52 protein-coding genes and 1 pseudogene (1 of these 53 only partly in view) are annotated in these 56,592 nt (G+C 69.7%); 25 read left to right on the top strand and 28 right to left on the bottom strand.

Features of this window, described 5'->3' with window-relative positions; translation table 11 throughout:
- The 6 genes from FKR81_RS28740 to FKR81_RS28715 all read right to left on the bottom strand — a co-directional run.
- Window positions 1–22, bottom strand: the beginning of a protein-coding gene (locus FKR81_RS28740) for a M20 family metallopeptidase (protein WP_146356448.1). The gene continues 1,283 nt to the left of window position 1, outside the view; the window shows 22 of its 1,305 coding nt (coding positions 1–22); it begins with the start codon at window positions 20–22; the stop codon falls past the left edge of the window.
- Entirely contained in the window at window positions 19–1,191 is a 1,173-nt protein-coding gene (locus FKR81_RS28735; RefSeq protein ID WP_146356447.1) for a M20 family metallopeptidase, read from the bottom strand. Before FKR81_RS28735 ends, FKR81_RS28740 begins: the two co-directional genes overlap by 4 nt.
- 185 nt (window positions 1,192–1,376) lie before the next feature.
- Window positions 1,377–1,697 (bottom strand): hypothetical protein, encoded by a 321-nt coding sequence (locus FKR81_RS28730; RefSeq protein WP_146356446.1) that lies wholly within the window; start codon window positions 1,695–1,697, stop codon window positions 1,377–1,379.
- Window positions 1,698–1,759: 62 nt separating this feature from the next.
- Window positions 1,760–2,749, bottom strand: a complete 990-nt coding sequence (meaB, locus tag FKR81_RS28725) for a methylmalonyl Co-A mutase-associated GTPase MeaB (RefSeq protein ID WP_146356445.1) — start codon at window positions 2,747–2,749, stop codon at window positions 1,760–1,762.
- Window positions 2,746–4,890, bottom strand: coding sequence for a methylmalonyl-CoA mutase (gene scpA, locus FKR81_RS28720; protein ID WP_456319421.1), 2,145 nt, complete (start codon window positions 4,888–4,890; stop codon window positions 2,746–2,748). The genes meaB and scpA overlap by 4 nt, the downstream gene beginning before the upstream one ends.
- A complete protein-coding gene (locus FKR81_RS28715) occupies window positions 4,890–6,614 on the bottom strand; it encodes a methylmalonyl-CoA mutase family protein (protein ID WP_146356441.1) in 1,725 nt (574 codons plus the stop codon). The genes scpA and FKR81_RS28715 overlap by 1 nt, the downstream gene beginning before the upstream one ends.
- 90 nt (window positions 6,615–6,704) lie before the next feature.
- On the opposite strand from FKR81_RS28715, the gene FKR81_RS28710 reads away from it, so the two are divergent.
- From FKR81_RS28710 to FKR81_RS28700, 3 genes are read left to right on the top strand one after another with little or no spacing between them, the layout of a single operon-like run.
- Complete coding sequence (locus FKR81_RS28710; RefSeq protein WP_146356439.1) at window positions 6,705–8,339, top strand: serine/threonine-protein kinase; 1,635 nt, start codon at window positions 6,705–6,707, stop codon at window positions 8,337–8,339.
- 37 nt (window positions 8,340–8,376) lie between these two features.
- A complete protein-coding gene (locus FKR81_RS28705) occupies window positions 8,377–9,174 on the top strand; it encodes a purine-nucleoside phosphorylase (protein WP_186763222.1) in 798 nt (265 codons plus the stop codon).
- Window positions 9,171–10,775, top strand: coding sequence for a phospho-sugar mutase (locus tag FKR81_RS28700; RefSeq protein WP_146356437.1), 1,605 nt, complete (start codon window positions 9,171–9,173; stop codon window positions 10,773–10,775). The genes FKR81_RS28705 and FKR81_RS28700 overlap by 4 nt, the downstream gene beginning before the upstream one ends.
- Before the next feature lie 29 nt (window positions 10,776–10,804).
- On the opposite strand, the gene FKR81_RS28695 is transcribed toward FKR81_RS28700, so the two are convergent.
- Window positions 10,805–11,137: a hypothetical protein gene (locus FKR81_RS28695; protein ID WP_146356436.1), complete on the bottom strand. Its 333-nt coding sequence runs from the start codon at window positions 11,135–11,137 to the stop codon at window positions 10,805–10,807.
- Between the two features lie 51 nt (window positions 11,138–11,188).
- Between FKR81_RS28695 and FKR81_RS28690 the strand changes: the two genes are divergently transcribed.
- Both FKR81_RS28690 and FKR81_RS28685 read left to right on the top strand, forming a co-directional pair.
- Window positions 11,189–11,641 carry a flavodoxin family protein gene (locus tag FKR81_RS28690; protein ID WP_146356434.1) on the top strand — a complete coding sequence of 151 codons (453 nt, stop codon included), beginning with the start codon at window positions 11,189–11,191 and terminating at the stop codon, window positions 11,639–11,641.
- A gap of 43 nt (window positions 11,642–11,684) precedes the next feature.
- A complete protein-coding gene (locus FKR81_RS28685) occupies window positions 11,685–12,095 on the top strand; it encodes a TM2 domain-containing protein (protein ID WP_146356432.1) in 411 nt (136 codons plus the stop codon).
- Here FKR81_RS28685 and FKR81_RS28680 read toward each other — a convergent pair.
- Genes FKR81_RS28680 through FKR81_RS28665 form a run of 4 tightly spaced genes read right to left on the bottom strand, consistent with a single transcriptional unit; the run spans window position 12,092 to window position 14,108 of the window.
- Complete coding sequence (locus tag FKR81_RS28680) at window positions 12,092–13,006, bottom strand: aldo/keto reductase (RefSeq protein WP_146356628.1); 915 nt, start codon at window positions 13,004–13,006, stop codon at window positions 12,092–12,094. The two genes, FKR81_RS28685 and FKR81_RS28680, sit on opposite strands and share 4 nt — an antisense overlap.
- A 47-nt stretch (window positions 13,007–13,053) precedes the next feature.
- Window positions 13,054–13,431: a MerR family transcriptional regulator gene (locus tag FKR81_RS28675; RefSeq protein ID WP_146356430.1), complete on the bottom strand. Its 378-nt coding sequence runs from the start codon at window positions 13,429–13,431 to the stop codon at window positions 13,054–13,056.
- 34 nt (window positions 13,432–13,465) lie between these two features.
- A complete protein-coding gene (locus FKR81_RS28670; protein WP_146356428.1) occupies window positions 13,466–13,852 on the bottom strand; it encodes a type II toxin-antitoxin system death-on-curing family toxin in 387 nt (128 codons plus the stop codon).
- 49 nt (window positions 13,853–13,901) lie between these two features.
- Window positions 13,902–14,108 (bottom strand): type II toxin-antitoxin system VapB family antitoxin, encoded by a 207-nt coding sequence (locus FKR81_RS28665; RefSeq protein ID WP_146356427.1) that lies wholly within the window; start codon window positions 14,106–14,108, stop codon window positions 13,902–13,904.
- 56 nt (window positions 14,109–14,164) lie between these two features.
- On the opposite strand from FKR81_RS28665, the gene FKR81_RS28660 reads away from it, so the two are divergent.
- The gene (locus tag FKR81_RS28660; protein WP_146356425.1) at window positions 14,165–14,785 is read left to right on the top strand and encodes a TetR/AcrR family transcriptional regulator; all 621 of its coding nucleotides are present in this window, start codon (window positions 14,165–14,167) and stop codon (window positions 14,783–14,785) included.
- A 9-nt stretch (window positions 14,786–14,794) separates the two neighbouring features.
- Here FKR81_RS28660 and FKR81_RS28655 read toward each other — a convergent pair whose 3' ends face one another.
- Together FKR81_RS28655 and upp are read right to left on the bottom strand one after the other, a co-directional pair.
- Complete coding sequence (locus tag FKR81_RS28655; protein ID WP_146356423.1) at window positions 14,795–16,075, bottom strand: glycoside hydrolase family 18 protein; 1,281 nt, start codon at window positions 16,073–16,075, stop codon at window positions 14,795–14,797.
- Between the two features lie 129 nt (window positions 16,076–16,204).
- A complete protein-coding gene (gene upp, locus FKR81_RS28650) occupies window positions 16,205–16,828 on the bottom strand; it encodes a uracil phosphoribosyltransferase (RefSeq protein ID WP_146356421.1) in 624 nt (207 codons plus the stop codon).
- A gap of 173 nt (window positions 16,829–17,001) precedes the next feature.
- Between upp and FKR81_RS28645 the strand changes: the two genes are divergently transcribed.
- Complete coding sequence (locus tag FKR81_RS28645; protein ID WP_146356419.1) at window positions 17,002–17,994, top strand: Gfo/Idh/MocA family protein; 993 nt, start codon at window positions 17,002–17,004, stop codon at window positions 17,992–17,994.
- On the opposite strand, the gene FKR81_RS28640 is transcribed toward FKR81_RS28645, so the two are convergent.
- On the bottom strand, window positions 17,986–21,207 hold the full coding sequence (locus FKR81_RS28640; RefSeq protein ID WP_186763221.1) for a S8 family peptidase: 3,222 nt from the start codon (window positions 21,205–21,207) through the stop codon (window positions 17,986–17,988). The two genes, FKR81_RS28645 and FKR81_RS28640, sit on opposite strands and share 9 nt — an antisense overlap.
- A gap of 258 nt (window positions 21,208–21,465) precedes the next feature.
- On the opposite strand from FKR81_RS28640, the gene FKR81_RS28635 reads away from it, so the two are divergent.
- Together FKR81_RS28635 and FKR81_RS28630 are read left to right on the top strand one after the other, a co-directional pair.
- Window positions 21,466–21,672, top strand: coding sequence for a hypothetical protein (locus FKR81_RS28635; protein ID WP_146356415.1), 207 nt, complete (start codon window positions 21,466–21,468; stop codon window positions 21,670–21,672).
- 15 nt (window positions 21,673–21,687) lie between these two features.
- Window positions 21,688–22,311, top strand: coding sequence for a DUF1707 SHOCT-like domain-containing protein (locus FKR81_RS28630; RefSeq protein ID WP_146356413.1), 624 nt, complete (start codon window positions 21,688–21,690; stop codon window positions 22,309–22,311).
- 2 nt (window positions 22,312–22,313) lie between these two features.
- Here FKR81_RS28630 and FKR81_RS28625 read toward each other — a convergent pair whose 3' ends face one another.
- Together FKR81_RS28625 and FKR81_RS28620 are read right to left on the bottom strand one after the other, a co-directional pair.
- Entirely contained in the window at window positions 22,314–22,754 is a 441-nt protein-coding gene (locus FKR81_RS28625; protein WP_146356411.1) for a hypothetical protein, read from the bottom strand.
- A 4-nt stretch (window positions 22,755–22,758) separates the two neighbouring features.
- Window positions 22,759–28,464 carry a hypothetical protein gene (locus FKR81_RS28620; RefSeq protein ID WP_146356409.1) on the bottom strand — a complete coding sequence of 1,902 codons (5,706 nt, stop codon included), beginning with the start codon at window positions 28,462–28,464 and terminating at the stop codon, window positions 22,759–22,761.
- A gap of 195 nt (window positions 28,465–28,659) precedes the next feature.
- On the opposite strand from FKR81_RS28620, the gene deoC reads away from it, so the two are divergent.
- Genes deoC through FKR81_RS28605 form a run of 3 tightly spaced genes read left to right on the top strand, consistent with a single transcriptional unit; the run spans window position 28,660 to window position 31,904 of the window.
- Window positions 28,660–29,616 carry a deoxyribose-phosphate aldolase gene (deoC, locus tag FKR81_RS28615; protein ID WP_146356408.1) on the top strand — a complete coding sequence of 319 codons (957 nt, stop codon included), beginning with the start codon at window positions 28,660–28,662 and terminating at the stop codon, window positions 29,614–29,616.
- A gap of 4 nt (window positions 29,617–29,620) precedes the next feature.
- Window positions 29,621–31,048, top strand: a complete 1,428-nt coding sequence (locus tag FKR81_RS28610) for an aldehyde dehydrogenase family protein (RefSeq protein ID WP_146356406.1) — start codon at window positions 29,621–29,623, stop codon at window positions 31,046–31,048.
- Window positions 31,041–31,904: an aldehyde dehydrogenase family protein gene (locus FKR81_RS28605; protein WP_146356404.1), complete on the top strand. Its 864-nt coding sequence runs from the start codon at window positions 31,041–31,043 to the stop codon at window positions 31,902–31,904. The genes FKR81_RS28610 and FKR81_RS28605 overlap by 8 nt, the downstream gene beginning before the upstream one ends.
- On the opposite strand, the gene FKR81_RS28600 is transcribed toward FKR81_RS28605, so the two are convergent.
- From FKR81_RS28600 to FKR81_RS28590, 4 genes and pseudogenes are all read right to left on the bottom strand, one after another.
- Window positions 31,901–32,419 carry a VanZ family protein gene (locus FKR81_RS28600; protein WP_146356402.1) on the bottom strand — a complete coding sequence of 173 codons (519 nt, stop codon included), beginning with the start codon at window positions 32,417–32,419 and terminating at the stop codon, window positions 31,901–31,903. The genes FKR81_RS28605 and FKR81_RS28600 overlap by 4 nt on opposite strands.
- A 77-nt stretch (window positions 32,420–32,496) precedes the next feature.
- Window positions 32,497–33,765, bottom strand: a complete 1,269-nt coding sequence (locus FKR81_RS43790; protein ID WP_186763220.1) for a hypothetical protein — start codon at window positions 33,763–33,765, stop codon at window positions 32,497–32,499.
- A 234-nt stretch (window positions 33,766–33,999) separates the two neighbouring features.
- Window positions 34,000–34,308, bottom strand: a pseudogene (locus FKR81_RS46050) (FtsX-like permease family protein); the annotation flags it as partial.
- A gap of 557 nt (window positions 34,309–34,865) precedes the next feature.
- Complete coding sequence (locus FKR81_RS28590; protein ID WP_146356398.1) at window positions 34,866–35,534, bottom strand: ABC transporter ATP-binding protein; 669 nt, start codon at window positions 35,532–35,534, stop codon at window positions 34,866–34,868.
- A 108-nt stretch (window positions 35,535–35,642) separates the two neighbouring features.
- Between FKR81_RS28590 and FKR81_RS28585 the strand changes: the two genes are divergently transcribed.
- Both FKR81_RS28585 and FKR81_RS28580 read left to right on the top strand, forming a co-directional pair.
- Complete coding sequence (locus FKR81_RS28585) at window positions 35,643–36,782, top strand: sensor histidine kinase (protein ID WP_146356396.1); 1,140 nt, start codon at window positions 35,643–35,645, stop codon at window positions 36,780–36,782.
- On the top strand, window positions 36,779–37,405 hold the full coding sequence (locus FKR81_RS28580) for a response regulator (RefSeq protein ID WP_146356394.1): 627 nt from the start codon (window positions 36,779–36,781) through the stop codon (window positions 37,403–37,405). The genes FKR81_RS28585 and FKR81_RS28580 overlap by 4 nt, the downstream gene beginning before the upstream one ends.
- A gap of 36 nt (window positions 37,406–37,441) precedes the next feature.
- On the opposite strand, the gene FKR81_RS28575 is transcribed toward FKR81_RS28580, so the two are convergent.
- On the bottom strand, window positions 37,442–37,981 hold the full coding sequence (locus tag FKR81_RS28575) for an SMI1/KNR4 family protein (protein ID WP_146356392.1): 540 nt from the start codon (window positions 37,979–37,981) through the stop codon (window positions 37,442–37,444).
- A 79-nt stretch (window positions 37,982–38,060) separates the two neighbouring features.
- Here FKR81_RS28575 and FKR81_RS28570 point away from each other — a divergent pair, with 79 nt between their 5' ends.
- The 6 genes from FKR81_RS28570 to FKR81_RS28545 are packed head-to-tail and all read left to right on the top strand — an operon-like array spanning window position 38,061 to window position 42,124.
- Window positions 38,061–38,387 carry a hypothetical protein gene (locus tag FKR81_RS28570; RefSeq protein ID WP_146356390.1) on the top strand — a complete coding sequence of 109 codons (327 nt, stop codon included), beginning with the start codon at window positions 38,061–38,063 and terminating at the stop codon, window positions 38,385–38,387.
- A 20-nt stretch (window positions 38,388–38,407) separates the two neighbouring features.
- Window positions 38,408–39,589: a C40 family peptidase gene (locus FKR81_RS28565; RefSeq protein WP_235921827.1), complete on the top strand. Its 1,182-nt coding sequence runs from the start codon at window positions 38,408–38,410 to the stop codon at window positions 39,587–39,589.
- An 8-nt stretch (window positions 39,590–39,597) separates the two neighbouring features.
- A complete protein-coding gene (locus FKR81_RS28560; RefSeq protein ID WP_146356388.1) occupies window positions 39,598–39,933 on the top strand; it encodes a YbaB/EbfC family nucleoid-associated protein in 336 nt (111 codons plus the stop codon).
- Window positions 39,930–40,367 (top strand): YbaB/EbfC family nucleoid-associated protein, encoded by a 438-nt coding sequence (locus FKR81_RS28555; protein WP_146356386.1) that lies wholly within the window; start codon window positions 39,930–39,932, stop codon window positions 40,365–40,367. Before FKR81_RS28560 ends, FKR81_RS28555 begins: the two co-directional genes overlap by 4 nt.
- Window positions 40,368–40,424: 57 nt before the next feature.
- A complete protein-coding gene (locus tag FKR81_RS28550; protein WP_146356384.1) occupies window positions 40,425–41,630 on the top strand; it encodes a primosomal protein in 1,206 nt (401 codons plus the stop codon).
- Between the two features lie 56 nt (window positions 41,631–41,686).
- Window positions 41,687–42,124, top strand: coding sequence for a hypothetical protein (locus tag FKR81_RS28545; RefSeq protein WP_146356382.1), 438 nt, complete (start codon window positions 41,687–41,689; stop codon window positions 42,122–42,124).
- 45 nt (window positions 42,125–42,169) lie between these two features.
- Here the strand turns inward: FKR81_RS28545 and FKR81_RS28540 are convergent, their stop codons facing one another.
- A complete protein-coding gene (locus FKR81_RS28540; protein WP_146356380.1) occupies window positions 42,170–43,258 on the bottom strand; it encodes an adenosine deaminase in 1,089 nt (362 codons plus the stop codon).
- Window positions 43,259–43,619: 361 nt separating this feature from the next.
- On the opposite strand from FKR81_RS28540, the gene FKR81_RS28535 reads away from it, so the two are divergent.
- The gene (locus FKR81_RS28535; protein WP_235921826.1) at window positions 43,620–44,960 is read left to right on the top strand and encodes a coiled-coil domain-containing protein; all 1,341 of its coding nucleotides are present in this window, start codon (window positions 43,620–43,622) and stop codon (window positions 44,958–44,960) included.
- 162 nt (window positions 44,961–45,122) lie between these two features.
- On the opposite strand, the gene FKR81_RS28530 is transcribed toward FKR81_RS28535, so the two are convergent.
- From FKR81_RS28530 to FKR81_RS28505, 6 genes are all read right to left on the bottom strand, one after another.
- Window positions 45,123–46,397: a thymidine phosphorylase gene (locus FKR81_RS28530; RefSeq protein WP_146356375.1), complete on the bottom strand. Its 1,275-nt coding sequence runs from the start codon at window positions 46,395–46,397 to the stop codon at window positions 45,123–45,125.
- A 35-nt stretch (window positions 46,398–46,432) separates the two neighbouring features.
- Window positions 46,433–46,822 (bottom strand): cytidine deaminase, encoded by a 390-nt coding sequence (locus tag FKR81_RS28525; RefSeq protein ID WP_146356373.1) that lies wholly within the window; start codon window positions 46,820–46,822, stop codon window positions 46,433–46,435.
- Entirely contained in the window at window positions 46,815–48,062 is a 1,248-nt protein-coding gene (locus FKR81_RS28520; protein WP_146356371.1) for an ABC transporter permease, read from the bottom strand. Before FKR81_RS28520 ends, FKR81_RS28525 begins: the two co-directional genes overlap by 8 nt.
- Window positions 48,059–49,132, bottom strand: a complete 1,074-nt coding sequence (locus FKR81_RS28515; protein ID WP_146356369.1) for an ABC transporter permease — start codon at window positions 49,130–49,132, stop codon at window positions 48,059–48,061. The genes FKR81_RS28520 and FKR81_RS28515 overlap by 4 nt, the downstream gene beginning before the upstream one ends.
- Complete coding sequence (locus FKR81_RS28510; protein WP_146356367.1) at window positions 49,132–50,691, bottom strand: ABC transporter ATP-binding protein; 1,560 nt, start codon at window positions 50,689–50,691, stop codon at window positions 49,132–49,134. Before FKR81_RS28510 ends, FKR81_RS28515 begins: the two co-directional genes overlap by 1 nt.
- A 77-nt stretch (window positions 50,692–50,768) precedes the next feature.
- Window positions 50,769–51,902 (bottom strand): BMP family lipoprotein, encoded by a 1,134-nt coding sequence (locus tag FKR81_RS28505; RefSeq protein ID WP_146356625.1) that lies wholly within the window; start codon window positions 51,900–51,902, stop codon window positions 50,769–50,771.
- Window positions 51,903–52,506: 604 nt separating this feature from the next.
- Here FKR81_RS28505 and sdhC point away from each other — a divergent pair.
- From sdhC to FKR81_RS28485, 4 genes are read left to right on the top strand one after another with little or no spacing between them, the layout of a single operon-like run.
- Window positions 52,507–52,923 (top strand): succinate dehydrogenase, cytochrome b556 subunit, encoded by a 417-nt coding sequence (gene sdhC, locus FKR81_RS28500; RefSeq protein WP_146356365.1) that lies wholly within the window; start codon window positions 52,507–52,509, stop codon window positions 52,921–52,923.
- A gap of 1 nt (window position 52,924) precedes the next feature.
- A complete protein-coding gene (locus tag FKR81_RS28495) occupies window positions 52,925–53,335 on the top strand; it encodes a succinate dehydrogenase hydrophobic membrane anchor subunit (protein ID WP_146356363.1) in 411 nt (136 codons plus the stop codon).
- A gap of 14 nt (window positions 53,336–53,349) precedes the next feature.
- Window positions 53,350–55,101 carry a succinate dehydrogenase flavoprotein subunit gene (gene sdhA / locus FKR81_RS28490; protein WP_146356361.1) on the top strand — a complete coding sequence of 584 codons (1,752 nt, stop codon included), beginning with the start codon at window positions 53,350–53,352 and terminating at the stop codon, window positions 55,099–55,101.
- Window positions 55,101–55,880, top strand: a complete 780-nt coding sequence (locus tag FKR81_RS28485; RefSeq protein ID WP_146356359.1) for a succinate dehydrogenase iron-sulfur subunit — start codon at window positions 55,101–55,103, stop codon at window positions 55,878–55,880. The genes sdhA and FKR81_RS28485 overlap by 1 nt, the downstream gene beginning before the upstream one ends.
- Window positions 55,881–56,592: the final 712 nt, after the last annotated feature.

Genomic DNA, 56,592 nt, shown 5'->3' with positions numbered 1-56,592 from the left:
GTCGGGAGTCCAGAACCGTCATGCCACACCTCCGCGCGCGAGCAGTCGCGATCGCTGCTCGGGGTCTGTGGCTGTCGCGATCGTCGTCCAGGCCATGGCGAGTGCTCCCTCGAGCAACGCCCGGTCGGCGGACGGCGACGCGCAGGCGGTCGCGAACTCAGATTGGTGGTTCACCGCGTCTCCGCAGTCGATGGCAATGGTCGGGTGGATTGCGGGCAACACACGTGTCACGTTGCCCATGTCGGTGCTCCCGATCTTCTCGCGCTGTTCCTGTTCTGGACTCAGCAGCCGTCTCCCCAGCTCGGTGGCCGCACGCCGGTAGGCGTCAGCGAGCCACGGGTCAGGAGTCAGCTCGGCGTAGATCGGAGAGACCTGCACGACCTCATGGGTACAGCCGGTGGCCAAAGCCCCGGCTTTGAAGCAGTCCTGGATCCGGTTCTCCAGACGCTTCAACGATTCCAGATTCTCCGCCCTCAAGTCGAACATCGCTGATGTCCGGGCGGGTATTACGTTCGGCACCGTGCCGCCGCGCGTCACGATGCCGCTGACCATCTGGCCGGGCTCGAGATGCGGGCGCAGCAAACCGATCGCGACCTGCGCGACCGTGATCGCGTCGCCGGCGTTCACGCCCAGGTGGGGCGCCGCGGCGGCGTGGGACGGACGACCTTTGTAGTGCACTTCGAGATCGGTGATGGCGAGACTGCCCGCCGCGCACGACTCGTACGGCGCCGGGTGCACCATCATCGAGAACGAGACGTCGTCGAAGACACCGCGTTCCAGCATGAGCACCTTGCCGCCGCCGACCTCTTCGGCCGGTGTGCCGATGACGCGCACGGTGATGCCGAGCCGGTCGGCCACGTCGCGCAGCGCGAGAGCGGCTCCGACCGAGCTCGCGGCGATGACGTTGTGGCCGCAGGCGTGCCCGACCTCGGGCAACGCGTCGTACTCGGCGCACAGGCCGAGCACCAGCTCGCCGTCGCCGTAGGTGGCCGTGAACGCGGTCTCCAGGTCGGCGACACCGCGTTCGACCTTGAAACCCTCACCGTCCAGCAGACCCGCGATCTTCTCCACGCTCTTGTGCTCGGCGAACGCGAGCTCGGGTTCAGCGTGAATCGAGTGGGACAGGTGCACCAGCGCGTCCGAGTACCGCTCGAGGGTCGAGCGAGTGCTGATCTTCAAGTCGGTACTCATTTGCGTCCATCCTGCATCACCGCCCAGCGGGCGAGGCGCGGTCCACGTGATCAACCGGACGGCCGGTCACGGCCAAGCGCCAAGCGGCGAAGCAATGTTCGGTGGTACCGATCAACCATGACGCAAATGGTCTGGCGGGGTGCTAAATTTCGACTATGCGTTCTCACGATGTGAGATACGCGTCCTCACCCCTGGGCGGCCTTCGCGGCCGCGCGCCTCTTCCGCCAGCGCGCCCAGCGCTTCTTGTTGCGGTAGTAGACCAACGCGAACATGGCGACGGCGATCGCGCCGACCCACAACTTCTTCTTGGTCTCAGCCTTCTGTTCAGGCGAAACCTCTTGCGGAGGGTTGAGGTCCGGACCGTTCGTCGGCGTCGGCTGCGCCGCCGCGTGGACCTCCGAGTAGTCCGAGGCAGTACCTGGCCCGGCGGGGGTGGCGGTCGCTGTTCCACCGACCGCGAAGACACCCAGCAACACGAGCACGCAGGCCATCAACAACCTCGACATGGCCAGAACTCTACCTCGATTACCACGATAGAAGGTCACCCAAACCAGCTATGCGGTGACAGTCAGTTTGCAATGAATGCGGCCAGGATCCGTTCCGCGGCAAGCGTCGCAGTGAGTTCGCCCGCGCGGACCTGACGCTCCAACTCGGGCACCATCTCCCGCACACCGGGATTGGTCCGCACCGAGTTCCACAGCTGGTCGCGCACCATCTGCCAGGTCCACTCGACCTGCTGACGCCTGCGCTTCTCCTCCAGCTCGCCGGCACCAGCCAGCGTCGAGCGGTGCTCCAGGACCTTCTGCCACAGTGCTTCCAGTCCGGCGCCGGACAGGCCGCTGCACGTGAGAACCGGGGGATGCCACAGGTCCTCCGGGTGACGCAGCATGCGCAGCGCGCCCGCGAGCTCCCGCGCGGCCTTGCGCGCGTCCTGCTCGAACGGACCGTCCGCCTTGTTCACCGCGATGACGTCCGCGAGCTCCAGCACGCCCTTCTTGATGCCCTGGAGCTGGTCACCGGTCCTGGCGAGGGTCAGGAACAACGAGCAGTCGGTCATGTTCGCGACCGCCACCTCGGACTGTCCCACGCCGACCGTCTCGACCAGCACCACGTCGTACCCGGCGGCCTCGACCAGCACGATCGTCTCGCGCGTCGCCTGCGCGACACCGCCGAGCGTGCCGGACGTCGGCGACGGCCGGATGTAGGCGTTCTCGTCGACCGCGAGGCGCGCCATGCGGGTCTTGTCGCCGAGGATGCTGCCGCCCGAGCGGGTCGACGACGGGTCGACCGCCAGCACCGCGACCCGATGACCGGCGGCGGTGAGCATGGTGCCCAGCGCGTCGATGAAAGTCGACTTGCCGACACCGGGCACGCCGGTGATGCCGACCCTGATCGCGTTGCCGGACTTCGGCAGCAGCTCGACCAGCAGCTCCTGCGCCTTCGCCCGGTGGTCGGCCCTGGTCGACTCGACGAGCGTGATCGCCCGCGCCAGCACGCCCCGGTTGCCTGCGAGCACGCCCTTCGCGTACTCGCCGACGTCGATCGTCCTCTGTGTCATGACGAAGTCGGGCCGTGTCCAAGGTTTTCGGCGAGCTTGCGGAGCAGATCCGCGGCGGCGTCCGCGATGACGGTGCCGGGCGGGAAGATGGCCGCCGCGCCCGCCGCGTAGAGCTCGTCGAAGTCCTGCGGCGGGATGACGCCGCCGACCACGATCATGATGTCCTCGCGGCCGAGCTTCGCCAGCTCCTCGCGGAGCGCGGGCACGAGCGTCAGGTGCCCCGCGGCCAGCGACGAGACGCCCACGATGTGGACGTCCGCCTCGACCGCCTGGCGCGCGACCTCGTCCGGGGTCTGGAACAGCGGGCCGACGTCGACGTCGAAACCGAGGTCCGCGAACGCGGTCGCGATGACCTTCTGGCCGCGGTCGTGGCCGTCCTGCCCCATCTTGGCGACCAGGATGCGCGGACGACGACCCTCCGCCTCGGCGAACTCCTCGACGACCTGGCGACAGGCGTCCACATTGGACACGGCTCCGACCTCCTGCCGGTAGACACCGGAGATGGTACGGATCTGCGCCGAGTGGCGCCCCCAGATCTTGCCGAGCGACTCGGAGATCTCGCCGACCGTGGCCTTCGCACGCGCCGCGCTGATGGCCAGCTCGAAGAGGTTCCCGCCCTGCGTCGCGGCGTTCGTCAGCGCGTTCAGCGCGGAGTCCACAGCGGACTGATCACGTTCCTCGCGGAGCCTGCGCAGCTTGTCCAGCTGCTGGACGCGGACACCGGCGTTGTCGACCTTGAGCACGTCGATCTGCTCGTCGTTGTCGACCTGGTACTTGTTCACGCCGATCACCGGCTGGCGGCCGGAGTCGATGCGCGCCTGGGTGCGCGCGGCGGCCTCCTCGATGCGCAGCTTCGGGATGCCCTCGTCGATCGCGCGGGCCATGCCACCGGCGGCCTCGACCTCGGTGATGTGGCCCCACGCCTTCTGCGCGAGGTCGTGGGTCAGCCGCTCGACGTACGCGCTGCCGCCCCACGGGTCGATCACGCGGGTGGTGCCGGACTCCTGCTGGAGCATCAGCTGCGTGTTGCGGGCGATGCGCGCGGAGAAGTCCGTCGGCAGCGCCAGCGCCTCGTCGAGTGCGTTGGTGTGCAACGACTGCGTGTGGCCCTGGGTCGCGGCCATCGCCTCGACGCACGTGCGCGAGACGTTGTTGAACACGTCCTGGGCGGTCAGCGACCAGCCCGACGTCTGGCAGTGCGTGCGCAGCGACAACGACTTCGGCGACTTCGGGTCGAAGCCCTTCACCAGCTTCGCCCACAGCAGCCTGGCGGCGCGCATCTTGGCGACTTCCATGAAGAAGTTCATGCCGATCGCCCAGAAGAACGACAGCCGCGGCGCGAACGCGTCCACGTCCAGACCGGCCTCGCGGCCGGCGCGGATGTACTCGACGCCGTCCGCGAGCGTGTAGGCGAGCTCCAGGTCGGCCGTGGCTCCGGCCTCCTGCATGTGGTAGCCGGAGATGGAGATGGAGTTGTACTTCGGCATCTTCTGCGAGGTGTACGCGAAGATGTCCGAGATGATCCGCATCGACGCCTGCGGCGGGTAGATGTAGGTGTTGCGGACCATGAACTCCTTGAGGATGTCGTTCTGGATGGTCCCGGCGAGCTCGTCCGGCGACACACCCTGTTCCTCGGCGGCCACGACGTAGAGCGCGAGCACCGGCAGCACGGCGCCGTTCATCGTCATCGACACGGACATCTTGTCCAGCGGGATGCCGTCGAACAGCGTGCGCATGTCGTAGATCGAGTCGATCGCGACGCCCGCCATGCCGACGTCGCCTGCGACGCGCGGGTGGTCCGAGTCGTAGCCGCGGTGCGTGGCCAGGTCGAACGCCACGCTCAGGCCCTTCTGCCCGGCCGCGAGGTTGCGGCGGTAGAAGGCGTTCGACTCCTCGGCGGTGGAGAAGCCCGCGTACTGGCGGATCGTCCACGGCTGGTTGACGTACATCGTCGGGTACGGGCCGCGCAGGAACGGCGCGACGCCCGGATACGTGGCCAGGAAGTCGAGGCCGGCCAGGTCGTCCGCCGTGTAGAACGGCTTGACGTCGATGCCCTCCGGCGTGTGCCAGACCGGCAGGTCGGCCGTGACGTCGTTGGGCCGCAACGCACCGAGGTCGATGTCGGCGAAGTTGGTGGGGATCACTTCGTCACCCCCAAGAAGGAGTACGTGTCGTTGAGGATGTCCAGAGCCGGGCAGCCCGCGTACACGAACCCGTCCACCTCCGCGTCGGTCTTCTTGCCCGCCAGCAGGATCCGCTCGGCACCGGCGGCGCGCAGCGCCTCGACGGCGGGCACGGCCTGCTCGGCGTAGCTGGTCTCGCTGCCGCACAGCACGGCGATCCGCGCGCCGGACTTCCGGAACTCCTCGGCGACCTGCTCGGGCGTCGAGGTGGCGCCGGCGGCGGGCGTCGCGATGCCACCGGCCTGGAAGAGGTTCGCGGCGAACGTCGCGCGCGCGGTGTGCGCGGACACCGGGCCGAGCGTCGCGAGGAACACCTGCGGGCGTTCGTCCTGCACGTCGGCCAGATCGCGGAGGTGCTCGAACGCCTGCGCGTACCGGATGCGGGGAAGCCCGCCCGACGGCTCGTCGGGCGCCGGGGCGCGGGTGATGGCCTTCTCGGTCATGTTCGGGAACTCGCTGACGCCGGTGATCGCGTCGCCGCGGTCCGCGATGCGCTTCGAACGCTGGTCCCACGTCCGCGCGATGCGGTCCGCGACCAGTGCGTGCGCGGCGGGCAGGCCGCCCGCGCGCTCGATCTCCTGGAACCAGGCCCAGGCGGTCTTCGCGAGCTCGTCGGTCAGCTGCTCGACGTACCAGGACCCGGCCGCGGGGTCGATCACCTCGCCGAGGTGCGACTCCTCCAGCAGCAGGTTCTGCGTGTTGCGGGCGATGCGGCGGGCGAACTCGTCCGGCAGGCCGATCGCGGCGTCGAACGGCTGCACGGTGACCGAGTCCGCGCCGCCGAGACCGGCGGCGAAGCAGGCGACCGTGGTGCGCAGCATGTTCACCCACGGGTCGCGGCGGGTCATCATCGCGCTGGACGTGACCGCGTGCTGGACCTGCCTGGCGGTGACCCCGGAGACCTCGGCGACGCGGGCCCACAGCCTGCGGGCCGCGCGGAGCTTGGCGATCGTGAGGAACTGGTCGGCGGTCGCGGCGTAGCGGAACTCCAGCTGCCCGAACGCCTCGTCCGCGCTCAGCCCGGCCTCGGTGAGCGCGCGCAGGTAGGCGACGCCCGCGGCGATCGACGCACCCAGCTCCTCGGCGTCCGAGCCGCCCGCGTCGTGGTACGGCTGGGCGTCGACGACGATCGTGCGCAGGTGCGGGAAGAGCTTGCGCGCTCGAGTCGTGAGGTCGACCGCGGCTTTCAGGTCGGGTGCGGCGCCGGTGCGCGCGTGCACGCCGAGCGGGTCGGCGCCCAGGTTGCCGTGCACCTGCTCGGGCAGCAGCGGCGCCTCGTCGTAGATGCGCAGCATGGCGCGGCCGGTCTCGGTGAACTCGGCGCCGCCGTCGACGACGACCGGCGCGAGGTCCAGGTAGACGTCGGCCAGCACGTCCTGCAGCGTCTCCGCGGGCAGCGCGAGCCAGAGGCTCGTCACACCGCCCTCGAGGTCGTTCATCACGGCGAGCTTGTCCGGCACGGCGTGCCGCTGCCGCACGTCCCAGCCCTGCTTCGCGGGGGCGAGGCCGGGGAACGCGCTGGACGCCTCGGTGTAGAGCGGCTGGATGTCGATGCCGTCGTACGTGCGCGTGACCAGGGAGTCGTAGCTCGCGCCCGACTTGCGGAGGACGGCGTCGACCAAGTCGCGCCACTGTTCCCTCGTCGCTGAGGGGAAATCGGCGGCCAATGCCAACTCCATCATGCGTCGCAGTGTTACCGACCGGTTCTGTTTCGGCTATGTGAGGTTCACCGCCGTGCGCGATGCAGGGGGTGTCCCAGGAAGAATAGGGGGATGGACACCGAGGAGCGGCTCATCGCGGACCGCTACCGCCTGCAGCGCATGCTCGGCCAGGGCTCGATGGGAACCGTCTGGGCCGCGCACGACGAGGTGCTGCGCAGGCAGGTCGCCGTGAAGGGGATGCTGCGCCCTCCCGGCATGCCGGACCTGGAGGCCGACGAGCTGCGCGAGCGCACCATGCGCGAGGCGCGGGCGATCGCGGCGCTGTCGCATCCGAACCTGGTGACCCTGTACGACGTCGTGCAGCACGAGGACGAGCCCTACGTGGTGATGGAGCTCGTCCCGTCGCGCAGCCTCGGCGAGTTCCTCAAGCAGCACGGCAGGCTGACCGAGCAGCAGGCGGCGATGGTCGCGGACGCGGTCGCGGCGGCGCTGGAGGCCGCGCACCGGGCCGGGATCACGCACCGCGACGTGAAGCCGGGCAACGTGCTGATCGCCGACGACGGCCGGGTGAAGCTGACGGACTTCGGCATCGCCCGCAACGTCGCCGAAGCCACGATGACCAGCCGCGGGATCACCCTCGGCACGCCCGCGTACATCGCGCCCGAGGTGGCGTCCGGCGGTGACGTGACGGCCGCGGCGGACCGGTGGTCGCTCGGCTCGACGCTGTGGGCGGCGATGGCGGGCCAGCCGCCGTACGAGGGCACGAACGTCATGCGGACGATCAACCAGGTCGTGCACGACCCGGTGCCGGAGCCGCAGGGTGCGGGCGAGCTGGCGCCGGTGATCACCGGGTTGATGCGGAAGGACCCGGCGGAGCGGATGCCGCTCGTGGACGTGCGCCGGTCCGTGCACGCGCTGCTGCCGCCGCCGGGGACGTCGGTGTTCGGGCTCGAACCGCCCGCGGCGCCGTTGCCGGTGCTCCCCCGGCCCAAGCCCAGGATCGCCCCGGAGACGCCGCTCGCCGACGACCCCGGCCCGCTGCCGTTCGCGGTGGGCACCTCGCCGCTGCCGGCACCGCGAGGACGGGTGGCGTCGGTGCTGGTCATCGCGCTGGCGTTCGTGGTGTTCGGCGTGTCGACCGGCGGCGGGTTCGTGCTGACCAGGTTGATCGCGGGCGTCGGGCTGCTGCCGCCGCAGACCGGGCAGACGACGCACGTGCTGCCGTCGCTGGAGGCCACGATGCGGCTGGAGCCGCGCCCGATGACGGCGCGGACGCTGGAGGGCGACCAGGGCGGCCAGTTCAAGATCAGCATCGAGCCGGACTGGTCGACGTACGTCGAGAAGCGGACCGAGCCGAACTTCCCCACGTCGATCGTCGTGCACTTCGTGTCACCGAACGGCGCGTACGACGTGGCCGTGCACCGGTTCTCCGGGTTCTACGCGCAGGGGCTGGACATCGCGTCCTACCTGAGGCTGGTGAAGTCGCGCTGGCCGCAGCGGTACTTCGGCGAGGACCGCGGCGAGACGCCGCCGCTCGCGGGCCAGGCGCAGGAGGACCCGCTGCGGCTGACCTACCGCACGGTCGAGGGCGACGGGCCCTCCGCCGTGCAGCGGACGCGGTTCTCGCGGGTGCTGCCGTTCCGGTCGGACCTGTGGGTGGTGGAGGTCAGCGTGCCCACCGAGCAGGAGGACGTCGGCCGCACGAAGCTGTTCGACGCGATCGCCTCGACCTTCGCCCCTGAGTGAGGCGGTGCTCTGACGACCTCCGGTTTAGGCTCACGCGGTGACTGAGACTCCCGAACAGCTGGCCGCCAAGGCCGCGGAAGAGATCCAGAACCGCACCGGGGTGGCCAAGCACGACGTCGCGGTCGTGCTCGGCTCCGGCTGGCGACCCGCCGCCGACCTGATCGGTGACGCCGCCACGGAGATCCCGGTCGGCGAGCTCACCGGCTTCGAGGCGCCGACGGCCGTCGGCCACGGCGGCACCATCCGGTCCGTCCCGATCGGCGACAAGAACGTGCTCGTCGTGCTGGGCCGCACGCACGGCTACGAGGGCAAGGGCATCGCGAAGGTCGTGCACAACGTCCGCACGGCGGCCGCGGCCGGCGTCCGGACGGTCGTGCTGACGAACGCCGCCGGTGGCCTGCGCCAGGGCATGTCCGTCGGCCAGCCCGTGCTGATCAGCGACCACCTGAACCTGACGGCCGCGTCGCCGCTCGTCGGTGCGCGCTTCGTCGACCTGACCGACCTGTACTCGCCGCGGCTGCGCGCGATCGCCCGCGAGATCGACTCCTCGCTGGAGGAGGGCGTGTACGCCGGGCTGCCGGGCCCGCACTTCGAGACCCCGGCCGAGATCCGCATGCTGCGCGGTCTGGGTGCCGACCTGGTCGGCATGTCCACGGTGCACGAGGCGATCGCCGCGCGCGCCGAGGGCGTCGAGGTGTTCGGCCTGTCGCTGGTGACGAACCTGGCCGCGGGCATCACCGGCGAGCCGCTGAACCACCAGGAGGTGCTGGAGGCCGGTGCCGCCGCCGCGTCGCGCATGGGCGCGCTGCTGCGTGAGCTGGTGACCAGGGCATGAGCCTGACCCCGGCCCTGCGGGACGCGACGTTCCGCTGGATCGCGGACGACCCGGACCAGGCCACGCGCGCCGAGCTCCAGGGCGTGCTGGCGCGGGCGATGGGTGGTGACGCGTCGGCGCTGGAGGACCTGGAAGACCGGATGGCCGGGCCGCTGACGTTCGGCACCGCCGGGCTGCGCGGCCCGGTGCGCGCCGGGTCCAACGGCATGAACCGCGCCGTCGTGATCCGCACGACCGCGGGCCTCGCGTCGTGGCTCCCCGGCTCCGGCACGGTGTTCGTCGGCCGCGACGCGCGCCACGGCTCAGAGGACTTCGCTTCCGCCGCGGCATCCGTGCTCGCCGGAGCCGGTTACGACGTGCGGGTGCTGCCCGGCCCGCTGCCGACGCCCGTGCTGGCCTTCCTGGTGCGCAAGCACAAGGCGGTCGCCGGGGTGCAGATCACCGCGTCGCACAACCCGCCTGCGGACAACGGCTACAAGCTGTACCTGACCGGCGGTTCGCAGATCGTGCCGCCGGAGGACCGCGAGATCGAACGCGCGATCGCGCTCGTCCCGGCCGCGGTGTCGGTGCCGCTGTCGTCGTCGTATTCGGTCGTGCCCGATGTCGAGATCGAGTCCTACCTGGAGCGGGTGGCCTCGCTGCCGCGCGGGGTGTCCCGCGAGCTGAAGGTCGCGTTGACGCCCATGCACGGCGTCGGTGGCCAGATGGCCGTGGACGCGTTGCGGCGCGCCGGTTTCACCGACGTGCACGTGGTGCGGTCGCAGGCCGTTCCCGACCCGGACTTCCCGACGGTCGACTTCCCGAACCCCGAGGAACCCGGTGCGGCCGACCAGCTGCTCTCGCTGGCGTCGTCGGTGGGTGCGGACCTGGCGATCGCGCTGGATCCCGACGCGGACCGCTGTGCTTTGGGCGTGCGCGACGGTGCGTCGTGGCGGATGCTGCGCGGCGACGAGACCGGCGTGCTGCTCGGTTCTCTCGTCTTGTCCACTGTGGACAAGCCGGATCCGCTGGTGGCCACGACGATCGTGTCGTCGTCCTTGTTGAAGTCGATCGCCGCCGCACGCGGCGCCCGGTACGCGGAGACGCTGACCGGGTTCAAGTGGCTGGTGCGCGCGGGCGAAGGCCTCGTGTTCGCGTACGAGGAGGCGCTGGGCAACTGCGTCGACCCCGAGTACGTGAGTGACAAGGACGGCATCTCTGCGGCCGTCGTGGCGTGCGACCTGGCGGCCGGCCTGAAGGCGTCCGGGCGCACGTTGCTGGACGCGCTCGACTCGCTCGCCGTGGAGCACGGCCTGCACCTGACCGACCAGGTGTCGTTGCGGTTCACCGACCTCAGCCTGATCGGGTCCGTGATGGCCCGGCTGCGTTCGTCGCCGCCGTCGGACTTCTCGTGCGAGGACCTGCTGCCCGATGCCGACGTGCTGCGGCTGACCGCGCCGGGCGTGCGCGTGATCGTGCGCCCGTCGGGCACCGAGCCGAAGCTCAAGGCGTACCTGGAGGTCGTCGAGCCGGTCTCGGAGTCACTTGACGTGTCCCGAGACCGAGCTCGTCAACGACTGGCCGACCTGCGCACGCGGGTCACGGAGCTGGTCACGCCGTAGCGATCGGCCTGGTCAGGCGATCACCCTGGTCACGCCATGGCGATCAGCAGCGACAGCACGCCGACGACGAGCGCCCCTGCTGCCACGTAGTACGGGCGCCTCGTCGGCGGCGCGATCGCGTTGCGCCTGCCTTCGGTGACCGCGGCGAGCGCGATGCGTCCGAAGAGGTAGCTGATGCTGGACAGGAGCACGCCGAGCGCGAGCACCACGGTGTTCGCCGCGTAGGGGCTGTGGTCCGCACCGGGCCAGATCGCGAGCAGCACGAGAGGCACGCCGATCAGCCCGATGGCGATCGACAACCCGAATCCCCAGGTGATGCGTCGGCTCCGGCTGCTGGTCGTCAAGATGGCTGTGGTCTTCATGTCCCCTCCTGTGTACACCAACAATGACGCGCGTGGACCACACTGGTTCCCATGCCGCGCTTGTTGATCATTCACCACACGCCGTCACCTGCGATGCAGGAGATCCTCGAGGCGGTTGTCGCCGGTGCCACCGCCCCGGAGATCGAGGACGTCGACGTGGTCCGCACACCGGCACTCTCCGCCACGGCCTACGACGCACTGGAAGCGGACGGCTACCTGCTCGGCACCCCGGCCAACATCGGCTACATGTCGGGCGCGCTGAAGCACTTCTTCGACACGATCTACTACCCGTGCCTGGACGCCACGAAGGGCCGGCCGTACGCGTTCTACGTGCACGGCAACCTGGGCACCGAGGGCGCGATCAAGAGCGTGGAGAGCATCGCGAAGGGCCTGGAGTGGCGGCCCGTCAGCGCTCCCCTCCCGCTGACGGGCCAGCCCGGCAAACAGGATCTCGAGCAGGCTTGGGAACTGGGCGCGACGGTCGCCGCCAGCCTCATGGCCTGACAGCCCCGAGTAACACCGCGTCGGGCACAGCCGAAAACCGAGCATGACTGGACCACTGGGCCCGATCCCGATGTGCGGCTCCTGCGGCGCTTTCCTGCAGCCGCCGAACCCGATGTGCCCGGTCTGCCGCACCGTCCAGTGGGCCCAACCGCCACCGCAGCCCATGCCGATGCCGCAACCGGTGTACTACCCGGTCCCGATGGCCCCGCCGAAGTCTCCGGGCCTCGCCGCGTTCCTGTCGTTCCTCTGGCTCGGCGTCGGCAACGTCTACGCGGGCCAGACGGGGCTGGGCATCGCGCTGCTGCTGGTGAACATCCCGCTGATCATCCTGGGCTGGACGGTCATCGGGATGCTCGTCGCCTTCCCGCTGTGGCTGATCGCGGTGGTCATCTCGATGGTCACCGCCTCCCAGGCCGCGTCGGCCTTCAACCAGCGGATCTACTACCGCTACTAGCGGCCGACGCCCCGCATGTCGGCGTACCGGTCGCCGACGACGTCAGCAGCGGGAACCGCCGCCTCGATCGCCTCCAGGTCGGCGGCGGACAACGTCAGCGCGGCCGCGGCGACGTTCTCCTCCAGGTACTTGACCCGCTTGGTCCCCGGAATCGGCACGACGTCCGCGCCGCGGTGCTGCACCCACGCCAAAGCCAGCTGACCGGCGGTGACGCCGAGCCCGGCGGCGACGGCCTCCAGAGCGCGCACCATCTCGAGGTTCTTCTCCATGGCGCCGGCAGCGAACCGCGGCTGTGCGACCGCGCGGAAGTCGCCGGCCGAGAAGGACTCAGCGGTGTAGCGGCCGGTCAGCACGCCACGTCCCAAAGGCGAGTAGGGCACGAGGCCGATGCCCAGCTCACGGGCCGTCGGCACGATCTCCGCCTCGATGTCGCGCGACCACAGCGACCACTCGCTCTGCAGCGCCGTGATCGGTGCGACGGCGGCGGCGCGGCGCAGGGTCGCGGCACCGGCCTCGGACAGTCCGATGTGCCGGATCTTGCCCTCTTCGACGAGCGCGGCCATCGCGCCGACGGTCTCCTCGATCGGCGTCTGCGGGTCGACCCGGTGCAGGTAGTAGAGGTCGATGTGGTCGACGCCGAGGCGCTTCAGCGAGCCCTCGACGGCCGAGCGCACGTACTCCGCGTCGCCGCGGACCGCGTTGCCGTCGGGGCCGCGCACGATGCCGAACTTCGTGGCCAGCACGACCTGGTCGCGGCGGCCCGCGATCGCGCGCCCGACCAGTTCCTCGTTCGTGAAAGGCCCGTACATGTCGGCCGTGTCGAGCAGCGTCACGCCGAGCTCCAGCGCCCGGTGGATCACGGCGACCGACTCCTCCTCGGAGCCCGCGCCGTAGAACTCGCTCATCCCCATGCAGCCGAGACCCTGCGGGCCGACTTCCAGCTTCCCCAAGAAACGGCTCACGCCGAGGCCTCCAAGTCGTGTTCGATCTGCGCGTAGTGCTCGATCTTGTAGTCGAGGATCTCCAGGCACGACTGCAGCTCGGCGATGCGGGCGCGCACCTGTGCGCGCTGGTCCACCAAGATCTGCTTGCGCCTGCCGGCCGCGACGTCGCCGCGGTGCCTGAGCTGCGCGTACTCGCGCATCATCCGGATCGGCATGCCCGTCATCCGCAGTCGCGTGACGAAAGCGAGCCAGCCGAGGTCGTCGTCGGAGTAGCTGCGTCGCCCACCTGAGTCCCGAGCAGGCGGGTCGACCAGCCCGATTCGTTCGTAGTAGCGCAGGGTGTCGATGGACAACCCGCTGCGCTCCGCCGCCTGGGCGATCGAGTAACTCACACCCCAGACGCTAGAACCTGGAGCGCGCTCCAGGTCAACCCGATTCCTTCGGGATTCCCCACGCTTCGAGGTGGGCGGCCATCTGGGGAACGTCGAGCTTGTCGCGGCCGAGCGCGCGGACGAGGTCCAGCGCGTCGTCCTCCTCGGCGTCGATCCACCAGCCGTTGATGTCGCACATGGTCACGGCGGCCACCCAGCCGAGGCGCCAGTTCCCCTCGACGAGGGGACGGGTGCGCACGATCGAGTCCAGCACCGAGGAGGCCTTGAGCCACAGGGTGTCGTACGCCTCGACGCCGAGCACCGTGGCACGAGGCCGGTACGCCGCCGTGTCGAGTAAGCCGAGGTCGCGCACGACGAGATCGCCGCCGGTCACCGCGGTGGCCAGCACGAGCAGGTCACCGGCATCCAGGTAGTTGATCACGGAGTCCAGTTGATCACAAGGGTCCGACAATTTCGGGCCCGTACGAGAATCAGGCTGGCCCGAGCCTATCGAGAAGCCCCCGGTACTTGGGGAGTACCCGACCGAGTACTTCTCCGAGCTTCTCCTCCTGCTGCATGCGGGCCCATCGGTCGGCCAGCGCGAGCCGGATGATCTCCTGCTTGGAACGCCCCTCCGCTTCGGCGAGTTCAGCGAGCCGCTGGTTCTCCTCGTCGGTCAACCGCAAGGTCATCGCCATGCATCGGACGGTACCAACCTGATACCACGGAAACCAGCCGCCGATAGGATTCCGAGATGCCCCGTCCCAAGACGCACGACGACGCGCTGCGTCACCGCCTGCTGGACCGGGCGGGTGAACTGCTGAGCACCGAGGGGCCGAACGCGCTCAGTCTGCGCAGGCTCGCGGCGGACGTGAGCACGTCGACCACGGCGGTGTACTCGCTGTTCGGCGGCAAGCCCGCGCTGCTGGAAGCGCTGTACGACGAGGCGTTCAGCCGGTTCGGCGCCCGGCTGTCGGCCGTGCCGCCCACCGGCGACCCGGCCGAGGACCTGGTGCGGATCGGTCTCGCGTACCGGGAGAGCGCGCTGGCGGACCCGCAGTTCTACGCGGTCATGTTCAGCAAGGTCGTGGAACCGACGCGCGAGATGAGCAGGGCCGCGATGCGCACGTTCGCGCCGGTCATCGAGATCGTGCGGCGCAGCGTGGAGCAGGGCGTGCTGCACGCGGACGATCCTGAGCAGATCGCGTTGTCCGCGTGGGGACTCGCGCACGGGCTGGTGAGCCTGGAGCTGGGCGGCAACCTGCCACCGGGGATCGACGCCGCGCAGTCCTACGAGATCGCGATGCGGGCGCACGCCGATGGGTGGCGGAATCCGGGGAGGCGGCCGCCGCGAAACCTCCCCGGACCCCGTTGAACTGTCCGGTTAGGACAGTCCGCTGCTGAGCGCCTTGATCAGCTCGCCCTGCGGGGTATCGCCGTCCAGCGACCAGATCATCGCGCCGCCGAGCCGTCGATCCGTGATGTAACGAGCCTTGCGCTTCATCTCAGTCGGGTCGTCGTAGGTCCAGAACGTCTTGCCGTCGAACAGCCACGCGAAGCCGGCGCGCTCGTCGCGGTAGACCTTGAAACCGGCGTCCAGCTTGGTCTTCAGGATCCGGTAGTCCTCGTAGCCCGCCTCGTACGTCGCGGGCGCCGCCGGGCCGTTCTGGAACAGGCCCTTGTTCACGTTGGCGAGATCGGTCCAGCCGCGGCCGTAGAACGGGACGCCGAGCACGGCCTTCGAGCGCGGAGCGCCACGCGACAGGTACGCGTCGACGGTCACCTGCGAGCTGAACTCGAACTCGGACGGGTCGCCCTTCGGCACGCGCAGCGCCGACTGCTGGTTCGCCGTCGGATCCCACGCACCGTGGTAGTCGTAGCCCTGCAGCGTGCCGAACGTGAGCAGGCTGAACACCCTGCGCACCTCGAAGCCGCGGTCCACCTGCACCGGGTCGGCCGGCAGGAACGCGGTCAGGTCGCGGCTCCAGCCCATCTGCTTGCGGTACTCGACGAGCAGCTTGGTGAAGTTCGGCTTGTCCTCGGGACGCACCACGTTGCCGGGCGCACCCTCGCTCGATGGCCACTCCCAGTCCAGGTCGATGCCGTCGAAGACGCCCTTGGCCGCACCGGCTGGCAGGCCGGGCAGGTTGCCCTTGATCCACATGTCGACGCACGACTTGACGTGCGCGGCGCGCGACTCGGCGGTCAGCGCGGCGTTGGAGAAGTACTTGGAGCCCGTCCAGCCGCCCAGCGAGATGTTGATCCTCAGCTTGGGGTACTTGGCCTTGAGCTGCTTGAGCTGGTTCAGGTTGCCGTTGAGCGCCTGGCCGGGCTCGTCGGCCTTGCCGCTGACGCTCTGCTCGGCGGTGAACGGCTTCTGCCAGTCCGCCCAGGCGTCCGCGCTGATGCACGAGCCCTTCTCGTCGAGGAACCCGAACGCGTAGTTCAGGTGGGTCAGCCGCGCGGCCGTCCCGTTGTCGACGATGTTCTTGACCAGGAAGTTCCGGTCGTAGATACCCCACTGCGTGAAGTAACCGACCGCTTTGGCCCTGCTGTGCCCGTGGCCCTGGATGTTGCTGTCTGCGTCGGCGCTCGCCAAGGGCGCGAGCGACACGGACAGGGCGCCGACCATGAAGGCGGCGACGCCCCATCTGGATCTGGACATGGTTCTCCTCGCGGCAACGGCGGCAGCGGCGTTGTGGTCCACAGCACGGTAGGCCTGAGGTCTAGACCACTGCTACGGCCGATCGGAGGAATGTCCGTTACCCGGCGGTCACGGACAGCTAGCCGGCTCCTAGACGGCTCCGTACTGGCGGTCACCGGCGTCACCGAGGCCGGGGACGATGAACCCCGAGTCGTTGAGCCGCTCGTCGACGCTGGCCGTCACCAGGCGCACCGGGAGCTTGGAGTCCTCCAGGTGGTTGATGCCCTCGGGGGCGGCGAGCGCGCAGATCGCGGTCACGTCCGTCGCGCCGCGCTGGGTCAGCAGCCGGATCGTGTACGCCATCGAGCCGCCGGTCGCGAGCATCGGGTCCAGCACGAACACCGGACGGCCCTCGAGGTTCTCCGGCAGCGACTCCATGTACGGGGTCGGCTGGAGCGTCTCCTCGTCGCGGGCGAGCCCGACGAAGCCCATCTGCGCGTCCGGGATGAGCTTGTGCGCCTGGTCCGCCATGCCGAGCCCGGCGCGCAGCACCGGCACCAGCAGCGGCGGGTTGGCCAGCCGGTACCCGGTGGTGCGAGCGACCGGCGTGTGCGTCCGCTCCTCCTTGAGGGGGGCGTCGCGGGTGGCCTCGTACACCAGCATCACGGTGAGCTCGTGCAACGCGGCGCGGAAGGCCGCGTTGTCCGTGCGGGCGTCCCGCATGGTGGTGAGCCTCGCCCTGGCGAGCGGGTGGTCGACGACGAGCACGTCCATGGCGGACACCGTAACCGGTGCAGGAGCAGAACGCGTACGACGTGACGTCCGGAGTGGACCGAGCGGACCGGACGACGCGGCCGCGCCCAGATGGCGGCGTGGGACTCGTCCACGCGCGCGCTCGTCCCGTCTACCCGTCGCGGGACGCCGATTTGGTGGAATGATCGGGACTCGTGACGGACCACGTGCGCATCGGGATCCTCGGAGCAGCTCGCATCGCACCGGGGGCGGTGATCAAACCCGCCCGTTCGACAACGGCGGCCGAGATCGTCGCCGTCGCCGCCCGCTCGCGCCACCGCGCGCAGGAGTTCGCCGACGAGCACGGCATCCCGCGCGTCCACGACACCTACCAGGAGCTGCTGGAAGACCCGGCCGTCGACGCCGTCTACAACCCGCTGCCGAACGGCCTGCACGGCAAGTGGACGCTCGCCGCACTCGCCGCGGGCAAGCACGTGCTGTGCGAGAAGCCGTTCACCGCCAACGCCGCGGAAGCCCGTCAGGTCGCCGACGCGGCGGCCGCGTCGGGTCTCGTGGTGATGGAGGCCTTCCACTACCGCTACCACCCGATGGCGCTGCGGCTGGCCGAGATCATGTCGTCCGGCGTGCTCGGGCCGCTGCGGCACGTGCAGGCGTCCGTCTGCTTCCCGCTGCCGGTGTTCTCGGACATCCGCTACAACTGGTCGCTCGCCGGTGGCGCCCTGATGGACGCCGGTTGCTACGCGGTGCACATGGCGCGCCTGGTCGGCGGTGGCGAGCCCGAGGTGCGCTCGGCGCACGCGCTGCTGCGCGACCCGCGGATCGACCGCGCGATGACCGCGTCACTGCGCTTCCCCGAGGGCCACACCGGAACCGTGCGCGCGTCCATGTGGTCGCGCTCGCTGCTGAACATCTCGATCCGCGCGATCGGCGAGAACGGCTCGGTGCGCGTGTTCAACCCGCTCGGGCCGCAGTTCGTGCACCGGCTCTGGTTGCGGCTCCAGGACCGGCGCACCTCCGAGACGTTCGGAAAGCGGCCGACCTACGCCTACCAGCTCGACGCGTTCACCGACGCCGTGCTGCAGGGCAAGCCGTTCCCCACCACGCCCGAGGACGCGGTGAGGAACATGGCCGTCATCGATGCGATCTACACCGCGGCCGGGCTTCCCGTGCGGGAACCGTCAGCCTGACGTTCCGAGCTGGTAGGCGCGGATCACCTTCGTCGTCACCGAGCTGCCGCCGCTGTCCTTCGCCTTGACCTGCAAGGAGACGAACGTCTTCCCGGTGACCTTCGGGTTGGCCACGACCGCGTACCCGGCCCGCCCGGTCCGCACGACCGGCGCGGGAGCCCACGTCTTGCCGTCGTCGAACGAGGCCTGCACGGCCAGCTCGGTCAACGGCAGGTCGGGCGTGCCGCCCTGCCGCTCCAGCCGCAACGGGACAAGAGTCCGCGCGGTGGCCGGAGCCCGGTTGTAGGCGTCCAGTGCGGGCGCGAACTTGATCGCGATCACCGGGGCCGGTGTGAACCGCGCGCCGGTCGTGTTGGAGGCGCGGAAGGTCCACGAGCCTTCGACGTGCGTGGACAGCTCGGACCACGGCACGGTGCGATCGGCGAAGCCGTCCACCCGGTACTCGGCCGGACCGGTCACCGCCGGGCCGGAGAACCCGCTGTAGTCCTTGGACTCCTCGACCTTCACGCCGTCCCGGTAGACGGTCCAGCCGCCGGTGACAGCCGGGTCGAACCGGGTGTGCTGGTACTGGCCGACGTCGGCGAACAGCGGGAGGCGGCCGTCGATCGTGTCGCCCCAGTGGCCGACCCACAGGATGTCCTCCGAGCCGGACAGGCCCTGCGCGGGGCCGGGCAGCCCTGGTCCCTCGACGGCGTGGTTCCACGGCTCGGTCTGGGCACCCGCGTGGAAGCCGTACACCGTCGCCCACACGATGCCCAGCGGTGACGGCGCGTTGGTGCCGTCACCCGGCACGCGGTACAGGGCGTTGATCCAGAAGACGTCCTTGCCCGCCGTGTAGTACTCGGTGCGCTCACCGGGCTGGTGCACCCGCGCGAACGCGGCGTTGCCGAACACCTGCATCGGCGAGAACCCGTTGATCACGCGGGCGACCAGGCCGGACTTGCCGTTCTTGCTGCCGAACGTCGCCTTCACCTTCGCCAGGTCGCGGTCGCGCACGGTGAGGTTCACGCCGTTCGGGATCCGGCCCGGCCAGTGGTGCACGAGGCTGTAGAAGGGGCCCCGCGCCACCAGGTCGGCGTCGAGCGAGTCCGTCGCCTGGGCGTCGTACACGGTCGAGAACGAGTACGGCACGCCACCGGAGGGCGCGGGCACCGCGTAGAACTCGACGGCGCGGTCCTCCGCGTACGCGGTGATGGCCGCCGTGCTGCCCTTGCCGTCGCCGACGATCGCGCCGAACGAGCGGTACAGGTCGGTCGCGGCCTTCCGCTCCGGACGCACGGAGACCTTGCGGCCCTTCCGCGCGTCCAGCGTGATCGTGACGTCCTTCGTGACGGACAGGTTCGGGTCGCCCGCCAGCGTCGCGCTGCCCTTCGTGCTGATCAGCGACGCCAGCCGGTACACGCCCTTCGGCAGGCGCACCTTGCCCTGCCCCTGCTGCACGTAGATCGGTGCGTACTCCGCGCCGAAGAACCCGACGGCGTGCTCCAGGTCGTCACTGGCCGGGGCGCCGGTGCGGTCGATCAGCTCGACGGTCACGTCGTAGCTCTCGCGCTCACCGGAGAGCCCGACGACCGTCTGCACGACCGCACCGCCACCGGTGGCCGTCAACCTGCCGCTGAACTGGCCCGGCTTGAGCACCGACGGGTTGCTGCGCACGGACACAGCAGCGGTGCCGCCAGCGGGCACGACGACCTTGTCCGCGGACACCGTGAACAGGCCTGCCGGGGCGTCCGAGGTGAACGACAGGGCCAGCTCGACCGGTGCCGTGCCCTGGTTGGTGTAGGTGACGTCCTTGGTCTCCGGCCTGCCGGTCGAGTGCGGCCAGCGCACCAGGCTGAAGCTGAGGTTCGTGGTGGCGGTGACGGCCTGCGTGACCGCCCGCGCCACGTCGACGCGTCCGGTGCCCTGCGCGTACACCGGGTACGAGCCCGGCTTCGCCGACGACGTCAGCGCGGTCTTGATCTGCTCACCCGTCCACTGCGGATGCTGCTGCGCGAGCAGCGCGGCCGCGCCGGAGACGTGCGGGGTGGCCATCGAGGTGCCCGTGCCCGCGACGTAGTCACCGTGACCGGCACGGGCGGCGACGATCTCCTCGCCGGGCGCGGTCACGTCCGGCTTCACCGCGAAGTCGCCGAAGCGCGGGCCTCGGCTGGAGAACTTGGACAGAACGTCCTGTTTGGACACGCTGCCGACGGTCAGCGCGGCGTCCGCCGCACCGGGCGTGCCGATCGACATGTCCGCGCCCTCGTTGCCCGCCGCGACGACGAACAGGACGCCCTTCTCGCGGCTGATCCTGTTGACCGCCAGCGCCAGGTCGTCCGTTCCGTCGCTCGGCTCGGAGGTGCCGAGGCTCATGCTGATGACCTTCGCGCCCTCGTCGGCCGCCCACTCGACCGCGTCGATGACGTCGGACAGCGAGCCGCCGCCGTCGTTGTCGAGTGCCTTCGCGATCACCAGGCTCGCGTCCGGCGCCACGCCGCGGTACTTGCCGTTCGACGCCGCACCGGATCCGGCGACCGTGGACGCGACGTGCGTGCCGTGGCCGTTGCCGTCCTGCACGCCGTCACCGCTGAAGTCCTTCTCCGCCACCACGTTCTTGAGGTCCGGGTGCGCGTGGTCGTAGCCCGTGTCGACGACGGCGACCTTGACGCCCTTGCCGGTGTAGCCCGCCTGCCACGCCGCGGGTGCGCCGATCTGCGGCACGCTCTGGTCCAAACTGGCCTTCACCCTGCGGTCCAGCCGGATCCGCGCGTCACCGGAGGCCCAGAAGCGGCCTTTCTCCAGTGTTGTCGCATAGGCGCCGATGCTGGGCAGGTCGCGGTGGACCGAGGTTCCGTGCAGCGCACCGGAGATGATGACCGGCAGGTCCTTGCGCGACGTGTCGTCGTAGCCCTGCTCGATGAGCCCGGTGACGTCGAACAGCGCGCGGTCCAGCCGTCCCGACCGCACCTGCCCGGCGACGTCACCGGGCATCACGGTGAGCTGATCTCCCTTGGCCTGCTTGAAGAAGATCTGGTCCGCGCGCCCCGGTCCCGGCTGGATGCGGACGATCTGCCTGCCGCCCGGCGCTTTCGTGAGCGCCACGCGGTCACCGGTCAGCAGGGTGACCGTGTGCTCTTCGGGAAGTTGTTGTGCCGCAGCGGGTGTGCCGCTGACGAGCAGTCCGGCGACCAGTGTGGCCGCCGCGATCAGTGCCGTTGAACGCGCCGCCATGACCCCGTCTTTCATCGCGGGATGACCAGGCGGACGGCGTGCTGGTCTGGACCACCCGATTGTGGTCTCGTTGCCACGGGGTCGACAACCCGCTGATCGGATTAGTAGATATGTAGTAGCGGTACCGAATTTTCGGTAACCCAAGATCACCTGATCCGGTACGTCTATCAGCCGATCCGGGTGTCAAGTGTCGACAAGTCGTCTCCGAACCAAGGAAGAGAGACGACCAGTTGAGACATCACCCCCGGAGGTACCACGGTGAACGTCGATCAGGAGCAGGCCAGGGTCAGGCCGCTCTGCGAGTCCCCGCTAGTGATCTTCTCGGTGTCCGCGGCGGTGGCCGTGCTGATCGGCGTGCTGCCGCACCTGTGGCTGAACAACCCCTCGTGGGCGTTCGTCGTCGCGGGTGTTCTCGTGGGAGCGCTGATCATCACCGTCGCTTTGGCCCCTGGGCGCAAGTGCTGACCTAAACTCGGACGGGTGAGCGACGAGCTGGTACCCGCCGACCAGAGCAACCTGCGCGCATCGGACGCCGACCGGGAACGGGTGGCGCAGTTGTTGCAGAAAGCAACGGCCGAAGGGCGCCTCGACATCCACGAACTGGATGAGCGACTGGCGGCCGTCTACGTGGCCAAGACGTACGGCGAACTCGTCCCCCTCACCGCCGACCTCGTGCTGACCGGCATCCCCCAGCAGCCGGTACCGCAGACGTCGAGGATCGGTGGCGAGCCGGGTTCGGCCGTCAGCATCGGCGTCATGTCCGGCGTCGACCGCAAGGGCGCCTGGGTGGTGCCGCAGATGCACACGGCCGTCGCCGTGATGGGTGGCGTCGACATCGACCTCACCGAGGCGCGCTTCGCCGCCGCCGAGACGACCATCAGCGTGTTCGCGTTCTGGGGCGGCGTCGACATCCGGGTGCCCGACGACATCAACGTCAAGGTCGACGGCTTCGGGCTCATGGGCGCGTTCGAGAACAGCGCGGTCGGCAGGCACATCCCCGGTGCGCCGACCGTCCGCATCACCGGGCTGGCGATCATGGGCGGCGTCGAGGTCAAGGGGCCCAAGCGCAAGAAGCGCAAGGACCGCCTCGAGCTCGAGGACTAGAGCTAGGGCTTCGGCACCGGCGGGCAGGCCGCGCCCGCGCAGGTGATCGGCGCGGACGCGTTCGACCAGCAGTGGTCGTTGAACCCGTCCGCGGTGGTGAGCGGCTGGAAGGACGCCTCGTAGCCCTCCGTGCGCGAACCCTGCACACCCACCGAGTTGATGCCGCCCGGCTCCTCGATCGTGGCGACACCGTCGCTGTCAGTCGCGACCTTCGTGGGCATGCCCCCTCGCATGCCCTCGGTGTTGATGGCGAACGCCAAGCCCACCTTGGCGCCCACCACCGGACGGTCACCCTGGGTCAACCGAGCGCTGAGCGTGATCGGCGCCGTGGGGCCGGGCACGTCGATCGGTGCCACTTCGAGCTTGGTCGGCAGGCAGTCCGGCGTGCTGGAGCAACTCACGACGGGGAGTGCCAGCAGCGCCACGAGCCACAACCGGATCACGATGTCAGCATCCCCCTTCGCCGCCGTCCATCGTGCCGCCTCCGAACGGCCACACGTGGTACGCCAGCATCTTCATGATCTCGCGCCGCTGCTTCAACCCGGCCTCGTCGTCGCCGGCGCGGGTCGGCTCGATGATCGCGATCATCTGCGGTGAGCCTCCTGGCACGGTGATCCGGTTGATCGTGGGGTCCTGCGCGAGCCCCGGCCTCGCCTTCATCTCCTTGTCGGGCGCGTCGTCGATCTCGATGGTGATGGTGCTCTCGTGCGCCAGGTCGTAGCGGTGCATCCTCAGCTGGTCGAACCGCCCTTGCCTGGTGACCTCCAGGCCGCCCTCCACTGTCAGGATCGATGTGTCGATCTTGATCTGGAAGTCGACGTCGAGCTCGACACCGGCGACCGAGACCTCGAGCCGGTCGTAGGCGCCGTCGAACGCCTGGAACAGGTAGCCGACGATCTTCGGGAACTGCGGATCGTTGGGCTTTCCCGGCGCGGCGATCAGCGACTTCACGTCGAACAGCTCGACGTAGAGGTCCTTGATCTTGCTCTTGCCCAGCTGGAAGTGCCCGTAGAGGTCGGCGTGCGCGTACCAGCAGTCGAGGATCCGCGTCTTCGGGAACTCGGCCCGCGGCACCTCGACCTCCAGGTTTCCGCCCACCCTGAGGCGTCCGGTCGTCGGCACCGACTTGATCTCGAGCAGTTCCCTCACCCGGTCAACGGTGATGGTCGTGTCGTGGCCCAGCCGGTCGAACGAGAGGTCCACGTCGTCGGCCGACGCGACGCCTTCAGCGATCGCCACCTTGGCCTCGACCTTGACGCTGCCGCTGAGCGTGTCCGCGCCAGGTCCTTGCGTGCCACCGGGTTCCCACGCCTGGTACTTGAGCGTCGGCATGTTGAACACCTGCGGCGCGCCCAGGGTGAACCCACCGCCCTGCCAGTTGGTCTTGGCCGGGACGCCGGTGAGGACGAGCTCACCGGAGGCGGGGTTGTTGTTGTACGTGCCGGTCGCCCGCAGCGACAGCGCGTTCACCGGCGCCGCGTTGTCCACGGTCAGGTTCGTCGTCGCGCCGACCTTGCCGGTCACGTGCACCGACGCCGGGATCGGGTCGAGGTCCACCTTGGCGCGCAACGTGCCCAGCTTCTCCACGCCCGACGCCTCGGCGTGGATCTTCAGCTTGGCGTTGCTGCCGATGTTGGACGTGTACTTCACATCGACGTCGTCGCCGGTGTTGATCGGCCCGAGGGTGAACGTCATGGGTGACGGCAGCCCGATCAGGTCGACCAGCGTCTTGAACCCGGTCAGCGTGCCGGGCGAGAACACCTTGTCGCCCGCCAGGTACAGCCTCAGGTCCTTGCCCGCGGGCTGGTAGCCCTCGAAGCCGTACGTCTTGTTGGCGAGGTCCGCGGTGAGCTTCTGCGGCAGGCCGACCAGGTTGAGGAACCCGACCATGCCGTAGCAGCCCTTGTCGTTGCAGAACGCGCTGTCGTCGCGGGGACAGCCGGCGCCCTCCGCGCAGCTTCCCTCCACCAGCGCGATGCCGTTGTCGAACTTCGGCGCGCCGCCGGCCGCGGTGATGCCGCCGACCTTGCCGAACCACAGCTTGGCCTGCAGGTCGAGCGACTTGTCGGAGGTGTACGTGAGCGGCCCGCCCTTGGGTGCGGACACCTCGATCGTGCCGGGCAGGTCGGAGATCCGGCCCAGCACGCCGTAGCGGATGTCGCCGGGCGTGATGGCGTTGCCGTCCACCGCGACCGGCTGCTGCGCCGCGTCGACCAGCACCTTGAAGCCCGTGGGCGTCTCGGCGTACTCGGCGCCGCGCAGGCCGACGACGGCCAGGGACGCGTCGAGGTCGCCGTTGCCGGTGTTGGCGTGCGCGGCCAGGTGCGACGGGTCGACCGGCGAGGTCGCGCCGTCGTGGTTGGTCACCGCGAACGCCGCCGAGCCGAGCGGGCCGGACTCGCCGGAGAAGCGGTAGCGGCCGTTGCCGAAGTCCGCCTGGAACTTCGCCGGGATGCCGGTCAGCGCCAGGTGCGCGGACCAGCGCCTGCCCTGCACCGGGATGTCCCGCATCAGCGCGGTGACGGCCCTGATCGGGGCGGACATGGTGACCTCGCTGTGCTTCGCGGGCACGTCGACGAACACGTCCGCGGTCGCGGGCAGACCCTCGGCCGACGCCTGCAGGTACCCGGACTGGGTACCGGTGACCGTGACGCCGAGGCCGTCGATGGGCGCGGAGTTCCGCACCGCCACCGAGGTGCGGTCGCCGAGCGTGCCGGTCACCCGCATGATCGACGGCAGCTTCGACACGGTCACCTTGCCGCGCAGCACGGGGAACGTCTGGTTGGTCGTCGTCGTGTCGACGTCGACCTGGAGCGCGCCGAGCGGTGCCGACGCGGTGTAGCCGACGTCGACGCCGGTGCTGGCCGAGATCGGGCCGACGGTCAGGTTGAGCGGCGACGGCACGCCGGACAGCGTCGCCTTGGCCCGGAAGTCGGGCAGGTCGGCGAGCAGGCCGTCCAGCCGCAGGTAGGTCTCCAGCGGTGCCTGCGGCGGCTGGTAGCCGGTCAGCACGACCGACCGCGCGCCCAGGTCGGCGACGACGCTCGTCGGCAGCCCGGACAGGTTGATCGTGCCGACGACGCCGAGGCAGCGGGTGAAGCCGGTGCAGAACGGGCCCTCGTCCTTGGTGCACCCGTTGCCCTGGCAGCCGCGTGCGGACGCGGCGACGCCGTTGCCGAAGAGCGGTGCGCCGTTGCCGTTCAGCGCGGCGACCTTGCCGAACTGGACGCCCAGCGCGAGTCCGATGCGCCGGTCGGCGGCGTAGGTGAGCTTGCCGCCGCCGTAGTCGACGCGCAGCGTGCTGGGCAGGTTGTCGACCCGGCCGAGCGCGGCGAGCTTCAGGTCACCGTTGAGGAGCACGTCCACGTCGACGAACACCGGTGCGCCCGCGGTGTCGGTGTCGAGGCGGAACGTCTGGTTCTCCGGTGTGCGCGAGTACTCGACGTGCGAGAGGTTCCGCGTCGCCGCGCTCACGTCCAGGTCGCCGGTGGACTGTCGGTGGTGGACAGCCACGTGCAGGTCCTTCGGGGCGATCGCGTTGCGGTGGTTGCTGATCGCCAGGCGCGCCGAGCCGAGCGGCCCGGAGACGCCGCGGAAGCGGTACGTGCCGTCCGGCCAGTCGGCGTCGAACTTCGCGGGCACGCCGGTGAGGTCCGCGATGGCGGTCCAGTCCCTGCCCTGCATCGGGAACCGCGCGACAGCGCTGATCGAGTCCATCGGGGACTCCAGCTCGCCCTGCAGGTGCTTGGCCGGCAGGTCGACGAGCACGTCCACCAGCTTCGGCACGCCGACGGTGACCGCCGAGAGGTACTGGTCGTCCTCGGGACGCAGGTTCTCGATGTGCTGCAAGCTGCCGAACAGCTCGACCTTCGCGACCCTGCTGGACGCCTCGTAGCGCAGCTTCGGCTTCTCGCCGAGGTCGTAGTTGAGCGTCACCTTCGCCGGCACCTCGTGCACCGCCGCGAAAACGGTCGGGCCGGACTGCGTGTTGGTGTAGCCGACGTGCGCCCGGTGGATGATCTCGCTCGCCTGGTAGACGATCTTGCGGTTGGCCGTGTCCGCGTCGAGCGACAGCGTCTTGGGCAGGTTGGAGATCTCCAGCCGCGCCTTGTGCACGCCCTCGATGTCACCGGCGCCGACGAACGCCTGGCCGCCGGGTTCGAACACGGAGTTCAGCCTGGGGTGCGAGTCGTAGTAGAGGTCGACCGACTTCATGCCGGTCACGCGGGCGCTCGCACCGAGCTGGGCGCCCTTGGTGATCAGCGTGGCGTGGTCGCCCTGCACCGGGGCGAACGCGCCGAGGTTGCGGGACAGCGCGACCTCGGCCGAGCCGAGCGCCTGCTCGCCGGTGAAGTTCACGTGGCTCGCGGGCTGGTCGGCGAGCAGGTTCAGCTTGGTGGGCAGGCCGCGCAACGCGCCGCGCAGCACGATCGACGGGTCGCGGTCGTAGAACGCGGCGTCGAGCGCCTGCAACGAGCTGCTGGCCTGGTAGTCGAGCGTCACCTTGTCCTGGCCGGACTTCAGCACGCCGCTCCACGTCGCCGGGAGTGCCTTGGCGGTGGTGAGCACGGCCTCGTCCAGCGTCTCGCCGTCGTAGGCGAAGTCGGCGAACAGCACGTCGTCGATCGTCGAGTCGGCGCGGTAGTCGACCTTCGCCTCGCCGCCCTCCTTGGGGCGGTTGAGCTCGACCTGCACGGACGTCGGCAGCTGGTCGGCCTTGAGCTGGTCGAACCGGCCCGGCGAGAGGACCTGGGTGTCGAGGTGCGTGCGCTTGTCGGTGCGCGCGTCGACGGTCGCCTTCTGGTCGCGGTCGGGTGCTCCCGGATCGACGAACGCGTGCGCGTTGAAGATCGTCGGCACCGGCGAGAAGCGGGCACTGGCGACGGTGGCGTCGTAGGCCTCACCCCGGTCGTCCTCGCGGACCGAAGCGAGACCCGCGGTCACCGCCATCGACTCGCCCGCGCCGGTCTGGAGCAGCGTGGCCTTGATGTCGTAGATGCCGCGCAGCAGCTGGGTCGGGCTGAACGTGTAGACGCCGACCGCGCCGGTCGGCAGGCTGCTGCCGCGCCGGAAGCCGTCGAAGCCGAGCGAGAGGCGCTTGTGGGTCGGCACGTCGTAGACCGCCCACACGTGCGCGGGCAGGTCCGCGCCGCTCGTCTCGCTGGTCGGCAGGCGCAGCGTGACGAGTCCGAGTCCCAGGTGGACGACGTCGAGCAGCGCGGTGATCTTCTGCTGCAGCGTGGCGCCGAGCGAGGCGAGCAGGCCGCGCTGCGACACCAGCTCCGCGAGCAGCGCGGGCAGGTCGAGCACGTTCTCCGGGTCGGCGATCAGCTCGAGCAGCCGGTTGATCCGGGCCGTGGTGTCGGCGATCTGCCGTTCGAGGTCGAGCACCTGGCGGGCGGCACCGACGACGTCGCCGACACCGGCGGCGGGCACCAGGTCGGCCAGCACGTCCGGGGTCCGGTCACCGGTGACGTCCACGATCGCGGGAACGGCGAGCGGGAGCGTGATCGAGCAGCTCACCTGCTTGGTGCGGGACTCGGAGCAGACGCGGTAGGTGATGCGCGGCAAGCCGTCCGGCAGCTGCTGGAGCAGCGCCAGCGGGTCGACCGGCAGCGGCGGCGGGATGTTGCCGGAGGTGAGCGCGTCGATCAGCTCCTGCAGCGTCGCGGGCCTGCTCGGGTCGACGACCTGCGCGGACGGGACCTGCGGCTGCAGCTTGTTCGGGTCGAGATCGGGCTTGCCGTCCGGGGTGAGCCTGCCCGCGCGGCCGAGCGTGGCGAGCGCGTCGGCGGCCGTCGCGTCGACCAGCTCCTGGCCGGGGCGCTGCGGCATCGTCAGCGGGTACGGGCTGTACGGCGGCTGCGGCTTGACCGGCTGGCGGTCGACGGGGACGGTTCCCGGCGCCGGGTCGAGGTGCGTCAGCGCGTCGATCGGCTGCAACGCCTTGGACCGCGCGGTCTTCACGTCGACCTGGCCGTCGGCGGGCACCGTGACGGGCTCGACCTCGGGCACGTCCATCGCGACCGCGGCCGGTGCGACCGGAGCGGGCGCGACGGGTGGCGGTTGCGGTGGAGCCGCGTTGGCCTCGACGGCCACGCCCAGCTGTGCGGCGACGAGAAGACAGACCAAAAGCGCGCGCTTCACCAACATCACAGGCCCCCCAGCGATGTGCGGCGCCCCCAACCCCAGAGCCGCATCGCCTACCACCGAACCAGGTGGAATGGCGCAGGGTCAATCGACTATTCGGTCGTACGCACAGGCGATGACCTGCGAGGATCCCTCACATACGCCGGTGGGCGCTCGCTCACTTAGGACGGGCGTCCCATTCCGCCTAGACTCCTGGTCATGGCTGCTCCAACGACATTGCCGTCGGCCTTGGCTGACGCCGTGCGCGACGAGTCGTCGCTGCGGCGCTTCCTCCACGGGCTTCCCGGTGTCGACCAGGTTGGTGTCGAGCAACGCGCCGCGGGCCTCGGCACGCGGAGCATCAAGAAGGCCTCGAAGCTGTGGGCCATCGACACCGCGATCAGCATGGTCGACCTCACCACGCTGGAGGGGGCGGACACCCCCGGCAAGGTGCGCACGCTCGCCGCGAAGGCGCGCCGTCCCGACCCGGAGCGGCCGGACGCCCCGCGCGTCGCCGCCGTCTGCGTCTACCCGGACATGGTGAAGACGGCCGCGGACGAGCTGAAGGGCACGGGGGTCAACGTCGCCAGCGTCGCGACGGCGTTCCCGAGCGGCCGGTCGACGATGGACATCAAGCTGGCCGACACGAAGTTCGCCGTCGAGCAGGGCGCGGCCGAGGTCGACATGGTGATCGACCGGGGCGCGTTCCTCTCCGGCCGGTACGGCCTGGTGTTCGACGAGATCGTCCGCGTGAAGGAAGCCTGCGGCGACGCGCACCTCAAGGTGATCCTCGAGACCGGCGAGCTGGTGACGTACGACAACGTGCGCCGCGCGTCGTGGCTCGCGCTGCTCGCCGGTGGCGACTTCATCAAGACCTCGACCGGCAAGGTGTCGCCCGCCGCGACCCTCCCGGTGACGCACGTGATGCTGCAGGCCGTGCGCGACTGGCACACGCTGACCGGTGAGCGCCGCGGCGTGAAGCCCGCCGGCGGCATCCGCACGACCAAGGACGCGATCAAGTACCTGGTGGCCGTGCACGAGGTGGCGGGAGCGGAGTGGCTGAACAACCACCTGTTCCGGTTCGGCGCGTCGACCCTGTTGAACGACCTGCTGATGCAGCGGCGGACCCAGACCGACGGCCACTACAGCGGCCCGGACTACGTGACGGTGGACTGAGATCATGTGGGAATACGCCCCGGCCCCTGAGTCGCGGGACATCGCGAACCTCAAGCCGAACTACCGGATGTTCTCCGACGGCCAGTTCGTCGAGGGCACCGGTGAGCCGTTGAAGACGGTCAACCCGGCCACCGAGGAGGTGCTCGCCGAAGTCAGCACCGCCTCGACCGCCGACGTGGACAAGGCCGTGAAGGCCGCCCGGCGCGCGTACGACCGGGTGTGGTCGAAGATGCCCGGCACCGAGCGGGCCAAGTACATCTACCGGATCGCCCGGCTGATCCAGGAGCGGTCGCGCGAGCTGGCCGTGCTGGAGTCGCTGGACAACGGCAAGCCGATCAAGGAGTCGCGCGACGTCGACGTGCCGACGGCCGCGGCGCACTTCTTCTACCACGCGGGGTGGGCGGACAAGCTGTCCTACGCGGGCTACGGCCCGGACCCCAGGCCGCTGGGCGTCGCCGGTCAGGTGATCCCGTGGAACTTCCCGCTGCTGATGGCGGCGTGGAAGATCGCGCCCGCGCTGGCGTGCGGCAACACCGTGGTGCTGAAGCCCGCGGAGACGACGCCGCTGACGGCACTGGTGCTCGCGGAGATCATCCAGCAGGCCGACCTGCCCCCAGGTGTCGTGAACATCATCCCCGGCGCGGGTGACGTCGGCGCCTCGCTCGTCGAGCACCCGGACGTCAACAAGGTCGCGTTCACCGGCTCCACCGACGTCGGCAAGATCATCCAGCGCGAGCTGGCCGGGACGCGCAAGAAGCTGACCCTGGAGCTGGGCGGCAAGGCCGCGAACGTGGTGTTCGACGATGCGCCGCTCGACCAGGCCGTCGAGGGCATCGTCAACGGCATCTTCTTCAACCAGGGCCACGTCTGCTGCGCCGGGTCCCGCCTGCTGGTGCAGGAGTCGGTGGCGGACGAGCTGCTGGAGAAGCTGCGCGTGCGCGTGTCGACGCTGCGCGTGGGTGACCCGCTCGACAAGAACACCGACGTCGGCGCGATCAACTCGCGCGAACAGCTCACCAAGATCCAGGAGCTGGTCGAGTCCGGTGAGGGCGAGGGCGCCTCGCGCTGGACGTCGTCGTGTCCGTTGCCGGACAAGGGTTTCTTCTTCGCACCGACCGTGTTCTCCAACGTGTCGCAGGCGATGCGCATCGCCCGCGAGGAGATCTTCGGCCCGGTGCTGTCGGTGCTGACGTTCCGCACGCCGGACGAGGCCGTCGCCAAGGCGAACAACACGCCGTACGGTCTGTCCGCCGGTGTGTGGACGGAGAAGGGCTCGCGGATTCTCTGGATGGCACAACGGATGCGCGCCGGCGTGGTGTGGTCCAACACGTTCAACCGCTTCGACCCGACCGCCCCGTTCGGCGGCTACCAGGAGTCGGGCTTCGGTCGCGAGGGCGGCCGCACCGGGCTGGAGGCGTACCTCGATGTCTGACCGGATCTCGGTCGCGAAGACCTACAAGCTCTACATCGGCGGCGCGTTCCCGCGCTCCGAGTCGGGTCGCAGCTACCCGGTGACCGACTCGAAGGGCGCGTTCCTGGCGAACGCGGCCCAGGGCTCCCGCAAGGACGCCCGCGACGCGGTCGTGGCCGCGCGCAAGGCGTTCCCCGGCTGGTCCGGCGCCACCGCGTACAACCGCGGCCAGGTGCTGTACCGGGTCGCGGAGGTGCTCGAAGGCCGCCGCGAGCAGTTCATCACCGAGGTGTCCGCCGCCGAGGGCGTGCCGCTGAAGAAGGCTCAGTCCACTGTGGACCAGGCCATCGACAGGTGGGTCTGGTACGCGGGCTGGACGGACAAGATCGCCGCGGTGCTGGGTTCGGCGAACCCCGTTGCGGGCCCGTACTTCTCGTTCTCGACGCCGGAGCCGACGGGTGTGGTGGCCGTGCTGGCGCCGCAGCAGTCGTCGCTGCTGGGCCTGGTGTCCGTGGTGGCTCCGGTGGTCGCGTCCGGCAACACCGCGGTCGTGGTCACCTCGCAGGACCGCCCGCTGCCCGCGATCACCCTGTCCGAGGTGCTGGCGACCTCCGACCTGCCGGGCGGCGTGGTGAACCTGCTGACCGGCCGCACCGCCGAGATCGCACCGTGGCTGGCCTCGCACGCCGACGTGAACGCGCTCGACCTGACCGGCGCACCGGACTCGATCCGCGCCGACCTGGAGCGCTCGGCCGCGGGCACCGTCAAGCGCGTGCTCCGTTCGCGCGCGGCCGAGGACTTCACCCGCGAGCCGGACATGTCCCGCATCCGCGCCTACCTGGAGACGAAGACCGTCTGGCACCCGATGGGTGTCTAACGCTGTGCCATGTGGGGAGCTTTGCCAGCGCTGACCGCTGGCAAAGCTCCCCTTTTCGCCTGGGTGAGCAGCGCGGTCGCCCAGTTGACGGCCAGCCAGCCGACGAGCGTGCCGGTGGTGTTGGTCATCAGGTCGTCGACGTCGAAGATCCGGTGGCCGAGCACCAGCTGCGTGGTCTCGATGGCGAGCGACAGCGTGAAGCCGATGGCGACCGCGTTCCTCTGACGCCACAGGAACGCGCCGAGCGGCACGAACAGGGCCACGTTGAGCAGCATCTGCTCGAAGGCGATGGGCCCGTCCCGGAAAGTGTCCGCCACCCACTGGAACGGCACCGGCTGCACGGCCTGGTCCGGATGTCCGCCGAGCGGCAGGAGAACGGCGGCGAACAGCATGCTGAAGTATCCGGTGAGCAACGCACTTCGCCACGTCAGCTGCCGGAAGAACAGTTGCGGCAGAATGAAAACCACACTGAGGAACAGTCCCCATTGGACGCTGACGAGTTGTGCGTTGGTCATGAACCCAACCTAGGAATCCGGCCCTCAGCGCACATCGCGCTGAGGGCCGGATGGGGGTCGGCCACACGGCCGAGGTTCTATTCGGACGCGTAGTCCCCAGGTCGGATGCCGCGTAGTACCGGCCCGCACGCCGAGGCCGCGACCAGCGCGACCACGAGCCCGACCGCGACGGGCACGAGGAACCACGGCGTCAGCACGAAGCCACCGCGCTCGGTGATCTCACGGGTGATCTCCACCAACCCGAGTCCGACGACCAGCCCCGCGGCACACGCCCCGGCCGTCGCGGCGAGCACCGGCAGCACCACCTCGCGCCGCAGCGCGCGGCCCAGCGTCTTCACCGGCGTACCCGCCGCGATCAACGCCGCGAACGTCTGCCGCCGGTCGATCACCGACCCGGCCGCCGCCACCGCCGCGGCCGCACCGCCGACGAGCGCGGCGATGCCGAGCCCGATGACCGTCGCGCGGTTCAGGTCCTCCATGAGCGTGTCGGCCCAGAAGTCCCGCTCCTTGCCCTGGAGGTGTGCGCCCGGCAATGCGCGCACCACGGCCGTGTGCACCTGTTCGCGGTTGGCCTCGTTCGTGAGCGCCGCGGCGGCGGTCGGTCGTTGCGGCGGCAGCAGTTCGGGGTCGATGACGATGTAGTTCCGGCCGCGCGCCGGATACGTGCGGGCCGGCGCGTCGGGCCTTGGGGCGGACCGGTCGCCGGTGTGCGGTTGGAAGTCGCCGGTCACCTGGGACATGCCCGTTGGGTGGTAGATCGCGGGTCCTGGCTGGCAGGTGAGGCCGTTGAGCAGCGGCGCGAGGTCCGCGCACCGGGCGACCAGTGCCGCGTAGCCGCCGAGCTCCCCTTCGGTGATGGGAACGGCCTGGCCCGTCTCGGTCTGTGTTTGCAGCGTCTCGGCCTGTCTTGGGTCGCCGATGCCGGTGGCGACGATCGCCTCGGCGCGCCACGTGTCGTCGCTGTACGGGACCTGGTCGGCGAGGCCGGGCAGCATCGTGAGCGCCATCGAGCCGGTGAAGACGGCGACCACGAGCCCCGCGCTGCCGCGGAACGCCGCCACCGGGTCACCCGCGAGCCTGCGGCCGGCGAGGAGCGTCGCCGGCCCGCGCCACCGGCGGACGAAGACCACACCGACGAGCTTCGTCACCACCGGGCCCGCGAACACCAGCGCCAGTGACACCGCGCCGACGCCCAGCACCAGCACGGTGAACCGGTCGCCGCTGCCGTGGTCACGCGCGGTCGAGAGGCCGAAGAAGAAGAGGGCGCAGGCACCGACGACGAGCCAGAGCCGCGCCTTGGACACGCTGCCGCGGGCGTCCCCGCCCAGGGGGTCCCCTGCTTTCATTCTCCCACGCAGCACCGACAATCCCGGCCCGCGACCAGCGCCGCGCGCACGAACCCGCGCTCCCGCAGGCGTCCCCTCCTGGGGGTCCCCTGATTCAAGTTTCCCAGACAGCACCGACAATTCCGGGCTGCCGAAACCGCCGCGCGCTCGCGCAGAAGTCCCCGCCTGGGGGTCCCCTGACTTAATTCTCCCAGGCACCACCGACAATTCCGGGCCCCGAAGCAGCCCGGCCAGCGCAGCTCCCACAGTCAGCAGAGGCGCCAGCACCGCCACAACGACCACAACGGACGCGGGCGGCGTGAAGTCACCGGGAAACCAAGTCCCACCACCCCAAGGAATCCGGGCGGTCAAGGAACTCAACGGCCGAGCAACCACAACCCCCACAACACTGCCGACGACAGCCCCGACAGCGGTCTCCGCAGCGGTGACGACAACGGTCTGCCAAGGAGTGGCCCCGGCCAACCGCAGAGCAGCCAACCGCCGAGCCCGCCGAGCAGCGGTCAACCGAGCAGCGGACCCCACCAACACGAGACAGGGCACCACGAGCACGACGAGCCCAACCCGCGTGAGCAACAACAACAGCTCGTCGACCGATCCCCCGACCCCGGTCAACGACACCAGCGGATACCCCCGCAGCGAACCAGGCGCGTGCCCCACGATCGCCACGAGCTCATCGGGGTACTGCAACGCGGCAGGCCCGAGCTCCCCGATCACCTTGCCGGGAAACCGATCCCCCAGCACGTCCCGAGGCTCCGACGCCACCAACGAGGCCAACGCGGGCGACAACAACACCTCGCCGGCAGCAGGAACCCGAGGAATACCAGGCGCAACCGGCACGTCCACGGCACCGGCCACGTCGAACCGCGAGATCACCAGCCCGCGGTAGGAGTCCCGGTTGACCGCGAGCGTCAACCGAGCGGCAGACGAGGAGACAGCTGCATCAGGACTGCGCCACGCGGCACGATCAGCCCTGGCCTGCAAGGCGTGCGGCGACGACACGAGCCACAGCACCAGCGAAACCCCAACGGCCACACCCAGAGCGACCAGAAGAGCAGCGACCCGGCTGCGCCCGTCCCCGCGCAGCACGGCGAAAGCGAGCCTCACGCGAACACCCCGATGCGCCCGTCCCGCATCTCGACGACCCGGTCGGCCCGAGCGGCGATCGCCTGGTCGTGCGTCACCACGACGACAGCGGCCCGCGAAGCGGCAGCGGACTCCAGCAGGGCCGTCATCATGTCCTGACCAGTGCGGCTGTCCAGAGCACCCGTCGGCTCGTCGGCGAAGATCACCCGCGGCTGGTGTGCGAGAGCACGGGCGATGGCGACGCGCTGCGCCTGCCCGCCGGACAAGGACCCCGGACGCCGCGCACCCAGACCGGAGAGCCCCAGCCGGTCCAGCCACGAGGACGCCGCGGAGAGTGCCGACGAACGGTCAGCACCGGCCAGCAGCGAAGGCAGGGCGGCGTTCTCGAGAGCGGAGAGCTCGGCGACGAGCATGCCCGACTGGAAGACGAAGCCGAACGAGGTGCGGCGGAGCTTGCTGCGCCGGGTCTCGGAGAGCACGCCGATCGGTGCGCCGTCGAGGAACACGTCGCCCAGGTCGGCGGTCCGGATGCCGGACAGGACGTGCAGCAGGGTGGTCTTGCCCGAGCCGGACGGACCGACGACGGCGATCACGTCACCCGCGTGGACGTCGACGTCCACGCCGTCCAGTGCGCGCACCGATCCGTAGGTCTTGACCAGGCCGCGAGCGGCCAGCAACGAAGTCATGCCGTCCAACGTGCCCCGGCGAGGGGGACAAAACTTCAGCCGGAACGACACTCCGGGTCGGCCGGATGACCGAGGCAGGCAGGCAGGACAGCCCCTACCTTGTCCATCGTGGACAGGTGGCTGGACAGGTTCAAGGGGCAGCAGTGGCCCCTCGCGGTGGTGCTCGGGATCGCGCTGGTCGGCCAGCTGCTGCTGTACAACGCGAGCAGCGCCCGAGAGGGGTTCGTGTGGCTGTTGATGGTCCCCACGTGCGGCGCCGCGGTGCTGGCGCTGAAGCACCGCACCACGGCACTGGTGCTGGCCGTCGGGTCGATCTTCGTGACGTCGGTCGCCGCCGGTGCGCTGAACATCTTCACGATGAGCCTGCTCAGTCCGATCACCATCGCCGAGACGATGGCGTGCATGGTGATCGTCGCGGTCACCGTGCGGCACGGGTCGGTCAAAGAGTCCGCGGTCGTGGTCGTCGCGCTCATCGCGGTGAGCACGCACGCCGCGTTCGTCCGCGAGGGCAACTTCATGCGGAGCAACTCGGACATCGCCGGGGCGGTGCTCCTCGGCGTGCTCTCGATCGGCGCCGGCCTCTACTTCAGGGCGCGCGACGCCGAGCGCGAGCGGCTGATCACGACCGCGGTGTCCGGTGCGCAGCGCGAAGAGCGCATCTCGCTCGCCCGTGAGCTGCACGACGTCGTCGCGCACCACGTCACGGGCATGCTCGTGCAGGCGCAGGCCGCGCTGGAGGTGTCCGACGAGGACCCGCGGGCCGCGCACCGGCTGCTGCCCGGCATCGTGCGCAGCGGAACGGACGCGCTGGGCGCGATGCGCAGGCTCGTCGGCACGCTGCGCCAGGGCGAGACGGACGTCGCGACCACCGACCTCGGCGCGGACGTGCTGGCGCTCGTCGAGCGGACGCGCGAGCTGGGCCTCGACGTGCGCGCCCGGATCGACCTGCCCGCCGACCTGGCGCCCGAGCTGGGTCGCTCGGTGCTGCGGCTGGTCCAGGAGTCGCTCACCAACGTGCACAAGCACGCGGTGTCCCCGACCATGATCGAGGTGGAACTGTCCCGCACGCCGAAGGCGCTGCGCGTCGTCGTCGCCGACGACGGCCGGGGCGGTCCCGTGCAGGCAGGCGGCTACGGGCTCGTCGGCATGCGGGAACGCGTCGACCTGCTCGGCGGGCTCTTCTCCGCCGGGCCTCGTGAGAAGGGCTGGCAGGTGCTCGCCGAACTACCGCTGGAAGGGGACAAGTGATCTCGGTCCTGATCGCCGACGACCAGGAGATGGTGCGCGTCGGCTTCCGGATGATCCTGGAGAAGCAACAGGACATCACGGTCGTCGCCGACGTCGCGGACGGCGTCCAGGCCGTCACGAAGGCGCGCGAGCTCCAGCCGGACGTGTGCCTGCTCGACATCCGCATGCCCGGTTTGGACGGTCTCGAGGTCACCAAACGCCTGTCGGGCAGCACGAAGGTGGTCGTCGTGACCACGTTCGACCTCGACGAGTACGTGCACACGGCGCTGGAGAACGGCGCGAGCGGCTTCCTCACCAAGGACGCCGGACCGGCCCTGCTCGTCGAGGCCGTGCGCGCCGCGGCGCAGGGCAACGCGCTGATCTCGCCGCAGGTGACCGTCCGGATGCTGGAGCACTTCTCCCGTCCCGCGGAGAAGCCGGACACCGGGCAGCTCACCGCACGCGAGCAGGACGTCGTGCGCGAGGTGGCGCGCGGGCTCACCAACCAGGAGATCGCGGCCGCGCTCTACCTGTCCCTGTCGACGGTGAAGACGCACCTCGCGTCCGTGCAGGGCAAGCTCGGCGTGCGCAACCGGGTGGAGATCGCGTCCTGGGCGTGGCGCGCGGGGCTGGTCAACAGCTGATCGGCTGATCATGTCGGCCGCGCTCGCGGCCGGCACCTAGTCGGTGAACCAGCTGAGCTCGCCCGCCGAGTTGACCACGGGCTGGCAGTGACCGAGCCTCGACACGGTCTCCAGTGCCGTCGCGACCTGGTCGAACATCTCCACCAGGCCCGGCCACTCCGGCTTGACCATCTCGCGGCGCTCGCGATCCCACTCGACGACGCAGCCGCGCAGCACGCCCGGCCGCAGGTCGAGTGCCAGCACGTCACCGGTGCCGTCGGTCGCGATCGGCAGCCAGTCCGGGTGGAACCCCGACACCGGCGCGCCCGCCTCGCCGGGCAGGGTCGTGAAGAACGCGCTGTTGCGCTCGCGCAGCGACAGCGCGCGCTCGGGGCCGATGGGTGTGTAGAAGGGCGGCAGGATCTCCGCGAACGTGTGCTCCCCGGTGCCGCCGAAGACGCTCCACCACTGGCCCAGCTCGGCGGGAACCTCCAGGTCCGGCCGTGCGTCAGATCCCGGACGGAGCGCGGCCCGCGTGGTCGGCGCGTGCTCCGCCAGCCATGCCAGGATCCGGTTCCAGTGCTCGATCACACCCACGGTTCCATGATCTTGTGGGAAAGACGGGCGAGGTACCGCTCATCGGGGCAGGATCTCTGGTGAACACGAGGGGGAAGCGATGACCGCCAAGGGTGTCAAGGTCGACCTCGACGCGTTGACCGCCTACGCGTCCGCGGCGAGCGGGTTGTCGAGCGAGGTCGGCTCCGTCGGCACGGCGACGCTCAACGGCGTCACGTCGCTGCCGGGCGACGCGTTCGGCAAGATCGGCAACGAGGTCGGGCTCAACGCCGCGTTCCAGCAGGCCGCGCAGCGGCAGCTGGACGGCCTCCGCGAGGCGTCGAACGGGCTCGCCGGGCTCGGCACCGCCGTCGCGAAGGCCCGCGAGGCCTACATCGCGGGCGAGGAAGCCACCAAGGCGTCGCTCGAGCGCACGTACCAGGTCTGACAGCAGGGGGAAGCACTTCCGTGAGCGGAGATGTCGCGGGCTTCATCGGTGGCCTGATCGCCCCGATGAAGGAGAACCTGGCCAAGCTCGACGGTGACACCGGCAGCGCCACACGCGCCGCCGACTCGTTCGGCAAGGCCAACACGGCGCTGACCGACCTCGAAGGCAGGCACACCGGCGCCGCCAACGCCGCCATGGCGAACTGGTACGGCGACCGGGCGACCTCGTTCCAGGGCCGGGTGGCCGCCTTCTCCGGCGCGGTGAAGACGTTGGCCACCAACAGTTCCACGGCGCAGACCGCCGCCTCGACCGGGGTGTCTGCGGTGACCGGCGGACGCACCGCCATCCAGGGCCTGATCGACGAGTTCGTCGGCTACGCGACGCCCCGGCTCGCCGCCGCGATGGCACTGGGCGCGATCGGTGGCATCGGCGTCGTGCTCGCCGTGCTGGCCGAGCTGTCCGGCAAGGCCGACGAGTACACGTCCCGCACGGACACCGAGATCCAGAAGGTGCGCGACCAGCTGTCCCAGCTCGTCGGCCAGCTGAACGGGCTGCAGAAGCCCGAGGTCAAGGGCCTCGACGAACCGCTGGGCGGTGGCGACGACACGACGTCGATCTCCGGAGCCGACGGCAAGGACCCGAAGAGCCCGCCGGACACCGGCGGCAACGGCTCCTCCGGCGGATCGTCCGGAGGCGGCAGCGGTGGTGGCGGCGGAGGCGGTTCCGGCGGCGGTGGTGGAGGCGGCGGAGGCGGTGGCGGTGCGTCCGGACCGCGGCTCCCGCAGGCGATCCCGCTGCAGCCCGGCACCGGCGTCGGCGTGAACCTGCCGGACGGGTCGAGCGCCGAGGCGCCGAACGAGACCGCCGCGCAGGCCGTGCGCCAGGCGCTGTCCGCGCTCGGCACGCCGTACGTGTGGGGCGGCGCGAACCCGCCGCAGGGCACGGACTGCAGCGGCCTGACGCAGTGGGCCTACAAGGGTGCCGGCTTCGACATCCCGCGCCCGGCTTCGTCGCAGGCGATGGGCGCGTCCGTGCCGCAGAACCAGCTGCTGCCCGGCGACCTCGTGGTGTGGGACGGCCACGTCGCGATGGTCATCGGCAACGGGCAGATGGTCGAGGCTGGCGACCCGGTTCAGGTCAACCCCATCCGCACCTCGAACTGCGGCATGGGTTTCATGGGCTTCTACCGGCCGACGGGGTGAGCTAGCGGATGAGCAACGAAGTCGAACGCGCCGCCGAGCAGGTGGCCTTCGTCGAGAACCAGGTGTCCGACCTGGTGGCGCGCACCGGTCCCGTGCTGGGCCGGGCGTCCTCTTCGGACGGTGCGGTGACGGTCGTGGTGCCAGCGGGCGGTGCGCCGCAGTCGATCCAGGTGTCACCGGCCGCGCTGCGGATGGGCCCGTCCGCGCTGGGCGACGAGATCGTGCGCGTCGCCGCGGCGGCGTCGCGTGACGCGGCCGCGCAGCTGCACCGCACGCTCGGGCAGGTCGTACCGCCGAACCAGCTGTCCGCGCTCGGGTTCGAGCCGGGAGGTCAGTCGTGGTGAGCGAGGAACGTCTCCAGGAGACCGCGAAGCTCCAGCAGGTGCTCGCGTCGACGGTCGGCGTCGCCGAGCACCCGTCGGGGCTGGCGACCGTGCACGCGACCGCACGCGGCGAGCTGCGGGCGGTGTACCTGCACCCGGCGCTGCTGAACCAGGGACACGTCGCGGTCGGCCAGGTCGTCGCGGAGACCGCGCGGCTCGCGACGTCCGCGGCCGTGCAGACGAGCTTCAACGAGATCGCGAAGTCGCTGGGTGACGGCGTGGCGATGGTCGTCGAGGGCATCGCGGGCGACGCGCCGTTCCGGGCCGGTCCGCCGGTGGTCGCACCGGTCGCGGCACCCGCACCGCCGCCACCGACCCCTGCCCGTCGCCCCCGGCAGGCGGTGGACGACGATGACGAGGACGCGTTCTTCCAAGACCCCTTCGGCCGTCGGTGATCGCTGGCACCGTTAGGCTGCGGAACGCACATCTACAGGCGTGACCGGGAGGTCAGGATGGCGCAGGACATCGTCCCGATCGAGCTGGGACTGACGCAGGGTGACGTGGTCACCCTGTGGGCACCCCGCTGGCGGGAGGAAGGCGAGGAGTGGGAGGCGTTCCTCGGTGACGAGGAGGCGTTGTTCGTCTTCCCCGACGCCGCGAACCTCGCCGCTTTCGTGCGCACCGCCGAGGAGCACGACCTCACCGACCACCCGGCGTGGCACGTGGTGCCCGGCCTGGGCGTCGGCGACCTCTCGCCGGACGACAACCACCAGTTCGACCTGGTCGGCGTCCCCGAGCTGGTCGCGGAGGAGCCCGACACCTGGGTGATCGGCGAGCTGGCCGACGTGATCGCCATCGTGCGGTCGCTGGCGGACGTGTGCGAGCTCGAGAAGGTCCACGAGGTGCTCGACTCGGCGGAGGGCTTCGCGCTGCTGCCGCAGGGCACGCTGCCGTTCACCGGCCGCGAGGGCGTGGCGCTGTGGAACGAGCTGTCCGCCGTCGTCTCCGAGAAGTGGGACGAGGTGCTGGACGCGATCGACGAGGTGGTCAACACCCCCGAGGTCGACGAGAAGGCGCTCGCCGTCGCGCAGGAGGAGCTGGCCGAGCTCGAGGCCGCGGTCGCCGACGACACGGCGTCCGACGACGACTCCGAGGACGCGGCCGCGCCGACCGGTTTCTGGGCCGAGGCGGGCATCGACCCCATCAAGATCATCACGAGCACCGGCGAGCTCTACACGCTGCGCTGCTACCTCGACGACAAGCCGCTGTTCCTCGGGCACCGCGGCAAGATCGACGTGTTCACCTCGCCGCGCGCGCTGGCGCGCTACCTGGTGGAGACCGACGACCACGACCTCGCCGAGGTCACGACGTGGAACGACGTCAAGGTCAAGGCCACCGCCGGTGAGCTGGACGTCGAGGTCGACGACGACAACGTCTACGTGCTGCTCGGCCTCGCCGAGGACATCGAGGAGGGCCCGGACGCGATCGACCCGACCCAGCTCGACCTCGTCGTCGAGCTGCTCGAGGACGCCGCCGAGTGGGCCGAGGACGAGTCGGTCAAGGACGCGCTGGTGTCGTCGGAGTCGCTCGGCTGGCTGGTGTCGTTCGTGCTGCGGCCGGACCCCACGCGTCTCGCACCGTCGGCCCCGTTCGACGCCGAGGTGACCGCGTTCCGCACGCTGACGGCCACCTTCGAGGACCGCCTGACCACGCACTGATTATCAGAATTAACAGGAGCCCGCGGCGAATCGCCGCGGGCTCCTATTCTTTTTCAATGAACATGAGCCGATCAGTTCGAAGAACGCTCGTATTCTTTTCGGCCATTTGTGTAGCCGGCTCGCTTTCGGTGGCGCTCGCCGCGCCCGCCTCCGCGAGCACGGTGGGGTCCGCGACCTTCACCCAAGGCGCCGTCGGCGAGGTCGTCTGGACGAACGTGCCCCTGCTGGGCATGCGACTGTCCGGCACCTTCACGGACGGGTTCGCCAGCTCCGACCCCGACGACTACCAGATCGTCATCTTCGTGAACGGCGTTCCGTGCACGACCGAGATGGACGGCGTGACGATCTCGCCGCCCGCGGTGGAGGCGTTCACCATCCCGACCGGCTGCTCACTGGATTCAGGCAACGGTTTCGCGGCGAACGCGGAATTCACGTCCATGGCGATCTATTCGAACGGCCAGTTCTACTCGGGCGCGCCGATCACCGAGTTCTGATCGCGGGCGGGCCACCCGCTCGCCGGATGGCCCGCTCCGCCCGCCTCACGAGGTGAAGGAGGCGTAGCCCGGCTTGATCAGCTCGTTGATGATCGACAGCCGCTCGTCGAACCCGATGAACGCGGACTTCATCGCGTTGACCGTGAACCACTGCAGGTCCGTCCACCCGTAGCCGAACGTCTCGACGAGCCGCTCGAACTCCGAGGACAGCGTGCAGTAGGACATCAGCCGGTTGTCGGTGTTGACCGTGACCCGGAAGCGCAGCTTGGCCAGCAGCCCGATCGGGTGCTCGGCGATGGACGTGGCCGCACCGGTCTGCAGGTTGGACGTCGGGCACATCTCCAGCGGGATCCGCCGGTCGCGCACGTAGGACGCCAACCGCCCCAGCTGGACGGTCCCGTCGCCGGACACCTTGATGTCGTCGACGATCCGCACGCCGTGCCCGAGCCGCTCGGCGCCGCAGTGCTGGATCGCCTCCCAGATGGACGGCAGGCCGAACGCCTCGCCCGCGTGGATGGTGAAGTGCGCGTTCTGCTGGCGCAGGTACTCGAACGTGTCCAGGCCGCGGGTGGGCGGGAACCCGGCCTCGGGGCCCGCGATGTCGAACCCGACGACGCCCAGGTCGCGGTAGCGGACGGCCAGCTCGGCGATGCGCAGCCAGCCCTCGTTCTGGCGCATCGCGCAGAGCAGCGTGCCGATGCGGATCCGGCGACCGGTCTGGGCCACGCGGTCGACGCCGACGCGGAAGCCCTCCTGCACGGCCTCGACGATCTGCTCGAGCGTGAGCCCGCGCTCGGTGAACAGCTCAGGCGCGTAGCGCACCTCGGCGTAGACGACACCGTCGAGAGCCAGGTCTTCGACGGCCTCCGCGGCGACGCGGACGAGCGCGGCCTCGTCCTGCATCACGCCGCACGTGTGGGCGAAGCCCTCGAGGTAGCGGACCAGCGAGCCGGAGTTGGCGTTGTCGCGGAACCAGATGCCGAGCTCACCCGCGTCGGTGGTGGACAGGCCGCGGTAGCCGGACGCTTCGGCGAGGTCGATCACCGTCTGCGGGCGGAGTCCACCGTCGAGGTGGTCGTGCAGCAGGACCTTCGGAGCGCTGCGGATGGTCTCCGAGGTAAGGGGCGTGGACATGGAGACACGTTATACCTGGCGACACACCGGGTCCTGTCGGAGTGAATTGATCTTGGTTGCGCTAAGATCAATTGCATCGGCACACATGTTGCCGACTCGTGATGAGCAACTTTGTGCGACCAATTGCGAGGCTTTAGTCACCCCGAAGTAGGAACTTCACCCCACGCGACTGCGCGCTTCCGCCGTGTTACCGAGGCGTACGGACCAACCCTGTAGCCTGATCGGGCTAGGCACCTGTCCGCACCCGGCGGTTTCCTACCGGGGGTGGTACTGACACGTCCTCCGACGCGGATAGGCTCCCGTGGTCTCCCCCTCCCCTGGACGAAGGCACTCAGCCGTGACAGAGAACAACAACTCCACGATGTCCTTCGATCGCATGCGCAACATGCTCACGCGTGCCGCGGAGATTCGTGAGAGCGAGCAGCAGCAGATTTTCGACGCACTGGACGAGATCCACGCGCGAATGTCCCCGCTGGAGTCGCTGGGGTCGGTTCGCAAGCGCCTGTCGGAGCTGCCGGACCGCACCGAGGTCAGCGTGCTGGCGGAGAGGCTTGACGAGGCACTCGCCAAGCTGGAGGCGCAGGACAACGCAGTCCAGGACATCGGTCGCGCGGTCGACGGTCTCGTCGACAAGCTCGCCAAGCCCTTCGCACAGCTCGACGGCCGCCTCGACGGTGTCGCCGGTCGCTTCGAAGGCGTCGCGGGTCGCATGGACGGCCTCGAGGACAAGCTGTCCCACATCCACAAGCGCATCGACGACCTCGACCTGCACCTGGACAAGCAGGACGGCAAGGTCGACCAGATCCCCGGCCTCGTCACCGCGCCGCTGCGCGAGCGCATCGAGGCGCTGGAAGCCGCCCTGCGCGGCCGTCTCGACGAGGTGGACGAGGGCGTGCACGAGCACCTCGACGGCACCCGCGAGGCGCTGCAGAAGTCGCTCAACGACTCCTTCGCCGGCCTGCACGGCCGCATGGACGAGAACCGCGACTCGCTGGCCGCGACCCGCGAGCACGTCTCGTCCGCGGTCGCCGAGAGCCGCGAGACCATCGCGTCCGCCGTGGCCGAGAGCCGCGACCAGCTGTCGTCCGCGCTCACCGACTCCCGCCAGCAGATCGCCGCGGCCGTCAACGACAGCCGTGAGCAGCTGACCTCGGCGGTCGCCGACACCCGCGAGCAGCTGACGTCCGTCGTCGCCGACAACCGCACCGAGGTCACCGGCAAGCTGGACGAGGCCCGCACCGCCCTGTACGCGGCGATCGAGCAGTCCCGCGACCAGGTCGACGCGGCCGACCGCCTCGAGGCACTGGCTCAGCGCCTCGAGCAGGTCACGTCGCGCCTCGACGGCATGACGGACCGCCTGGACAAGGTCGAGGACGACTTCTCCGCTCGCATCGCCGAGCTGGGCGGCACCGTCGACGCCGGCCTCACCAAGGTCTCCGAGACCGTGGGCGCCCGCCCGGACGCGGACGCGCTGCAGTCGCTGGTGCGCAAGAGCAACCAGGAGTCCGAGCTCCGCATCGGCGGACAGCTGGACGAGGCCATGGCCACCTTCGCCGAGCTCATCCTCGGCGGCGGCTCGCCGACCCCGCCCCCGCCGCCCACCGCGCTGCCCCGTCCGCAGCGCCGCACCCGCAAGAACGGCCCCAAGCCCGCGGGCAAGGAGCACGTGGACGACGACGACATGGCCGCCGAGGGCGCCTGATCGTTCGCACACGCCGAAGGGCGCCTCCCGGAAGTCCGGGGAGGCGCCCTTCGGCGTTGATTTGGGTCTTACCTGCAGCTGAGGCACCGAAACTGTCGGTGCTGGCTAGGAAAATCAAATCAGGGGACCCCTAGGCGGGGACCCTGCGAAGCGATGCCCCGCTCAGCCCCGGATGGTGTCGATGACCAGCGGCATGCGCTCGGGAGCGGAGTCGCCGATCGCGTACCCGCCCTCCAACGCCTGCAGCGCACCGACGACCGCGTCAGGCGTGTCGGTGTGCAGCTCGAGCAACGGCTGCCCCTCAACAACGGTGTCACCGGGTTTGGCCAGGCACAGGATGCCCGCACCCGCCTGCACCGGATCCTCCTTGCGAGCCCGCCCCGCACCGAGCCGCCACGCCGCAACCCCCACCGCGTAGGCGTCCAAAGTGGACAGAACACCGGAAGCAGGCGCGGTCACCACGTGCTTGTGCGTCCCAACGGGAAGCGGAGCCTCGGGGTCACCACCTTGCGCGCGGATCATCCGCGCCCACGTCTCGTAGGCCTCACCGGACGCGAGCACCGCGGCGGGATCGGCGGAGATACCCGCCAGCGACAGCATCTCGCGGGCCAGCGCCACGGTCAGCTCGACCACGTCGGACGGACCACCGCCGCGCAGCACGTCGACGGACTCGGCCACCTCGACCGCGTTGCCGACCGCACGGCCGAGCGGCACGGACATGTCCGTCAGCATCGCGGAGATGCGCACGCCGTGATCCACGCCGATCGACACCAGCGCGGTCGCCAGCGCCCGCGCGTCGTCCACGGACTTCATGAACGCGCCCGAGCCGACCTTGACGTCCAACACCAGTGAAGAAGCACCCTCGGCGATCTTCTTCGACATGATCGAGGAAGCGATCAGCGGAATCGCCTCGACCGTCGAGGTGACGTCGCGCAACGCGTAGAGCTTGCGGTCCGCGGGAGCCAGCCCCGCGGTGGCGGCGCAAATGACCGCACCGACCGAAGAAAGCTGCTCGAGAATCTCCGAAGTGGACAGTGCGGCGCGCCAGCCCGGAATGGACTCCAGCTTGTCCAGGGTTCCGCCGGTGTGCCCTAGACCGCGTCCGGAGAGCTGCGGCACGGCGGCACCGCAGGCCGCGACCAGCGGAGCCAGCGGCAGCGTGATCTTGTCGCCGACACCGCCCGTCGAGTGCTTGTCCACGGTCGGCCGGGACACGTCCAGCGACAGGCGCTCCCCCGACGAGATCATCGCTCGGGTCCAGCGAGCGGTCTCCGCGGGTGTCATGCCGTTCAGGAAGATCGCCATCGCGAGCGCGGACATCTGCTCGTCCGCGACGACGCCGTGCGTGTAGGCGTCGATCACCCAGTCGATCTGCTCATCGGAAAGCACGTGACCATCGCGCTTGGTGCGGATCACGTCCACAGCACTGTGTTGCATGGCGCCTCCGCTGGGAAACGCACGTCGGCGCGTGCTCATGGCAGGTCCTCCGGTCCGAACGCGTCCGGCAGCACCTCCGACATGGGCAACACACCGCGCGGGGTGTCGACCAGGCAGGAGGAACCGCCGAGCTCGTACAGCACCTGACGGCACCGGCCGCACGGCATCAACAGCTCGCCGGCGCCGGAGCGGCAGGCGACCGCGACGAAGCGGCCGCCGCCGGTCAGCCGCAGCTGGCCGGCCATCGTGCACTCGGCGCACAGACCCACGCCGTACGCCGCGTTCTCCACGTTGCAGCCGACGACGATCCGGCCGTCGTCGCACAGCGCGGCCGAACCGACCTGGAGCCCCGAGTACGGGCAGTGGGCCAGCTGCGCCGCTGCCACCGCCCGTTCCCGGAGCAGCTCCCAGTCAACCTCAACCACGGCGGTACACCACACCGTCGGCCGCGGGCATGCGCAGCCGTTGGGACGCGACCGCCAGCACGACGAGCGTCACCATGTGCGGCGCGTACGACGTGAGCTCGGACGGGATCTCGTCGAGGCTGTAGTACAGGAAGTACAGCACCACGGCCGCCGCGATCCCGAACGCCGCCGCGAACCACTTGCGGCGCACCAGCTGCAGGATCACGAGCACGCCGAGCAGGATCACCGCGCCGTACAGCAGCGCCAGCACGGTTTCGCCGCCGGAACGCAGCTGCAGGCCGTCGGCGTAGCCGAACAGCGCCGCACCACCGAGCAGGCCACCCGGCCGCCAGTTGCCGAAGATCATCGCGGCGAGGCCGATGAAGCCGCGACCACCGGTCTGGCCCTCGAGGTAGCCGGGCTGGCCGGGGTTGAGCACCAGCGCGGCACCACCGATGCCGGCGAGCGCGCCGGACGCGATGACGGCGATGTACTTGTGCACGTACACGTTCACGCCGAGCGACTCGGCCGCCCACGGGTTCTCACCGCACGACCGCAGCCGCAGGCCGAACCTGGTCTTCCACAGCACCAGGTACGACGCGGGCACGAGCAGGATCGCGATCATCGTCAGCGGCGAGACACCGGTGAGCAGACCGCGCAGGATGCCGGCGACGTCGGACAGCACGACCCGCTGCTCGTTCTCCAGCGTGGCCAGCCAGTCCGTGAGCCCGGCCGCCGAGTACGTGTCGAACTTCGGCACCGGCGGCGACTCGCGCGGGTTGTGCGACACCGGGAAGAACAGCAGCGTCGACAGGTACTTAGTGACACCGGCGCCGAGCAGGTTGATCGCCACACCGGACACGATGTGGTTGACGCCGAACGTCACCGTCGCGATCGCGTGCAGCAGACCGCCGAGAGCACCGAAGACCATCGCGGAGACCAGGGCGGCCCAAGGACCCCACTGGTAGCCGGCCCACGCGGCACCCCACGTGCCCATGATCATCATGCCTTCGAGGCCGATGTTCACGACGCCCGCGCGTTCCGCCCACAGACCGCCGAGACCGGCGAGCAGGATCGGCAGCGCGAGCCGCACCGCGGTCTGCGTGGTGCCGCTGGAGGTCAGCTGCGGGAAGTTCGTCAGGTACGAGGTCGTGGACAGCAGGGCGATCGCACCGGCGACGCCCAGCATGCCGATGGCCCAGCCGGGCAGCTTGCGGCCGCGCTTGGGCGTGGCGGCGGCGGGCTTGGTCATGACGCTCATGCCGCACCTCCCGCGGAAGCGAGCTCACGGCCGACGCGGCGCTGCTCGGACGCGAGCTCGAAGCGGCGCACCACCTCGTACGCGACGACGACCGACAGCACGATCGTTCCCTGCATGATCGTCACGATCTCCCTCGGCACGCCGACGTTGTCCAGTGCCAGTCCGGACTTGTCCAGGAACGCCCACAGCAGCGCGCCGAACGCGATGCCGGCGGGGTGGTTGCGGCCGAGCAGCGCGATCGCGATGCCCGAGAAGCCGATGCCACCTGGGAAGTTCAGGTTGTAGGTGTGGTCGCGGCCGAGGATCTCCGGCATCGACACGAGACCGGCGATCGCGCCGGACAGCAGCATCGACACCAGGATCATCTTCTTGGCGTTGACACCACCGGCGGCGGCCGCGGTCGCGGACTCACCGGACGCGCGCAGCTCGAAGCCGAAGCGCGTGCGGTTCATCATGACCCAGTAGCCGACGCCCAAAGCGATCGCGAGGAACACCAGGCCGAAGAGCGTTCCGTTGTCTCCCAACGGGATGCCGGGCACCCAGCCCGACTCGGCGATCTCCGGGGTGCGGATGTTGTTGCCGCGCAGCTCGCCGAAGACGTCCCGCCGGATCAGGTAGGCGGCCACGCCGAGCGCGATGCCGTTCATCATGATCGTCGAGATGACCTCGTTGACGCCTCGGGTCACCTTGAGGATCGCCGGGATCGCGGCCCACGCGGCACCGGCGACCGCGGCGACGATGATGATCGCCAGCGAGTGGATGCCGGGCGGCAGCGCGACCGAGCCGCCGAAGATCGCCGCGACGACCGCCGCGATCCGGTACTGGCCCTCGACACCGATGTTGAACAGGTTCATCTGGAACCCGATCGCCACCGCGAGCGCCGCGATGTAGTAGATGCCCGTGCTGTTGATGATGTCGACGGCCGTGCTGCCTTCGCCGACCTGGTTCACCATGGCGCCGAAGGCCTTCAACGGGTTCGCGCCGGACAGCACCAGCGCGAGGCCGCACAACAACGCCGAGAAGACGATCGCCAGTGCGGGCGGCAGGAGGTTGCCGCGCAGCTTTCCCATCAGTTCTCGCCTTCCTCATGCACGGCAGCGCTGGTGCTGCCCGCACCGGTCATGGCACTGCCCAGGTCCTCGGGCGTGACCGTGCTCGGATCCGCGTCCGCCACCAGGCGGCCGCGGAGCATGACCTTGATCGTGTCCGACAGCCCGATCAGCTCGTCCAGGTCGGCGGAGATGAGCAGCACGGCGAGCCCGCGGGCGCGCGCGTTCTTGATCTCGTCCCAGATCAGCGCCTGCGCGCCGACGTCGACGCCGCGCGTCGGGTGCGACGCGATCAGCAGCTTCGGGTCGCCTGCCAGCTCGCGGCCGACGACCAGCTTCTGCTGGTTGCCGCCGGACAGCGCGGCGGCGGGCACGTCGATGCCGGGCGTGCGGACGTCGAACTCCTCGACGATCCGCTCGGTGTCGCGCTTCGCGCCCTCGCGGTCGAGCCAGGCGCCCTTCGCGGTGGGCTTGCGCGTCTGGTAGCCGAGGATCCGGTTGAACCACAACGGTTGCGTGAGCAGCAGGCCGTGCCGGTGGCGGTCCTCGGCGATGTAGCCGATGCCCGCCTCGCGACGGGCCAGCGTGCCGAGCTTGCTCAGGTCGTCGTCGCCGAGCGTGACCGTGCCCGCGCTGGCCTTGCGCATGCCCATGACCGTCTCGACGAGCTCGGTCTGGCCGTTGCCCTCGACACCGGCGATGCCGACGACCTCGCCGGAGTGCACCACGAGGTCGATCGAGTCGAGCAGCGCGCGGCCGTCCGGCGCCGAGAGGACCAGGCCGGACACGGTCAGCACCGGGATGTCGGTGACCGTGGACGTGCGCGTCTCCGGGCTGGGCAGCTCGCTGCCGACCATCATCTCGGCGAGCTGGCGCGAACTGACGGTCTTCGGGTCGGCGGTGCCGACGGTGGTGCCGCGCCGGATCACCGTGACGGAGTCGGCGATCGCGCGCACCTCGTCGAGCTTGTGCGAGATGAACAGGAACGTGAAGCCCTGCTCCTGCATGCCGCGGACGGTCGCGAAGAGCTCGTCGACCTCCTGCGGCACGAGCACGGCGGTCGGCTCGTCCAGGATGATCACCTTGGCGCCGCGGAAGAGGACCTTGAGGATCTCGACGCGCTGCCGGTCCGCGACGCCCAGCTGCTCGACGAGCACACCGGGGTCGACGTTGAGGCCGGTCTGGCCGGCGAGCTCCTGGATCTTCCTGCGCGCCTTCGCGCCGATGCCGTGCAGCGCCTCGGCGCCGAGCACGACGTTCTCCTGCACGGTCAGGTTGTCGGCGAGCATGAAGTGCTGGTGCACCATGCCGATACCGGCCTTGATCGCGTCCGCGGGCGTCTTGAAGCGGACCTGCTCGCCGTTCACCTCGATGGTGCCCTCGTCCGGCGGCTGCATGCCGTAGAGGATCTTCATCAGGGTCGACTTGCCCGCGCCGTTCTCACCGCAGAGCGCGTGGACCTCGCCGGTCCGCACCGTCAGATGCACGTCGCTGTTGGCGACGACACCGGGGAAGCGCTTGGTGATGCCGGTGAGCACCACCGCGGGGGCGTCCGTGCGCACGGACGTGGAACTGCTCATCGTCGAGGCTCCTCCTACCACGCACCAGGCCCTGTGAGGTGATCCTCACAGGGCCCGGTGCGGACTGCGGTCCGGCGTTACGGGGCGTCCTTCACCGTGATCTTGCCCTCGATGATCTGGGCCTTGTAGCCCTCGAGGATGCCCTTCAGCTTGTCGTCGATCTTGCCACCAGTGGTGGAGTAACCGACACCGTCCACCTTGAGGTCGAAGACCTTCGGCAGCGCCGCGAGGTCGTTCTTCGCGACGGCCTTGACGAAGGTGTACACCGCGACGTCGACGCGCTTGAGCATGGACGACACGATGACGTCCTTCTCGTTGGCGACGGTGGCCTGGTTGTACTGGTCGGAGTCGACGCCGATCGCCTTGACCCCGGCCTCCTTGGCGGCCGAGAAGACGCCCTTACCCGAGGCACCGGCCGCGTGGTAGATCACGTCGGCCTTCTTGTCGATCTGGCCCTTCGCGGCCTCCTGGCCCTTCGCGGGGTCCTGGAAACCGGTGAAGTCACCGGCCGGGGTGAGGTACTTCTTCTCGATCTCGATCTTCGGGGCGGCGGCCTTAGCGCCCTGGAAGTAGCCCGCCTCGAACTTCTGGATCAGCGGGATCTCCACGCCACCGACGAAGCCGACGTGGCAGCTCTTGCTCTGGTACGCCGCGATGACGCCGGCGAGGAACGAGCCCTCGTGCTCGGCGAAGGTCAGCGCGGTCACGTTCGGCGCACCCTCGACACCCGCGTCGATCAGGCCGAACTTGACGTTCGGGAACTGCGGGGCGACGACCTTGAGCGACTCCGCGTAGGCGAAACCGACCGCGATGATCGGGCTGTAGCCGTCCGTCGCGAGCTGGCGCAGACGGGTCTGCTTCGCGTCCTCGGCCTCGTTCGGCGCGGCGGTGAGCTCCTTGACGTTCTCCTTCTTCACGCCCAGGTCGCTGACGGCCTTGTCCAGGCCGGCCGCGGCCGAGTCGTTGAAGGAAGCGTCACCACGGCCACCGATGTCGTAGGCCAGGCCGACCTTCAGCGCACTGCCGTCCACCTTGTCGCCGGCACCGGCGGAGGTCGACGCGGCGGGTGCGGCCGGCGGTGCGGCTGCGTACTCACAACCAGAACCACCGCTGTTGTTCTGAGCGGCGCTGCCGCCTCCCGAGTCCTTTGCGCAAGCACTCATGGACATCACGCTGGTCAGCGCGATCGCGGCAACGGCGATGCCACGCATACGACGACGCACGGCTCGTCTCCTCCCTGAAGGTCGCCCCGGCGGCCCCAGATCGGGATCCGGGACTGTCGGGTTCCAAGGGGTGGACCGTACCTCCTGGTAATCACGCCCGGCCCCACGCGCAACGGCACGTGACCCAATCGTTTACGTGATCGATGCTCTTCGCCACCCGAAGTGATCCGGCATGACCGGCGCGTGTTGAGACGGGCCTCGAACCACTTCTGTCAGGCCGTCGTTTCCTGTGTGGGCGGGGTGACCTGCCCAGGAGGGCCAGGGCCACGGCGGAGCCCTGGCCTTCTGGAAAGAAAGTTCCAAAAAAGTTCGTGGATCTTCGAACCGGATCCGCGGGCCCCTCGTGTAGAGGGTGGCAAGTGCCCTTGCCAAGACGGCGGCTGAGACCAAGGCGGAGGTCTCGGTCGCCGTCTCTTTTGTGTCCCCGGTCTCGTTCCTAGATCGGTTAAGACCGCTTGGAGGATCGACAGCGTGTCTCGTCGATCACAGAGCGACGCGGGTCATTGGGTCGGCCCCAGCATGCGGGACTAGCATTTCCGGGTCATGGTCGGAGTCGACCGACCAGTCCACCACTGACGTTGGAGGCCGGCACATGGCCAGCACCACCGCATCCGAGCGGTCGGGCACCTCCCGAGGCGGCGGGACGCTCTATCGCGGCGATCTGGGCATGTGGTCTTGGGTCGCACACCGGATCACCGGTGTCCTGACGTTCTTCTTCCTGTTCACCCACGTGCTCGACACCGCTCTCGTGCGGGTGTCGCCTAACGCGTACGACTCGGTCATCGAGACGTACAAGAACCCGGTCGTGAACCTCTTCGAGGTCGGCCTCGTCGGCGCGGTGCTCTACCACGCGCTGAACGGCATCCGGGTCATGCTCGTCGACTTCTGGGAGAAGGGCGCGAAGTACCAGCGCCTGATGCTCTGGATCGTCGTGGCCGTCTGGGTCGTCGTGATGATCCCCGGCTTCTACTTCATGATGGAGCGCACGATCTCGGAACTGGGGCACTGATATGTCTCTCGCTCTCGACAAGCCCCGTTCACCTCGCCGCCCGGCCGCTCGCCGGAGCAACGGCGAGCTCTACAGCTGGCTGTTCATGCGGCTGTCCGGGCTCATGCTGGTCGTGCTCGTGCTCGGCCACCTGTTCATCATGAACATCCTCGACGGCGGTGTTCACAAGATCAACTTCGGTTTCGTGGCCGGTCGGTGGGCGTCGCCGTTCTGGCAGTTCTGGGATCTGTCGATGCTGTGGCTCGCGCAGATCCACGGCGGCAACGGCCTGCGGACGGTCATCAACGACTACGCCCGCAAGGACTCCACCCGGTTCTGGTTGAAGATCCTGCTGTACGTCTCGATGGTGCTGATCCTGGCGCTCGGCACGTTCGTGATCTTCACCTTCGACCCGAACATCACGAACGACTGACCGGAGCCACCACGATGCAGTTCCACAAGTACGACGTAGTGATCATCGGTGCCGGCGGCGCCGGGATGCGCGCGGCCATCGAGTCCGGTCAGCGCGCCCGCACCGCGGTGCTCACCAAGCTCTACCCCACGCGTTCCCACACGGGCGCCGCGCAGGGCGGCATGTGCGCCGCGCTGGCGAACGTCGAGGAGGACAACTGGGAGTGGCACACCTTCGACACGATCAAGGGCGGCGACTACCTGGTCGACCAGGACGCCGCCGAGATCATGGCGAAGGAGGCCATCGACGCCGTTCTCGACCTGGAGAAGATGGGCCTGCCGTTCAACCGGACGCCCGAGGGCAAGATCGACCAGCGCCGGTTCGGCGGCCACACCCGCAACCACGGTGAAGCCGCCGTGCGCCGCGCGTGCTACGCCGCGGACCGCACCGGTCACATGATCCTCCAGACGCTGTACCAGAACTGCGTCAAGCACGGCATCGAGTTCTTCAACGAGTTCTACGTGCTCGACATCTGCCTCACCGAGACCGCGGACGGCCCGGTCTGCACGGGCGCGGTCGCGTACGAGCTCGCGACCGGCGAGATCCACGTGTTCCAGGCGAAGTCCGTCGTGTTCGCGACGGGCGGTTTCGGCAAGGTCTTCAAGACCACGTCGAACGCGCACACGCTCACCGGTGACGGCATGGGCATCATCTTCCGCAAGGGCCTTCCCCTTGAGGACATGGAGTTCTACCAGTTCCACCCGACCGGTCTGGCCGGTCTCGGCATCCTGCTGACCGAGGGTGCCCGCGGCGAGGGCGCGATCCTGCGCAACGCGTCGGGTGAGCGGTTCATGGAGCGCTACGCCCCCACCATCAAGGACCTCGCGCCGCGCGACATCGTCGCCCGCTCGATGGCGCTCGAGGTGCTCGAAGGCCGCGGCGCCGGTCCGAACAAGGACTACGTGCTGCTCGACTGCACGCACCTCGGCGCCGAGGTGCTGGAGTCGAAGCTGCCGGACATCACCGAGTTCGCCCGCACCTACCTGGCGGTCGACCCGGTCGTCGAGCCGGTCCCGGTGTACCCGACCGCGCACTACGCGATGGGCGGCATCCCGACCAACATCCACGGCGAGGTGTTGCGGGACAACGACAACATCGTGCCGGGCCTGTACGCGGCCGGCGAGTGCGCGTGCGTGTCCGTCCACGGCGCGAACCGCCTGGGCACGAACTCGCTGCTGGACATCAACGTGTTCGGCCGCCGCGCGGGCATCGCCGCCGCCGAGTACGCGGTCAACCACGAGTTCGTGGAGCTGCCGGAGAACCCCGCCGCTTCCGTCGTGGCGCAGGTCGACCTGGTGAAGTCCGAGCACGGCCACGAGCGCGTAGCGGACATCCGCACCGAGCTGCAGGCGACCATGGACGCCAACGCGTCCGTGTACCGCACCGAGGACACGCTCAAGCAGGCGCTGCACGACGTGCAGGCGCTGAAGGAGCGCTACGGCCGCATCTCCGTGCAGGACAAGGGCAAGCGCTTCAACACGGACCTGCTGGAGGCCGTCGAGCTCGGCTTCCTGCTGGAGCTGGCCGAGGTCCTGGTGCACGGCGCACTCGCGCGCAAGGAGTCCCGCGGCGGCCACGCCCGCGAGGACTACCCGAACCGCGACGACACGAACTTCATGCGCCACAGCATGTTCTACAAGCAGGGCACCGATCTGGCCGCCGACATCCGGCTGGACTACAAGCCCGTCACCTTTACCCGGTACAAGCCGATGGAGCGCAAGTACTGATGACCGCTACCGAAACTGCTACCGGTTCCCGCGGAGCGCAGCCGCCGGTGCCGGACGGCGCTGTCACGGTCACCGTGAAGATCCGTCGGTTCAACCCGGAGTTCGACGACGAGCCGCGCTGGGACACGTTCGACATCCCGGCACTGCCGTCCGACCGCGTGCTGAACCTGCTGCACTACGTCAAGTGGTACGTGGACGGCACCCTGACGTTCCGCCGATCCTGCGCCCACGGCATCTGCGGCTCGGACGCGATGCGCATCAACGGCGTCAACCGCCTGGCGTGCAAGGTGCTGCTGAAGGACCTGCTGTCCGCGTCGGGCAAGCCGACCACGATCACCATCGAGCCCATCAAGGGCCTGCCGGTGAACAAGGACCTGCTGGTCGACATGGAGCCGTTCTTCGAGGCTTTCCGCGCGGTCAAGCCGTACCTCATCACCTACGGCAACGAGCCCACGCGCGAACGCATCCAGTCGGCAGCCGACCGCGAGCGCTTCGACGACACGACCAAGTGCATCCTGTGCGCCTGCTGCACCACGTCGTGCCCCGTCTACTGGGCCGAGGGTTCCTACTTCGGCCCGGCGGCGATCGTCAACGCACACCGCTTCATCTTCGACTCGCGCGACGAGGGCGCTGAGGAGCGGCTCGACATCCTCAACGACATCGACGGCGTGTGGCGTTGCCGCACCACCTTCAACTGCACCGACGCCTGCCCTCGTGGCATCCAGGTGACGAAGGCGATCCAGGAAGTGAAGCGCGCCCTGCTGTTCAAGCGCGTCTGATCCGCTTGCTCGCGGAAGCCGCCGCTGGGCCTTGGCCCGGCGGCGGCTTCTGCTTTGCGCGGGTTGATGCCCGTGCCCGCACACCCGCTTGCGCTTCTCGCGCGGGTGGAGCCGGTTGGCCGGGCGTGGGTGTGCCTGATCGGGCACAACTCGGGCGTGTCGACGTACCCGGTCGCTCGCTGGGGCTGGGCCACGCTCACGCAGGCGTCCCCTGGCAGTGAGAACCCCCCGAATCGATGCTCTCAGCCAACACCGACAATCCCCGGCCCCGCAGACACGCAAGCCGAGAACGAGCGAGCGAAGCGAAGCCAGCACACCCGGCGACCCACCACGATCCGGCAGATACCAAGAGAGCACAGCGAGAACCGGCGCGAGCCAAGAGAGCACCGCCCAAACCGGCAGGCACCAAGAGAGCCCAGCGAAACCGGCGCGGACCAAGAGAGCACCGCCCAAACCGGCAGGCACCAAGAGAGCCCAGCGAAACCGGCAGATACCAAAAGAAAAGAGCGCCCGCCGCACCAGCAACCCCCGCACTGCCAAGCGGGCGCGGCCCCCGAGCACAAACCGGCGGCCGAATGATCAGATCAAACTTTCCCGGAGGGCAGGGGGTGGGGAGGGTCTCGCTGATCAGGCGAAGCCTTGCCACATCGACAATGCCCTGTCAAGGCAGCTTTTCCGCCTTGACAGGGCATTGTCGATGTGGCGACCTCTG

This window comes from Lentzea tibetensis, assembly GCF_007845675.1.
GTDB lineage: Bacteria > Actinomycetota > Actinomycetes > Mycobacteriales > Pseudonocardiaceae > Lentzea > Lentzea tibetensis.
Note: the sequence above shows the minus strand (reverse complement) of the source record. Positions and strands in the feature narration are given on the sequence as shown.

Bases quoted from the DNA above. Each gene is read 5' to 3' on its own strand.
- FKR81_RS28735 (WP_146356447.1), bottom strand. From the start codon at position 1,191: ATGAGTACCGACTTGAAGATCAGCACTCGCTCGACCCTCGAGCGGTAC.
- FKR81_RS28730 (WP_146356446.1), bottom strand. From the start codon at position 1,697: ATGTCGAGGTTGTTGATGGCCTGCGTGCTCGTGTTGCTGGGTGTCTTC.
- meaB (WP_146356445.1), bottom strand. From the start codon at position 2,749: ATGACACAGAGGACGATCGACGTCGGCGAGTACGCGAAGGGCGTGCTC.
- FKR81_RS28715 (WP_146356441.1), bottom strand. From the start codon at position 6,614: ATGATGGAGTTGGCATTGGCCGCCGATTTCCCCTCAGCGACGAGGGAA.
- FKR81_RS28710 (WP_146356439.1), top strand. From the start codon at position 6,705: ATGGACACCGAGGAGCGGCTCATCGCGGACCGCTACCGCCTGCAGCGC.
- FKR81_RS28700 (WP_146356437.1), top strand. From the start codon at position 9,171: ATGAGCCTGACCCCGGCCCTGCGGGACGCGACGTTCCGCTGGATCGCG.
- FKR81_RS28695 (WP_146356436.1), bottom strand. From the start codon at position 11,137: ATGAAGACCACAGCCATCTTGACGACCAGCAGCCGGAGCCGACGCATC.
- FKR81_RS28690 (WP_146356434.1), top strand. From the start codon at position 11,189: ATGCCGCGCTTGTTGATCATTCACCACACGCCGTCACCTGCGATGCAG.
- FKR81_RS28685 (WP_146356432.1), top strand. From the start codon at position 11,685: ATGACTGGACCACTGGGCCCGATCCCGATGTGCGGCTCCTGCGGCGCT.
- FKR81_RS28680 (WP_146356628.1), bottom strand. From the start codon at position 13,006: ATGGGGATGAGCGAGTTCTACGGCGCGGGCTCCGAGGAGGAGTCGGTC.
- FKR81_RS28665 (WP_146356427.1), bottom strand. From the start codon at position 14,108: ATGGCGATGACCTTGCGGTTGACCGACGAGGAGAACCAGCGGCTCGCT.
- FKR81_RS28660 (WP_146356425.1), top strand. From the start codon at position 14,165: ATGCCCCGTCCCAAGACGCACGACGACGCGCTGCGTCACCGCCTGCTG.
- FKR81_RS28655 (WP_146356423.1), bottom strand. From the start codon at position 16,075: ATGTCCAGATCCAGATGGGGCGTCGCCGCCTTCATGGTCGGCGCCCTG.
- upp (WP_146356421.1), bottom strand. From the start codon at position 16,828: ATGGACGTGCTCGTCGTCGACCACCCGCTCGCCAGGGCGAGGCTCACC.
- FKR81_RS28640 (WP_186763221.1), bottom strand. From the start codon at position 21,207: ATGGCGGCGCGTTCAACGGCACTGATCGCGGCGGCCACACTGGTCGCC.
- FKR81_RS28620 (WP_146356409.1), bottom strand. From the start codon at position 28,464: ATGTTGGTGAAGCGCGCGCTTTTGGTCTGTCTTCTCGTCGCCGCACAG.
- deoC (WP_146356408.1), top strand. From the start codon at position 28,660: ATGGCTGCTCCAACGACATTGCCGTCGGCCTTGGCTGACGCCGTGCGC.
- FKR81_RS28610 (WP_146356406.1), top strand. From the start codon at position 29,621: ATGTGGGAATACGCCCCGGCCCCTGAGTCGCGGGACATCGCGAACCTC.
- FKR81_RS28605 (WP_146356404.1), top strand. From the start codon at position 31,041: ATGTCTGACCGGATCTCGGTCGCGAAGACCTACAAGCTCTACATCGGC.
- FKR81_RS28600 (WP_146356402.1), bottom strand. From the start codon at position 32,419: ATGACCAACGCACAACTCGTCAGCGTCCAATGGGGACTGTTCCTCAGT.
- FKR81_RS43790 (WP_186763220.1), bottom strand. From the start codon at position 33,765: ATGAAAGCAGGGGACCCCCTGGGCGGGGACGCCCGCGGCAGCGTGTCC.
- FKR81_RS28590 (WP_146356398.1), bottom strand. From the start codon at position 35,534: ATGACTTCGTTGCTGGCCGCTCGCGGCCTGGTCAAGACCTACGGATCG.
- FKR81_RS28570 (WP_146356390.1), top strand. From the start codon at position 38,061: ATGACCGCCAAGGGTGTCAAGGTCGACCTCGACGCGTTGACCGCCTAC.
- FKR81_RS28560 (WP_146356388.1), top strand. From the start codon at position 39,598: ATGAGCAACGAAGTCGAACGCGCCGCCGAGCAGGTGGCCTTCGTCGAG.
- FKR81_RS28550 (WP_146356384.1), top strand. From the start codon at position 40,425: ATGGCGCAGGACATCGTCCCGATCGAGCTGGGACTGACGCAGGGTGAC.
- FKR81_RS28545 (WP_146356382.1), top strand. From the start codon at position 41,687: ATGAACATGAGCCGATCAGTTCGAAGAACGCTCGTATTCTTTTCGGCC.
- FKR81_RS28540 (WP_146356380.1), bottom strand. From the start codon at position 43,258: ATGTCCACGCCCCTTACCTCGGAGACCATCCGCAGCGCTCCGAAGGTC.
- FKR81_RS28535 (WP_235921826.1), top strand. From the start codon at position 43,620: ATGTCCTTCGATCGCATGCGCAACATGCTCACGCGTGCCGCGGAGATT.
- FKR81_RS28530 (WP_146356375.1), bottom strand. From the start codon at position 46,397: ATGCAACACAGTGCTGTGGACGTGATCCGCACCAAGCGCGATGGTCAC.
- FKR81_RS28520 (WP_146356371.1), bottom strand. From the start codon at position 48,062: ATGAGCGTCATGACCAAGCCCGCCGCCGCCACGCCCAAGCGCGGCCGC.
- FKR81_RS28515 (WP_146356369.1), bottom strand. From the start codon at position 49,132: ATGGGAAAGCTGCGCGGCAACCTCCTGCCGCCCGCACTGGCGATCGTC.
- FKR81_RS28510 (WP_146356367.1), bottom strand. From the start codon at position 50,691: ATGAGCAGTTCCACGTCCGTGCGCACGGACGCCCCCGCGGTGGTGCTC.
- FKR81_RS28505 (WP_146356625.1), bottom strand. From the start codon at position 51,902: ATGCGTGGCATCGCCGTTGCCGCGATCGCGCTGACCAGCGTGATGTCC.
- sdhC (WP_146356365.1), top strand. From the start codon at position 52,507: ATGGCCAGCACCACCGCATCCGAGCGGTCGGGCACCTCCCGAGGCGGC.
- FKR81_RS28495 (WP_146356363.1), top strand. From the start codon at position 52,925: ATGTCTCTCGCTCTCGACAAGCCCCGTTCACCTCGCCGCCCGGCCGCT.
- sdhA (WP_146356361.1), top strand. From the start codon at position 53,350: ATGCAGTTCCACAAGTACGACGTAGTGATCATCGGTGCCGGCGGCGCC.
- FKR81_RS28485 (WP_146356359.1), top strand. From the start codon at position 55,101: ATGACCGCTACCGAAACTGCTACCGGTTCCCGCGGAGCGCAGCCGCCG.